Origin of the sequence: Nonomuraea sp. NPDC050383 (genome assembly GCF_044459125.1) — a bacterium.
Taxonomy (GTDB): domain Bacteria; phylum Actinomycetota; class Actinomycetes; order Streptosporangiales; family Streptosporangiaceae; genus Nonomuraea.
The window spans coordinates 1-51579 of the sequence record NZ_JBITIP010000030.1; the positions used below are offsets into that span (position 1 = coordinate 1).

Annotated in this window: 77 protein-coding genes (1 of these 77 only partly in view); 73 read left to right on the forward strand and 4 right to left on the reverse strand. The window is 70.7% G+C overall.

The features are described from left to right. Positions 1-232 precede the first annotated feature (232 nt). A complete protein-coding gene (locus ACIBG4_RS40425) occupies positions 233-745 on the reverse strand; it encodes a hypothetical protein (RefSeq protein WP_397207697.1) in 513 nt (170 codons plus the stop codon). Positions 746-913: 168 nt separating this feature from the next. Here ACIBG4_RS40425 and ACIBG4_RS40430 point away from each other — a divergent pair, with 168 nt between their 5' ends. The 41 genes from ACIBG4_RS40430 to ACIBG4_RS40630 all read left to right on the forward strand — a co-directional run bounded on the left by ACIBG4_RS40430 (position 914) and on the right by ACIBG4_RS40630 (position 24630). Further along, positions 914-1171, forward strand: a complete 258-nt coding sequence (locus ACIBG4_RS40430; protein ID WP_397207699.1) for a hypothetical protein — start codon at positions 914-916, stop codon at positions 1169-1171. Then, a complete protein-coding gene (locus ACIBG4_RS40435; RefSeq protein ID WP_397207701.1) occupies positions 1168-1401 on the forward strand; it encodes a helix-turn-helix domain-containing protein in 234 nt (77 codons plus the stop codon). Before ACIBG4_RS40430 ends, ACIBG4_RS40435 begins: the two co-directional genes overlap by 4 nt. Positions 1402-1475: 74 nt before the next feature. Further along, positions 1476-2252 carry a hypothetical protein gene (locus ACIBG4_RS40440; RefSeq protein WP_397207703.1) on the forward strand — a complete coding sequence of 259 codons (777 nt, stop codon included), beginning with the start codon at positions 1476-1478 and terminating at the stop codon, positions 2250-2252. Further along, positions 2249-2446, forward strand: a complete 198-nt coding sequence (locus ACIBG4_RS40445; protein ID WP_397207705.1) for a hypothetical protein — start codon at positions 2249-2251, stop codon at positions 2444-2446. The genes ACIBG4_RS40440 and ACIBG4_RS40445 overlap by 4 nt, the downstream gene beginning before the upstream one ends. After that, positions 2446-2610: a hypothetical protein gene (locus ACIBG4_RS40450; protein ID WP_397207707.1), complete on the forward strand. Its 165-nt coding sequence runs from the start codon at positions 2446-2448 to the stop codon at positions 2608-2610. The genes ACIBG4_RS40445 and ACIBG4_RS40450 overlap by 1 nt, the downstream gene beginning before the upstream one ends. A gap of 115 nt (positions 2611-2725) precedes the next feature. Further along, positions 2726-2926 (forward strand): hypothetical protein, encoded by a 201-nt coding sequence (locus ACIBG4_RS40455; RefSeq protein WP_397207709.1) that lies wholly within the window; start codon positions 2726-2728, stop codon positions 2924-2926. After that, positions 2923-3891, forward strand: coding sequence for a hypothetical protein (locus ACIBG4_RS40460; RefSeq protein ID WP_397207711.1), 969 nt, complete (start codon positions 2923-2925; stop codon positions 3889-3891). The genes ACIBG4_RS40455 and ACIBG4_RS40460 overlap by 4 nt, the downstream gene beginning before the upstream one ends. Positions 3892-3894: 3 nt before the next feature. Then, positions 3895-5019, forward strand: coding sequence for a hypothetical protein (locus tag ACIBG4_RS40465; protein WP_397207712.1), 1125 nt, complete (start codon positions 3895-3897; stop codon positions 5017-5019). Between the two features lie 20 nt (positions 5020-5039). Continuing rightward, complete coding sequence (locus ACIBG4_RS40470; RefSeq protein ID WP_397207714.1) at positions 5040-5867, forward strand: exonuclease domain-containing protein; 828 nt, start codon at positions 5040-5042, stop codon at positions 5865-5867. Then, a complete protein-coding gene (locus ACIBG4_RS40475) occupies positions 5864-6142 on the forward strand; it encodes a hypothetical protein (protein ID WP_397207716.1) in 279 nt (92 codons plus the stop codon). The genes ACIBG4_RS40470 and ACIBG4_RS40475 overlap by 4 nt, the downstream gene beginning before the upstream one ends. A gap of 205 nt (positions 6143-6347) precedes the next feature. Beyond that, positions 6348-6776 carry a hypothetical protein gene (locus ACIBG4_RS40480; RefSeq protein ID WP_397207718.1) on the forward strand — a complete coding sequence of 143 codons (429 nt, stop codon included), beginning with the start codon at positions 6348-6350 and terminating at the stop codon, positions 6774-6776. Next, positions 6773-7012 carry a hypothetical protein gene (locus ACIBG4_RS40485; RefSeq protein WP_397207720.1) on the forward strand — a complete coding sequence of 80 codons (240 nt, stop codon included), beginning with the start codon at positions 6773-6775 and terminating at the stop codon, positions 7010-7012. The genes ACIBG4_RS40480 and ACIBG4_RS40485 overlap by 4 nt, the downstream gene beginning before the upstream one ends. Further along, the gene (locus ACIBG4_RS40490; RefSeq protein WP_397207722.1) at positions 7012-7251 is read left to right on the forward strand and encodes a hypothetical protein; all 240 of its coding nucleotides are present in this window, start codon (positions 7012-7014) and stop codon (positions 7249-7251) included. The genes ACIBG4_RS40485 and ACIBG4_RS40490 overlap by 1 nt, the downstream gene beginning before the upstream one ends. Beyond that, positions 7252-7659, forward strand: a complete 408-nt coding sequence (locus ACIBG4_RS40495; RefSeq protein ID WP_397207724.1) for a hypothetical protein — start codon at positions 7252-7254, stop codon at positions 7657-7659. Beyond that, positions 7656-7961 carry a hypothetical protein gene (locus tag ACIBG4_RS40500; RefSeq protein ID WP_397207726.1) on the forward strand — a complete coding sequence of 102 codons (306 nt, stop codon included), beginning with the start codon at positions 7656-7658 and terminating at the stop codon, positions 7959-7961. Before ACIBG4_RS40495 ends, ACIBG4_RS40500 begins: the two co-directional genes overlap by 4 nt. Further along, complete coding sequence (locus tag ACIBG4_RS40505) at positions 7958-8431, forward strand: hypothetical protein (RefSeq protein WP_397207728.1); 474 nt, start codon at positions 7958-7960, stop codon at positions 8429-8431. The genes ACIBG4_RS40500 and ACIBG4_RS40505 overlap by 4 nt, the downstream gene beginning before the upstream one ends. Continuing rightward, positions 8428-8871 carry a helix-turn-helix domain-containing protein gene (locus ACIBG4_RS40510; RefSeq protein WP_397207730.1) on the forward strand — a complete coding sequence of 148 codons (444 nt, stop codon included), beginning with the start codon at positions 8428-8430 and terminating at the stop codon, positions 8869-8871. Before ACIBG4_RS40505 ends, ACIBG4_RS40510 begins: the two co-directional genes overlap by 4 nt. Beyond that, entirely contained in the window at positions 8865-10532 is a 1668-nt protein-coding gene (locus ACIBG4_RS40515) for a DNA cytosine methyltransferase (protein ID WP_397207732.1), read from the forward strand. The genes ACIBG4_RS40510 and ACIBG4_RS40515 overlap by 7 nt, the downstream gene beginning before the upstream one ends. After that, complete coding sequence (locus ACIBG4_RS40520) at positions 10529-10981, forward strand: WhiB family transcriptional regulator (RefSeq protein ID WP_397207734.1); 453 nt, start codon at positions 10529-10531, stop codon at positions 10979-10981. Before ACIBG4_RS40515 ends, ACIBG4_RS40520 begins: the two co-directional genes overlap by 4 nt. Beyond that, positions 10978-11274, forward strand: coding sequence for a hypothetical protein (locus tag ACIBG4_RS40525; RefSeq protein ID WP_397207736.1), 297 nt, complete (start codon positions 10978-10980; stop codon positions 11272-11274). Before ACIBG4_RS40520 ends, ACIBG4_RS40525 begins: the two co-directional genes overlap by 4 nt. After that, entirely contained in the window at positions 11271-12353 is a 1083-nt protein-coding gene (gene dnaN, locus ACIBG4_RS40530) for a DNA polymerase III subunit beta (protein WP_397207738.1), read from the forward strand. The genes ACIBG4_RS40525 and dnaN overlap by 4 nt, the downstream gene beginning before the upstream one ends. Further along, entirely contained in the window at positions 12353-13363 is a 1011-nt protein-coding gene (locus ACIBG4_RS40535) for a DNA-methyltransferase (protein WP_397207740.1), read from the forward strand. Before dnaN ends, ACIBG4_RS40535 begins: the two co-directional genes overlap by 1 nt. A 217-nt stretch (positions 13364-13580) precedes the next feature. Continuing rightward, the gene (locus ACIBG4_RS40540) at positions 13581-13886 is read left to right on the forward strand and encodes a hypothetical protein (protein ID WP_397207741.1); all 306 of its coding nucleotides are present in this window, start codon (positions 13581-13583) and stop codon (positions 13884-13886) included. Positions 13887-13898: 12 nt separating this feature from the next. After that, positions 13899-14090: a hypothetical protein gene (locus ACIBG4_RS40545; RefSeq protein WP_397207743.1), complete on the forward strand. Its 192-nt coding sequence runs from the start codon at positions 13899-13901 to the stop codon at positions 14088-14090. 57 nt (positions 14091-14147) lie between these two features. After that, on the forward strand, positions 14148-17081 hold the full coding sequence (locus ACIBG4_RS40550) for a YfjI family protein (RefSeq protein WP_397207745.1): 2934 nt from the start codon (positions 14148-14150) through the stop codon (positions 17079-17081). Between the two features lie 466 nt (positions 17082-17547). Beyond that, positions 17548-17982 (forward strand): hypothetical protein, encoded by a 435-nt coding sequence (locus tag ACIBG4_RS40555; RefSeq protein ID WP_397207747.1) that lies wholly within the window; start codon positions 17548-17550, stop codon positions 17980-17982. Next, entirely contained in the window at positions 17979-18632 is a 654-nt protein-coding gene (locus ACIBG4_RS40560; RefSeq protein WP_397207749.1) for a hypothetical protein, read from the forward strand. The genes ACIBG4_RS40555 and ACIBG4_RS40560 overlap by 4 nt, the downstream gene beginning before the upstream one ends. Beyond that, entirely contained in the window at positions 18629-19000 is a 372-nt protein-coding gene (locus ACIBG4_RS40565; protein WP_397207751.1) for a hypothetical protein, read from the forward strand. The genes ACIBG4_RS40560 and ACIBG4_RS40565 overlap by 4 nt, the downstream gene beginning before the upstream one ends. Before the next feature lie 118 nt (positions 19001-19118). After that, the gene (locus ACIBG4_RS40570) at positions 19119-19388 is read left to right on the forward strand and encodes a hypothetical protein (protein WP_397207753.1); all 270 of its coding nucleotides are present in this window, start codon (positions 19119-19121) and stop codon (positions 19386-19388) included. Beyond that, complete coding sequence (locus ACIBG4_RS40575) at positions 19381-19905, forward strand: SLOG family protein (protein WP_397207755.1); 525 nt, start codon at positions 19381-19383, stop codon at positions 19903-19905. Before ACIBG4_RS40570 ends, ACIBG4_RS40575 begins: the two co-directional genes overlap by 8 nt. Continuing rightward, positions 19898-20056 (forward strand): hypothetical protein, encoded by a 159-nt coding sequence (locus ACIBG4_RS40580; protein ID WP_397207757.1) that lies wholly within the window; start codon positions 19898-19900, stop codon positions 20054-20056. The genes ACIBG4_RS40575 and ACIBG4_RS40580 overlap by 8 nt, the downstream gene beginning before the upstream one ends. Continuing rightward, positions 20053-20313: a hypothetical protein gene (locus tag ACIBG4_RS40585; protein ID WP_397207759.1), complete on the forward strand. Its 261-nt coding sequence runs from the start codon at positions 20053-20055 to the stop codon at positions 20311-20313. Before ACIBG4_RS40580 ends, ACIBG4_RS40585 begins: the two co-directional genes overlap by 4 nt. Beyond that, positions 20310-20546 carry a hypothetical protein gene (locus tag ACIBG4_RS40590; RefSeq protein WP_397207761.1) on the forward strand — a complete coding sequence of 79 codons (237 nt, stop codon included), beginning with the start codon at positions 20310-20312 and terminating at the stop codon, positions 20544-20546. Before ACIBG4_RS40585 ends, ACIBG4_RS40590 begins: the two co-directional genes overlap by 4 nt. A 2-nt stretch (positions 20547-20548) precedes the next feature. Beyond that, the gene (locus ACIBG4_RS40595; RefSeq protein ID WP_397207762.1) at positions 20549-21301 is read left to right on the forward strand and encodes a hypothetical protein; all 753 of its coding nucleotides are present in this window, start codon (positions 20549-20551) and stop codon (positions 21299-21301) included. Continuing rightward, complete coding sequence (locus ACIBG4_RS40600; RefSeq protein WP_397207764.1) at positions 21298-21561, forward strand: hypothetical protein; 264 nt, start codon at positions 21298-21300, stop codon at positions 21559-21561. Before ACIBG4_RS40595 ends, ACIBG4_RS40600 begins: the two co-directional genes overlap by 4 nt. Next, positions 21558-22127, forward strand: a complete 570-nt coding sequence (locus ACIBG4_RS40605; RefSeq protein ID WP_397207766.1) for a hypothetical protein — start codon at positions 21558-21560, stop codon at positions 22125-22127. The genes ACIBG4_RS40600 and ACIBG4_RS40605 overlap by 4 nt, the downstream gene beginning before the upstream one ends. Before the next feature lie 94 nt (positions 22128-22221). Further along, positions 22222-23253 carry a tyrosine-type recombinase/integrase gene (locus tag ACIBG4_RS40610; protein WP_397207768.1) on the forward strand — a complete coding sequence of 344 codons (1032 nt, stop codon included), beginning with the start codon at positions 22222-22224 and terminating at the stop codon, positions 23251-23253. Beyond that, complete coding sequence (locus tag ACIBG4_RS40615) at positions 23250-23786, forward strand: recombinase family protein (protein WP_397207770.1); 537 nt, start codon at positions 23250-23252, stop codon at positions 23784-23786. The genes ACIBG4_RS40610 and ACIBG4_RS40615 overlap by 4 nt, the downstream gene beginning before the upstream one ends. Further along, positions 23779-24129 (forward strand): hypothetical protein, encoded by a 351-nt coding sequence (locus ACIBG4_RS40620; protein ID WP_397207772.1) that lies wholly within the window; start codon positions 23779-23781, stop codon positions 24127-24129. Before ACIBG4_RS40615 ends, ACIBG4_RS40620 begins: the two co-directional genes overlap by 8 nt. Positions 24130-24161: 32 nt before the next feature. Further along, a complete protein-coding gene (locus ACIBG4_RS40625; RefSeq protein ID WP_397207774.1) occupies positions 24162-24302 on the forward strand; it encodes a hypothetical protein in 141 nt (46 codons plus the stop codon). A gap of 88 nt (positions 24303-24390) precedes the next feature. Then, on the forward strand, positions 24391-24630 hold the full coding sequence (locus ACIBG4_RS40630; protein ID WP_397207776.1) for a hypothetical protein: 240 nt from the start codon (positions 24391-24393) through the stop codon (positions 24628-24630). Here ACIBG4_RS40630 and ACIBG4_RS40635 read toward each other — a convergent pair. After that, a complete protein-coding gene (locus tag ACIBG4_RS40635) occupies positions 24627-24968 on the reverse strand; it encodes a hypothetical protein (protein WP_397207778.1) in 342 nt (113 codons plus the stop codon). The two genes, ACIBG4_RS40630 and ACIBG4_RS40635, sit on opposite strands and share 4 nt — an antisense overlap. 48 nt (positions 24969-25016) lie before the next feature. Between ACIBG4_RS40635 and ACIBG4_RS40640 the strand changes: the two genes are divergently transcribed. The 25 genes from ACIBG4_RS40640 (at position 25017) to ACIBG4_RS40760 (ending at position 41601) form a co-directional block, all read left to right on the forward strand. Then, positions 25017-25586: a hypothetical protein gene (locus tag ACIBG4_RS40640; protein WP_397207780.1), complete on the forward strand. Its 570-nt coding sequence runs from the start codon at positions 25017-25019 to the stop codon at positions 25584-25586. A 3-nt stretch (positions 25587-25589) separates the two neighbouring features. Then, positions 25590-26099, forward strand: coding sequence for a hypothetical protein (locus tag ACIBG4_RS40645; protein ID WP_397207782.1), 510 nt, complete (start codon positions 25590-25592; stop codon positions 26097-26099). A 9-nt stretch (positions 26100-26108) separates the two neighbouring features. Next, positions 26109-27992: a hypothetical protein gene (locus tag ACIBG4_RS40650; protein ID WP_397207784.1), complete on the forward strand. Its 1884-nt coding sequence runs from the start codon at positions 26109-26111 to the stop codon at positions 27990-27992. Positions 27993-28010: 18 nt separating this feature from the next. Beyond that, positions 28011-28304, forward strand: a complete 294-nt coding sequence (locus ACIBG4_RS40655; RefSeq protein WP_397207786.1) for a hypothetical protein — start codon at positions 28011-28013, stop codon at positions 28302-28304. Between the two features lie 10 nt (positions 28305-28314). Continuing rightward, the gene (locus tag ACIBG4_RS40660) at positions 28315-28746 is read left to right on the forward strand and encodes a hypothetical protein (RefSeq protein WP_397207788.1); all 432 of its coding nucleotides are present in this window, start codon (positions 28315-28317) and stop codon (positions 28744-28746) included. 13 nt (positions 28747-28759) lie between these two features. Next, positions 28760-29059, forward strand: coding sequence for a hypothetical protein (locus tag ACIBG4_RS40665; protein WP_397207790.1), 300 nt, complete (start codon positions 28760-28762; stop codon positions 29057-29059). A 3-nt stretch (positions 29060-29062) separates the two neighbouring features. Then, positions 29063-30025 (forward strand): hypothetical protein, encoded by a 963-nt coding sequence (locus ACIBG4_RS40670; protein WP_397207792.1) that lies wholly within the window; start codon positions 29063-29065, stop codon positions 30023-30025. Between the two features lie 4 nt (positions 30026-30029). After that, positions 30030-30314 (forward strand): hypothetical protein, encoded by a 285-nt coding sequence (locus ACIBG4_RS40675; RefSeq protein ID WP_397207794.1) that lies wholly within the window; start codon positions 30030-30032, stop codon positions 30312-30314. Next, positions 30311-30511, forward strand: a complete 201-nt coding sequence (locus ACIBG4_RS40680) for a hypothetical protein (protein ID WP_397207796.1) — start codon at positions 30311-30313, stop codon at positions 30509-30511. The genes ACIBG4_RS40675 and ACIBG4_RS40680 overlap by 4 nt, the downstream gene beginning before the upstream one ends. Continuing rightward, entirely contained in the window at positions 30508-32046 is a 1539-nt protein-coding gene (gene terL, locus ACIBG4_RS40685; protein WP_397207798.1) for a phage terminase large subunit, read from the forward strand. Before ACIBG4_RS40680 ends, terL begins: the two co-directional genes overlap by 4 nt. An 11-nt stretch (positions 32047-32057) precedes the next feature. After that, complete coding sequence (locus ACIBG4_RS40690; protein WP_397207800.1) at positions 32058-32399, forward strand: hypothetical protein; 342 nt, start codon at positions 32058-32060, stop codon at positions 32397-32399. A gap of 5 nt (positions 32400-32404) precedes the next feature. Next, a complete protein-coding gene (locus tag ACIBG4_RS40695; protein WP_397207802.1) occupies positions 32405-32626 on the forward strand; it encodes a hypothetical protein in 222 nt (73 codons plus the stop codon). Beyond that, the gene (locus tag ACIBG4_RS40700; protein WP_397207804.1) at positions 32619-34655 is read left to right on the forward strand and encodes a DUF935 family protein; all 2037 of its coding nucleotides are present in this window, start codon (positions 32619-32621) and stop codon (positions 34653-34655) included. Before ACIBG4_RS40695 ends, ACIBG4_RS40700 begins: the two co-directional genes overlap by 8 nt. Before the next feature lie 6 nt (positions 34656-34661). Next, on the forward strand, positions 34662-36122 hold the full coding sequence (locus tag ACIBG4_RS40705; protein ID WP_397207806.1) for a hypothetical protein: 1461 nt from the start codon (positions 34662-34664) through the stop codon (positions 36120-36122). A gap of 3 nt (positions 36123-36125) precedes the next feature. After that, the gene (locus tag ACIBG4_RS40710; RefSeq protein WP_397207808.1) at positions 36126-36503 is read left to right on the forward strand and encodes a capsid cement protein; all 378 of its coding nucleotides are present in this window, start codon (positions 36126-36128) and stop codon (positions 36501-36503) included. Between the two features lie 67 nt (positions 36504-36570). Further along, a complete protein-coding gene (locus tag ACIBG4_RS40715; protein WP_397207810.1) occupies positions 36571-37500 on the forward strand; it encodes a hypothetical protein in 930 nt (309 codons plus the stop codon). Between the two features lie 11 nt (positions 37501-37511). Next, positions 37512-37907, forward strand: a complete 396-nt coding sequence (locus ACIBG4_RS40720; RefSeq protein WP_397207812.1) for a hypothetical protein — start codon at positions 37512-37514, stop codon at positions 37905-37907. A 3-nt stretch (positions 37908-37910) separates the two neighbouring features. Continuing rightward, positions 37911-38561 carry a capsid cement protein gene (locus ACIBG4_RS40725; RefSeq protein ID WP_397207814.1) on the forward strand — a complete coding sequence of 217 codons (651 nt, stop codon included), beginning with the start codon at positions 37911-37913 and terminating at the stop codon, positions 38559-38561. Between the two features lie 73 nt (positions 38562-38634). Further along, complete coding sequence (locus tag ACIBG4_RS40730; protein ID WP_397207816.1) at positions 38635-39084, forward strand: hypothetical protein; 450 nt, start codon at positions 38635-38637, stop codon at positions 39082-39084. 9 nt (positions 39085-39093) lie between these two features. After that, on the forward strand, positions 39094-39537 hold the full coding sequence (locus ACIBG4_RS40735; RefSeq protein ID WP_397207818.1) for a hypothetical protein: 444 nt from the start codon (positions 39094-39096) through the stop codon (positions 39535-39537). After that, complete coding sequence (locus ACIBG4_RS40740) at positions 39534-39959, forward strand: hypothetical protein (RefSeq protein WP_397207820.1); 426 nt, start codon at positions 39534-39536, stop codon at positions 39957-39959. Before ACIBG4_RS40735 ends, ACIBG4_RS40740 begins: the two co-directional genes overlap by 4 nt. Positions 39960-39984: 25 nt before the next feature. Further along, complete coding sequence (locus ACIBG4_RS40745; protein ID WP_397207822.1) at positions 39985-40314, forward strand: hypothetical protein; 330 nt, start codon at positions 39985-39987, stop codon at positions 40312-40314. Next, positions 40311-40580 carry a hypothetical protein gene (locus ACIBG4_RS40750; RefSeq protein ID WP_397207824.1) on the forward strand — a complete coding sequence of 90 codons (270 nt, stop codon included), beginning with the start codon at positions 40311-40313 and terminating at the stop codon, positions 40578-40580. The genes ACIBG4_RS40745 and ACIBG4_RS40750 overlap by 4 nt, the downstream gene beginning before the upstream one ends. Next, a complete protein-coding gene (locus ACIBG4_RS40755) occupies positions 40580-41134 on the forward strand; it encodes a hypothetical protein (protein ID WP_397207826.1) in 555 nt (184 codons plus the stop codon). The genes ACIBG4_RS40750 and ACIBG4_RS40755 overlap by 1 nt, the downstream gene beginning before the upstream one ends. Then, positions 41134-41601: a hypothetical protein gene (locus tag ACIBG4_RS40760; RefSeq protein WP_397207828.1), complete on the forward strand. Its 468-nt coding sequence runs from the start codon at positions 41134-41136 to the stop codon at positions 41599-41601. Before ACIBG4_RS40755 ends, ACIBG4_RS40760 begins: the two co-directional genes overlap by 1 nt. On the opposite strand, the gene ACIBG4_RS40765 is transcribed toward ACIBG4_RS40760, so the two are convergent. Continuing rightward, positions 41598-41858: a hypothetical protein gene (locus ACIBG4_RS40765; RefSeq protein WP_397207830.1), complete on the reverse strand. Its 261-nt coding sequence runs from the start codon at positions 41856-41858 to the stop codon at positions 41598-41600. The two genes, ACIBG4_RS40760 and ACIBG4_RS40765, sit on opposite strands and share 4 nt — an antisense overlap. Before the next feature lie 24 nt (positions 41859-41882). Between ACIBG4_RS40765 and ACIBG4_RS40770 the strand changes: the two genes are divergently transcribed. Genes ACIBG4_RS40770 through ACIBG4_RS40790 form a run of 5 tightly spaced genes read left to right on the forward strand, consistent with a single transcriptional unit; the run spans position 41883 to position 50375 of the window. Beyond that, positions 41883-45491, forward strand: a complete 3609-nt coding sequence (locus ACIBG4_RS40770; RefSeq protein WP_397207832.1) for a hypothetical protein — start codon at positions 41883-41885, stop codon at positions 45489-45491. Then, entirely contained in the window at positions 45484-46668 is a 1185-nt protein-coding gene (locus tag ACIBG4_RS40775) for a hypothetical protein (RefSeq protein ID WP_397207834.1), read from the forward strand. The genes ACIBG4_RS40770 and ACIBG4_RS40775 overlap by 8 nt, the downstream gene beginning before the upstream one ends. A 3-nt stretch (positions 46669-46671) precedes the next feature. Beyond that, positions 46672-49659 carry a hypothetical protein gene (locus ACIBG4_RS40780; RefSeq protein ID WP_397207837.1) on the forward strand — a complete coding sequence of 996 codons (2988 nt, stop codon included), beginning with the start codon at positions 46672-46674 and terminating at the stop codon, positions 49657-49659. Further along, positions 49647-50207, forward strand: coding sequence for a hypothetical protein (locus tag ACIBG4_RS40785; protein ID WP_397207839.1), 561 nt, complete (start codon positions 49647-49649; stop codon positions 50205-50207). The genes ACIBG4_RS40780 and ACIBG4_RS40785 overlap by 13 nt, the downstream gene beginning before the upstream one ends. Next, positions 50208-50375: a hypothetical protein gene (locus tag ACIBG4_RS40790; protein ID WP_397207841.1), complete on the forward strand. Its 168-nt coding sequence runs from the start codon at positions 50208-50210 to the stop codon at positions 50373-50375. On the opposite strand, the gene ACIBG4_RS40795 is transcribed toward ACIBG4_RS40790, so the two are convergent. After that, entirely contained in the window at positions 50372-50722 is a 351-nt protein-coding gene (locus ACIBG4_RS40795) for a hypothetical protein (RefSeq protein WP_397207843.1), read from the reverse strand. The genes ACIBG4_RS40790 and ACIBG4_RS40795 overlap by 4 nt on opposite strands. Before the next feature lie 142 nt (positions 50723-50864). Between ACIBG4_RS40795 and ACIBG4_RS40800 the strand changes: the two genes are divergently transcribed. Continuing rightward, complete coding sequence (locus tag ACIBG4_RS40800; RefSeq protein ID WP_397207845.1) at positions 50865-51185, forward strand: hypothetical protein; 321 nt, start codon at positions 50865-50867, stop codon at positions 51183-51185. After that, positions 51185-51579, forward strand: the 5' portion of a protein-coding gene (locus ACIBG4_RS40805; RefSeq protein ID WP_397207847.1) for a hypothetical protein. 190 nt of this gene lie beyond the right edge of the window; the window shows 395 of its 585 coding nt (coding positions 1-395); its start codon is at positions 51185-51187; its stop codon lies off the right edge, out of view. Before ACIBG4_RS40800 ends, ACIBG4_RS40805 begins: the two co-directional genes overlap by 1 nt.

Sequence of the window (51579 nt, forward strand, 5' to 3'; positions counted from 1 at the left end):
GTCGGGGTGGCGGGATTTGAACCCACGACCTCTTCGTCCCGAACGAAGGCAAACGCCCAGTTCAGAACCACTGGGCGATGCTTTCACCTGGGAAAACGCTTCGACGGTCTTCGACGGTCTTCGTCGGCATTCACCGCTCATGACGCACGGCTGACGCATGGAAACGATCATGTTGAGCGTAGTTACAGACAGTCACGTAATGCGGCGGGGCGGCTAGGCCGTCCCGCCGTCGTCATGACGGCCGGCGGAACTGGCGCACCTCCGCGTCCGGACGCTCGTCCTTCTGCTGCTCGAAACGGACCGCGCTGTGCAGAGCAACGATCAGCGACTCGCGGACGAACGGCGACAGGCCGTCCATCTCCCAGATCTGGCGCTCGTACGGATCGCTGTACGGATTGGTGTCGGGTTCCGGCTCGGGCTGGGGTGCGTTCTCCAGCTCCTCGGAAGGGCGGATGGGGAGCTCGTCGCGCTCGGCCGAGCCGGCGAGCACCAGCATCTCGCCGACGTTGTAGCCGAGCGGCTTCCCGATCCGACGTAGGACGTCGATCTCGACACCTTGGCCCTTGTTGAGGACCCGGTTGATGATCGAGACGTGCACGTCCGCCTCGCGCGCAAATTGCGACTGCCCGCCCTTGGCGAGGTCGTAGCCGCGTCGCGTCAGCTCCCGGCGCAGCCATGCGCCTAGCTGACCTGCTGTTTTGCCCACGAGCAATGATGATATCGCGCTGATCACTTTGAGCAACATGGCCCCCGAGGGCACCGAACCCTGACTGCCCAGGTTTACCCACGTGAAAGCCCTGATTTGGAGCGCAAAGAATCTTGTCGCATCTATTGCTTTGCGCCTAAGAGAAAGCTAGATTCCAGGCACAGCTTCTCTCCAAAGCGAAAGTTCGCGCTTCAACTAGGAGGACCCATGGCGCAACCCGTCAAGATGCGCCTCGACGAGTTCGAAGACCGGGCCGCCAAGCTCGGACTGAAGACCCAGACCGCCCAGGCCCGCGCCATCGGCGTGCACGTCTCCATCCACAACCGCGTCCTCACCGGCGTCACCCGCGAGCTGAGCGGCCCCTACGTCATCGGCCTGCTCCGCGTGTTCGGCTCCGAGGAGCTCCGCAAGGAGATCGACGCCCTGTTCCACAACGACCTCGACGAGCAGCAGGTCGCCTCATGACCCGCACGCAGGCAGCGGCCGAGCAGTTCACCCTGCTGTTCACCATCCCCGAGGCCGCCAAGCAGCTCCGCCTTGGCCCCGTCACCGTCTACGCGCTCATCACCGACGGTGATCTTGAGGCGATCGACGTGGCCCGGCCCGGCAGCACGCGAACCCACCTGCGGGTGCCGCTGTCCGCCATCCAGAAGTACATCGCCACCCGGCCCCGCGTGCACAAACCCACCCCATGAAAGCCGCGAGGCCCGACCGCTGTCACCGGCCGAGCCCCGCCGATCGCATCCCTACTCGAGCGAAGGACGAGATCGTGACCATTCTCGCAGACCACACCGACACCAGCACCACCGTGTTGTCGAGCACCGACATCCTCGACGCCGCCGACGCCCTCCACCGGCTCAACGGCCACCGCGTCACCCACATCAACCCGCGCGACCGGCAGGCGCTCACGCTGCTGACATACCTGGACGAGCTGCCGCCGTACCTCCGCAACGCGCTCGCGAAGTTCGTCACCGGCGAGGCGACCTGGCTGCCGAGCCTCGCCGCCCGGCTGATCCAGCGGCACCTGCCGGCCGTCTCCGACCAGGACTGGTGGGAGTGGCGATCGCAGCGGCAGGCCGAGCCCGCCCCGGCCGACCAGATCATCGCGGCGCTCGCCGGCCACTCCGCCTCCCGCTCCGGCGAGTTCGGCAGCGGCATCCTCGACGGCGCCCTGCAGACCGCCATCCGCGTCGGCCGCCCGAGCCTGCCCCTCCACGAGGTGCCCGCGACCGCGGCCCGGCTCGTTGCCGGCGCGATGCTCGACCTCGACGCCGACGGCCTCACCCCGCCCGCCCAGGGCAACCCGGTGCAGCGGGCGCTGCGCATCATCGCCGCCGAGGCCGCCCGCCGCTCCGACAGCACCGCCGACGCCCTCCGCTGGGCGATGCGGACGCTCGCCGCCGAGATGGCGCACAGCTCGCCGACGCCCATCCCCGACGAGACGCAGCACGACGCCTACCGGCACGTGGAGGACCTCGTGGAGCAGGCGCGCTGCGAGCAGCAGATGGCCGACTACGACGAGGCCCCCGTGGCGGTGACCCGATGAAGGTTCGCGACCTGCACGACGACGACGTCGTCACCAAGGACGACTGGGCCGACGGCCGGCCGGTCCGGGTCACGAAGGTCGGCGACCGCGGTGTCCGCTTCCAGGACGTGACCGCGCACGGCCGGGCCCGCCAGGTGGATGTGGACCCGGACGCCGAGGTCACCGTCAAGGCCCGCAAGTGGGGTGGCCGCTGATGTGGATCGTCCGGCTCACTGAGCAGCGCGTCCCCTTCGGGCCGTTCACCGACGAGCAGGAGGCTCAGCGCTTCGCCGACTTCCTGACCGCCGAGGTGGAGCGGCTCTGGTCTCCGCTCGCCCAGCTCCTCTCGTGGCGCGACCACGCGAAGGGCGGCGAGTGATGGCGAAGCCGAAGCCCGCGCTGCCGTGGCTGCCGCCCGGCACCCCCTCCACCTCGATCTGCCCGAACGGCCACATCAACCCGGCCACCAACACCGCCTGCTGGAAGGGCTGCCCGTGAGCACCTTCACCCCCGAATTCGACGGGCTGCCGTCCGAGGACGAGATCTCCGGCTACCTCGCCAGCCTCGCCGACCCGCACGAGCACCCGTACGACGCCTTCCCCGCCCAGGCCCGGCCCCGGCCGACCTGGCGGGGCGGGCCCCCGCTCAGCCACGCCGACGAGCGCGCCTACCGCGACGAACAGGACGACCAGTGACCAACGACCGCATGCACTCGGTCTGCATGACCTGCGGCAGCGCCGAACCGGTCAACAAGGACGGCCGCATCCGCAAGCACAAGACCAACGGCCAGCCCTGCCCCGGCAGCGGCATCCCGATCGGCACCGCCCGCATCCCCAAGCCGGCCCGGGGCTGGTACACCGACCCGACCACCGGCGCCAAGCTCCGCCGCGTCACCACCATCCTGGCGAAGGGCGTCCCCAAGCCGGCGCTGCCGTTCTGGTCCGCGAACCTCGTCGCCGAGACGGCCATGGATAACCTGCCCATGCTGGTCCGCGCCTCCCGCCGCCCCGCCGACACCCAAGAGGCGTACGACTGGCTCCGCCGGGCGCACACCCGCAAGAAGGACGAGCGCGCCAACGTCGGCAGCGCCGTGCACCGCATCATCGAGGCGCACGTGCTCGACGAGCCCCTGCCGAGGGAACTCCTCGACGACCCGGAGATGCGCCCTTACCTGGACAACTTCCTCCGGTTCGTCGACGAGTACGAGGTCACCTTCGAGGCATCCGAGATGGTCGTCGGCAGCTACGAGCACGGCTACGCCGGCACCCTCGACTACATCCTCCGATCGCCGCACATCCACGGCGGCCGGGCCTGCCTCGGTGACACGAAGACCGGCGGCGAACTGGACGTCCACCTCTCAGATGGAACGGTCAAGGGCGTCTACCCCGAGGCCGGGATGCAGATGTCCGCGTACCGGCACGCCGAGGTGTGCTGGTTGCGCGACGGCACCCGCCTGCCCATGCCGGAGACCCACGACGAGGGTGTCGTCCTGCACCTGCGGCCCGAGGACTACCGCGTCTACCCGGTCAAGTGCGGGCCGGCGGTGTTCGCGAAGTTCCTGCACGCGATCCAGGTGGCCGAGTGGTCCACCGAGTTGGCCGCGACCGTCGTCGGCGCCGCTCTCCCTGTTCCCGCCCGTCAGGCCCTGGAGGTGGCCTAGCCCATGCCCATCATCGAACTTCAGCGCCGGATGCGGCAGCTCGGCGAGATCCGCATCGGCCGCGTCATCGACACCGGCAAGATCAGCCAGAAGACCGGCAAGCCGATCCTCCGGCCGGAGAAGCTCAACCGCTTCCGCCTCACCTCCGCGAGCAAGCCGCTGTTGGAAGAGGTCGCCGCACTGTACGGCGGAACCGTCCAGGCGTGGACCCCTGCGAACGGCGGGCCCGCCGAGTGGGAGGTGTTCACCGACGCCGACCGGCTGCCCGTCCTCGTCCCGCCGCGCGAACCGGTCACCCAGTGGTACGAGCAGTACAAGGGGTCCAAGTGTGTGCGCCGCTGCGACGGCGTCACCGAGCAGAAGTCCGACCAGGCGTGCCTGTGCGACCCCGACAAGCGGGTCTGCCAGATCACCACCCGGCTGAACGTGATGCTGCGCGACGTGCCGGGCCTGGGCGTGTGGCTGCTCACCAGCCACGGTTTTTACGCGGCCGTCGAGCTGCCGGAGGTGGCCCAGTTCCTCGCCTCGACGCGCGGCTACGTGGATGCGTGGCTGGCGATGGAGGAGAAGCAGGTCGTCCGCGAGACCGGCGAGGTGGCCCGCTTCATGGTGCCGAAGCTGGACGTGGCCGTTACGCCCGCGCAGCTCTTGGCCGGCGAGGGCACGAGCACCGGATCCGCGATCGCCGCCGCTGACCGGCGGGCGGTCGAGGGGAACGAGCAGGCGGCCATCGAAGCGCCGCGCCCGGCCGGCGGGGAGCCGACGGCGGAGGATTTCCTCGTCCGTGCCCGGGCGGCGACCACGTTCGCCCAGTTCAAGGTGATCTGGGATGAGGCTGGCGCGGCGGGCATCTCGCCGACCCCGGCGGAGTCGGAGGAGATGACGGCGATCGGCAAGCGGCTGAAGGCCGCCGAGCCCACGCCGCAGCCCTCCCCGGCGCCGTCCGCCGACGCCGACGCGGTGTGGCAGCAGATCGTCGCCGCCTGGCCCGGCACCACTTCGGAGCTCAATGTTGCCTTCGCGCAGACCATGGGCGGGCTGGCCCCGGAATCCGCCACTTCGGCGGACCTGTCCACGTTCCTGGCCAAGCTGCGCGCGGGCGAGCTGACCGAGTCGGTGAGCGCCTGATGGGCTGGCATTTGGGGCGCATGGCTCCGTTCGATCTGGAGACCACCTCCCCGAACCCGGAAGAGGCCCGGATCGTCGAGGCGTACCACGGCTACGTCGGCGGCGGCAGCGACCCGGTCGACCGGCCGCCGCTCCTGGTGGACCCGGGCGTCGAGGTGCCGGCCGAGGCGACCGCGATCCACGGCTACACCACCGAGCACCTGCGCGAGCACGGGATGCCGGCGGAGGAAGCCATCCCGCGCATCGCGGGCGCGGTCATCGCAGCGTGGAACGAGGGCATCCCGCTGGTCGCCCACAATGCCCGCTTTGACCTCACGGTCCTCGACCGCGAGCTGGTCCGGTACGGCCAGCCTCCGCTGATTAAGTGGGCGGCCGGCGAGTACGGCCCGGTCATCGACACCCTCGTCCTGTCCAAGCGGCTGGACCGGTGGCGCCGCCGGGTCAGCCCCGACCAGGGCGCCCACGCCCTCAAGACGTGCGCCCAGGTGTTCGGCATCCCGTGGCGGGACGAGGACGCGCACGGCGCCCGCTACGACGCGCTCATCGCCGCCCGCATCGCCTGGCGGATGGGCGCCATCGCCCACATGCCGGCCGAGCAGCGGCCGCGCATCCAGTCGGGCCGGCAGGACGAGCGGCACCTGTTCGACGAGCTCGCCACGGACCTGCCGACCCTGTTCGCGTCGCAGCGGCGGTGGGCGGCGGAGCAGGCGGCGAGCTACCAGGAGTGGCTGCGCTCCCCGAAGGCGGGCGAGAAGCGCAACGCGGACGCGGTGATCTCGGGGGCGTGGCCGGTCGAGCCCGCCTCTGCGCAGGAGACCCAGCAGACAGCACAGGGGGCGGTCGCATGACCAGCAGGCAGACGACCTCGACGGCGACGCTCGGTTGGCCGAAGGCCGGCGACATCGCCGGCAGCGGCAAGACCGTAGCCGTACCGATCGACTTCGGCGGCGGCGAAACCATCGTGGTCACGGACCCGGCGTGGGCCCGCCAGCTCGCCAACGCCGCCATCGCCGCGGCCAGCGTGCTGGAGTCCGTCCTCGGTATCGACCTGCTCGACCTGGCCTCGGCCGGCGACGCGGTCGAGCCCGGCGAGGCGAGCGAACGGGACATGGCTGCGTCGTGACCGTGCACGTCCTGCACGGGCTGTCTTTCCTGGCCGGGCTGGTCGGCGGCATCTGGTGCCGTCCGGCCGCCCGCGCCGCAGCTCACACTTTGGTCGCCTTCCTGAAGCGGCGCGCGCGTCTCGCCCGCCGCACCCTGGCCGCCCTCTCCCGGGCCGCCCACCTCCGGCCTCACCGGCCCCGCCACGCAATCCCAAGGACACACCCATGACCGACATCACGATCATCGGGCTCGATCTCAACACCAGCGCCGTCCTGCAGCGCGCCGCCCAGCACATCGACGAGTGGGGGCACATCAAGGGCGACTTCGTCAACCACGAGGACGGCGGGTACTGCGCCGCCGGCGCCATCGCCAACGCCTCCGGCATCGAAGCCGACGACTGGCACGAGCAGAACAGCGCCCCGTGCTTCGAAGGCGAGGACCTGGACGAGCACGCCCGTTGGCTCGCCGGACGCGCCGCATCCCTCGCCGCGCTGCGCGCCTTCTCCGCCCACCTCTTCCCGAACTCCAGGCCGGAGGACATGACCCGCGAGGCGCTGATCGTGAAGATCGGCGACTGGAACGACGCCGACGATCGCACCGCCGAGCAGGTCATCGAGGAGATGCGCGCCGCCGCCCAGGAGGCGACGCCGTGACCCCGCAGACGCTGTGCATCCTCGCCATCGCCGCCGCAGCCATCGTCATCGGCCGTCACACCCCGGCATCGCGGGCCCGCCGCGAGCGCAACCGCGCCGAGCGGGTTGCCGCCGCCCGCCGCCGAACCGAACGGCTCGGCATGGTCGGCCACCTCGCCGTCCACGACAACGAGGCACTGTTCCTGCGGTTCCTCGCCGACCACCCCGAGCTCCGCAGCATCCGGAAGGGGGCGTGATGCACGACCTCACCGCCCACGAGGCGCTCCTGCGCGACGCACTCCACGCCGAAGTCGACGACCTCGAACCTTGCGACTGCCTCCCCCAGATCCTGGCCGCCGCCCGACGGGGCGCCCCCTGGCTCCTCGCCCTCCTCGCCGGCATCGGCATCGCCCTCATCGCCGCCGGCATCCTCCTCGCCACCCAGCAGCACGGCGAGCCCACCCCGACCGCCACCACCCGCCTGCTGGAGGCGTAGATGACCACCAACACCCCCGCCACGCTTACCACCCGCCAGGAGCTGGCCCCCGCCGCCGCGCGTCTGCGCTGCGACCACCGCTTCCCCGTCCAGCCGCCCCACGGCAGCCTCTCCTACCCGGGCCCGTGCCAGCACTGCGGCGTGCCGCACGCGGCGTCCAGCCCCGTCGCGGACCAGCTGCGCGAGCCCTTGGCCGCCTGGCTGGAGAAGGCCGCCAAGAGCTTCGACGACGAGACGTACGAGGACGCCATCGAGTGCCCCTCCTGCGGTGACGGCTGTCACGAGGACCACGGCACGATGCGGGTCCACTCGTTCTGTGGGAGAACGATCGGCGCCGACGCCGAGCGCTGCGCCTGCTTCGATGAGGCGCTGGCCGTGGCCCGCGCCGTCAACGGCGGCGCGTCATGACCCACACCACGACGTCCGGGGCCCCCACCATCGGGGGTGGGGCCCCGGCCACCCAGCCCCCGGCCAGCACACCCCTCCCCGCGCTGGCCGGGCTCGACCCCTACACCCGCGCCTGGACCTACTGGGCCGCCGCCGTCATCGCCACCTTCACCGCGATCGAGACGGCCGCCCTCATGCGGGCACCCAGCCGCGGCACCCTCACCGCCCAACTCCGCCGCAAGCGGGCGCTCAGCGCCGCCGGCATCGCCCTCTTCGCGGCGTGGGCCGTCCACCACATCGGATGGCAGGGGCGCGAATCATGAGCCGCTCGAAAGCGATCGGGACATCCGCGGAGACCGCCGTCGTCCGCGCCCTCCGCACCCACGGCTACCCGCACGCCGAACGCCGCGCCCTCGCCGGCGTCCACGACCTCGGCGACATCACCGGCACCCCCGGCGTGTGCTGGGAGGTGAAAGGCGGCGACGCCGCCCGCACCGCCAGCGACAACCAGATCGCCGACTGGATGGCCGAGACCGAGAAGGAACGCGCCAACGCGAGCGCCGACATCGGCGTGCTCGTCATCCAGCGCAAGGGCGTCGGCGCCGCGAACGCACACCGCTGGTGGGCGTACACCACCAGCGCGGTCCTCGCTCAGCTCATGGAGCCGTCGGTCGCCCTGTACGACGAGGCGCCGATCGTGCCCGTGCGGATGCTCCTCGCCGACCTCACCCAGGTGCTCCGGTGGGCCGGCTACGGCGAACCGCTGCCCGAGCAGCTGGAGGTGCCGGCATGACCACCATCACGCTGCCCCTCCACCAGCGGCTCCGCCACCTCCGCCAAGACAACGACCTCGACCAGCAGCAGCTCGCCCCCGCCGCTGGCGTCTCCACCAGCGCCCTCCGACGCTGGGAACTCGGCCACGCCAGCCCGTACATCGGCCACGCCACTGCCGTCGCCCGGGCGCTCCACCACGAGATCGTCATCACCCGGCACGGCGTCGTCATCGCCACCCTCGCCGAGACGCTGTCCGACTCGGCAGGGTTCCGACACCGCCAGCACGCCACCCGCGCCGACCTAGCCGCCCTCCTTTACATCAGCCACCTCAGCGTCGGCATCACCGAACGCAAGGCCGCCGCTGGCCGGCAGCTCACGGTGGCGACGCTGGAGCGGTATTTCGAAGCGCTCGGCTATCAGATCGGCCTCGCCCCCGCCGAGGCGGTGGCACCGTGCTGACCCTCATGGACTGGTTCTGCGGAGCTGGCGGCAGCAGCCAGGGCGCCCACGCCGTACCCGGCGTCGAAGTCACCCGCGCCGCCAACCACTGGGCCCGGGCGATCGAGAGTCACAGCATCAACTTCCCCACCGTCGACCACTACCTCGGCGACATCCGCGAAGCGCCCGTCGACCGCTGGCCCGTCTGCGACATCTTCTGGGCCTCCCCCGAATGCCCGCAATGGTCCAACGCCCGCGGCAAGCGCCGCGACTTCGCCACCTCCATGCAGGACTCCCTGTTCGGCGACGAGCGCGACGAGGAAGTCGAGCGGTCCCGCGCGCTCATGGAAGAAGTCCCCATGTACCTGCGCGGAGTCCAGCAGCGCGGAGGGCTCGTCCTGGCCGGCGTCGTCGAGAACGTCGTCGACGTCCGCGCCTGGGATCAATGGGACCGCTGGATCGGCGAGATCCGCGCCCTCGGCTACCGCACCCGGGTCATCGCCATGAACAGCATGCACGCGCCCGCCGCACGCACCCCGCGCGCCCCGCAGTCCCGCGACCGGCTGTATGTCGCCTACTGGCACCGGACGCTCGGCCGCGACCCCGACTGGGACAAATGGCTGCGCCCCGCAGCCTGGTGCCCGGGCTGCGACGAGTGGGTGGCCGCCATGCAGGTGTTCAAGCAGCCAGGCGCCGACATGGGCCGCTACCGCCAGCAGTACGTCTACCGGTGTCCTCGCTCGGCCTGCCGCAACGCCGTGGTGGAGCCGTCCGTGCTGCCCGCGCTGCACGCCATCGACTGGACGATCCCCGGCCAGCGGATCGGCGACCGCTCCAAGCCGCTCGCTGACAAGACGCTGGCCCGGATCCGGGCCGGGCTGGAGAAGTACGCCCGGCCGATCGCCGCGACCAAGGTCCTGGCGTGCCCGCCGCTCATGGTGCCGGCGGGCGGCACCTGGCGGGACGACGCAGTCCCGGTGACCGAGCCGATGCCGACCAGGACGACCCGCGAGAACGACGGCGTCGCGATCGTGCCGCCGCTGCTCGTCCCCGTCGAGGGGCGGGACGGCAAGGAGGCCAGCCCGGCCGACGCGCCGCTGCGCACCCAGACTGCCCGCAACGAAACCGGGCTGGCGTGGCTGCCGTTCGTCGCCGAGCTCCGCGGCGGCGGCAGCGACGCCCGGTCGGTCAGCGAGGCGCTGGCCACCGTGACCGCGTCCGGCAACCATCACGGGCTGTGCGTGCCGCCCGGCTTCGTGATGCGCAACAACACGCCGCGCGGCGGTGCCGGACACCTATGCACGCCGTTCGACGAACCGCTGCGGGCCCTCACCACGGCCGGCCACCAGTCGGTCGTCACCTGGGAATCGCTGCTCGTGCCGTACTACGGCAAGGGCAACGCCCGCCCCGCGGGCGAACCGATCGGCACCCTGTCCACCCGCGACCGGTACGCCGTCGTCAACGGCCTCGCCGACCTCGACCTCGACGACGTGCTGTTCCGGATGCTGGAGCCTCACGAGATCGGCCGCGCCATGGCCTTCGGCCAGGACTACGTGGTGCTCGGCAACAAGCGGGAGAAGGTCCGCCAGTACGGCAACGCCGTCACCCCGCCCGTCGCCGAAATCATCGTGTCCGCGCTGGTCGAGGCCATCACCGGCGAGCAGCTGGAGCGCGCGTCATGAGCAGCCAGCCGATCCTGATCATCTGCCTCGACTGCGAGAAGCCCGGCCGCCACAACGGCCGCGGCCTGTGCATGACCTGCTACGCCCGCCACCACGACGCCGGCACCCTCCACCACTGGCCGTCCGTCAAAGGCGACCGCGCCTGGCAGCAGAACTACCGGCTCCCCGAGCCGACGCCCGAACCGCAGCCCGCCCGAACCAACAACGGCGCATGGACACAACGGGCCGCCTGCCGCAACGAGGACCCTGAACTCTGGTTTCCGGTCTCCACCAGCGACGACGACCCGCAGGTGCGGAAGGCGAAAGCCATCTGCCGCGGCTGCCCCGCCCTCGCCGCCTGCCACACCTGGGTGACCTTCCACCCCCAGAAGTACGGCATCTGGGCCGCCACCACCCCGCAGCAGCGCCGCCACATCGCGCTCCGCATCCCCGAAGGGACCTCAGCATGACCGCCACCACCGCAGCCAGCAGCATCACCGACTGGATCCGCCCCTGGTACGTCGGCGCCGTCCTCACCCACCCCCAACTCGGCGGCCACATCGAAGGCCACATCTACCCCGACTGCGAGCGCCTCCTCCGCATCGAGTCGCAGCCCCGCGAAGGGTCCGGCTGGCTCGACCCCCACACCGGCTACGTGTGCGCGTCCTGCACCGACCGCAGAACCTCATCGCTCCGGCCAGCCACCCCGCGCCTATCCGGAGCGACCGCCACGTCAAACGTCACCGTGGAGTCCGCAGCATGAAGCTCACCATCGACCCCAAGCTGCTCGCCGACACCGTCGCCTGGGCCGCCCGCGCCCTCCCCACCCGGCCCCCCATCCCCGTCCTCGCCGGCCTCATGCTCGCAGCCCACGACGACCAGCTCGACGTCTCCGCCTTCGACTACGACATGTCGATGCGGGCCACCATCCCCGCCGACGTCGCCGAACCCGGCCTCATCGTGCTGCCCGGGCGGGTTCTGACCGAGATCGCCAAAGCGCTGCCCACCACCTCGTACGTCGAGATCACCGCCGACAACCGGGAAGCGGGCATCAGGTGCGGGCGCTCCGACTACACCCTCCCCACCCTCCCCGCCGACGACTACCCCACCCTCCCCGAACCGCCCGACCCCGTCGGCAGCATCAACGCCGACCAGCTCGCCGCCGCCGTCGCACAAGTCGCCGCCGCCGCAGGCAAGGACGACACCCTGCCCATGCTCACCGGCGTCCGCATCGACGCCGACGGCGGCCAGCTCACCCTCGCCGCCACCGACCGGTACCGAATCGCCGTCCGCGACCTCACCTGGGCACCCAACGGCGCCCCGTTCGGCCACCTCATCCCCGCCCGGCACCTGCACGACATCACCAAGGGGCTCGGCCACGGCGACGTCCAGATCGGCGTCGGCGACGGGCTCGCCGCCTTCACCACCGGCAGCAGGCACACCACCGTCCGGCTGCTCGACGACCAGTTCATCGACTACCGCAAGCGGATCAGCTACGAGCCAGCCATCACCGCCACCGTGGACGCCGCCACCCTCGCCGCCGCCATCAAAAGGGTCGGCCTCGTCGCGGACCGCACCACCGCCATCCGCCTCGCATTCGACCGCGAGCAGGTGCTCGTCCGCGCCGGCGGCGCCGACATCGGCCGCGGCAGCGAAACCGTCGAATGCGCGCTGACCGGCGACCCCATCGAGATCGCCTTCCAGTCGCAGTACCTGCTCGACGCCCTCGGCGCCATCGACGGGACCGCCCACATCGGCATGGACGGGGCGAGGAAGCCCGCCCTGTTCCGGTCCGGCGACGACTCCTACCGGTGCCTCGTCATGAGCCTCCGGGTCAGCTAATGGCCGCGGTCATCATCCGCGGCGACGCCCGCGCACTCCCCCTCCCCGACGCCAGCGTCGACCTCATCATCACCTCGCCGCCCTACTGGGCGCTGCGCGACTACCGCGACGGCGAGACGAGCCTTGAGGGACAGATCGGCAACGAGCCCACCCCGTGGGGCTACCTCGGCGCGCTGTGGGAGGCCACCGCCGAGTGGGTGCGCGTTCTCAAGCCGTCCGGATCGCTGTTCGTCGTCCTGGGCGACAAGTGGGCCAACCGGACCCGCGGGGCGTGGAGAGGCTCCAGCGACGGCTACACGGGTCGCGGAGACAGTCCCCGCTACGTCCGGCCGAAGGACCTGCCGGAGAAGTCGCTGATCGGTTTGCCGTGGCGGTACGCGATCGGCTGCATCGACCAGCTCGGGCTGATCCTCCGCTCGGAGATCGTGTGGTCGAAGCCGTCGCCGATGCCGGAGTCAGTGACCGACCGGGCCCGGCGCAGCCACGAGCAGGTGTTCCACTTCACGCTGCGGCAGCGCTACTTCTCGGCGACCGACGCCATCCGGGAGCCGCACAAAGCGCCGCGGCGGACCGCCGGCGTGACCGCGTTCGGTGCCCGGGACCGGAACATCGCTCGGACCGCGACGGGCGACTACGTCGGGCCGAACCCGCTGGGCGCGATCCCGGGCAGCGTGTGGGAGATCGCGACCCAGCCGCTCCTAGCGCCCGAGGAGCTGACGATCGGCCACGACGCCGCCTACCCGCCGGCGCTGGTCCGGCGGATCGTCCTCGGCTGGTCGCCGGAGGGCGGAACGGTGCTCGACCCGTTCGGCGGCAGCGGCACCACAGCGCTCGTCGCCTCCACGCTCGGCCGCCGCGGCGTCACCGTCGACCGGTCGGCAGGCTACTGCCGGCTCGCCCAGTGGCGCACCACCGATCCGGGAGAGCGGGCTCGCGCACTCGGGCTCCCCAGGCCCAAGCCCGTCCCTGAGGCGCAACAGCCGCTCCTCGACGACGAGGTGCTCCCATGAAGCCGTGCACCCGCTGGGACGCCGCCGCAGGCCAGCACTGCGGCGGCACCCCCACACGCCTCTACATCACCGGGCCGCGCTGCGCCTCCTGCACGCCAGCCGCCCTCGCCGGACAGCCCGAGCCGGGCCAAGGCGCGCACTGCGCCCCAAACCGGCTGTACTGCCCGCCCACCAGCCGATGCACCACCTGCACCGCACAACTCGGCGAGGCGACCGCATGACGCTCACCCTCCAGGACGTGCTCGCCCGCGGGCTCACCACGCGAACCCTCACCCGCTGGATCGCCCAAGGCCACCTCCGGCCCCGGCTCGGCGGCCACGGCAAGGCGCGCCACTGGCCCCAGCACGAGCTGCAGATCGCCGACCTGATGCTGCGCCTCACCGACGGCGGACTTACCACCGGAGTCGCCGCCCTCATCGCCCGAACCCACATCGCCGGCGACAGGCTCCCGCTCATCAAACTCGCCCCCGGCCTGGTGCTCGCCATCGACACCGACCTGCTCACCGAAGCAGGCACACGGTGACAGCGGACCGCCATGCCATGGGTCAGCACGTGCGCCACCTGCCGGCGGCCGGCCACCCGCATCATCACCGGCCGCCGACCCGGCCGCACCCTCTACAGCGCCCTGTCCTGCGACACCTGCGCCCCCAAGCACCGCGCAAAAGCCGCAGACGCCGGGCCCGTCACCGAAGAACAGCTCGAGACCGAGCAGGACCCGCTGTTCTGAGCCCCACCCCATGGCCACCCGTCCGAGCACCACAAGCACCGCATCCAGGGGGACCGGTTGACCTCCCAGCAGGACCCGCCACAAGCCGACCTCGACGAGGCACGGCGCTGGCTCACAACGCTCCACGGCGGCGCCCCCGGCCTCATCAACATCGTGTCGACCGGCAACTGGACCGGCCAGAGCTACACCACCGACGACGCCGGCATCGACGCCGCCATCAACTACATCGCCCGCCTCGACAAGCAGAAGCGGCCCGGCATCTACGCCCGCGCCACCACACTCACCGCCGCCCCGAAGCCCGGCAGCCGCGGACTCGCCGCCGACTCGCTGTCCTTCCCCGGCTTCTGGGCCGACATCGACATCGCCGGCCCCGGCCACAAACACGAGGCCTGCGGCGACGACTGCCGAAAGCAGCACACCCATGCCAAGCTGCCGCTGCCCCCCACCCCCGACGACGGCCAGCGCATCCTCGACGCCGCCGGGCTACCCGAACCCACCATGTGGATCCAGTCCGGCGGCGGCTGGTACCCGTGGCACCTGCTCGACCAGCCGGTCACCCTCACCCCTGCCAACCGCGACGACATCGCCACCCTGTCTGCCCGCTGGCAGATCGTCATCGAAGCCGGCGCCCACCGGCTCGGCTGGCACTACGGCCGCGGCGTCGGCGACCTCGCCCGCGTCCTCCGCATCCCCGGCACCATCAACCGCAAAGCCAACCAGGAGCGGCGCTGCCGGGTCGTCGAAGCGTCCGGCGCCACCTACAGCCTCGACGAGCTGGCCACCCTGCTCTACTCGATCGACCTGCCCGACCCCGAACCCGCCAAGCACCAGACGCCGCCCGCGCGCCCCCGCCCCACCCACATCGCGCCCGGCACCATCGGCCCCTACGACGCGCTCGGCGAAGTCTGCGAATGGCGGGACCTGCTCGAACCGTACGGCTTCCGCTACATCCGCTCCGAACGCGACGGCGCCGAACTGTGGAAGTACTCCGGGTCGTCCACCGAATCCGAGTACTCGCTGCGCGCCTGGCCGCACGTCCTCGTCAACTTCTCCGAGACCGCGCCGCTCCCCGTCGGCGCCGGCCACCGGCTCACCCACGGCAAAGTGTTCGCCCACTGGCACCACGGCGACGACCACAGCGCCGCAGGCAAAGACGTGGTGCTCGCCGCCGCCGGCCACCCCGACGCCAGCCCGGCCGCCCGCGCGCTACGCCCCGCCATCCTCGACCACATCCGGCAGCGGTGCGGCGTCCGGCCGTGGACCCCGAACACGCCGCCGCCCGCCAACGACACGCCCTGGCCCGACCAGCCCTCCGACGAGCAGGAAACCCCCGCCGCGGAGCGCCCGGCCGCTGACGCCGACCGGGTCAGCGGCGACGTGCGCCGGGCCATGGCCGCGGCCGACGAACAGCATCTGTGGGAAGGCGTCTTCCCTCAACTCGACCACGTCCACGACAGCCAGTGGTCCCTCCCCGGCAGCGACACCGCCCCCGCCGTCCTGCCCACCTTCCCGCTGCACACCTTGCCTGGCGACACCGGCAAATTCGTCGACGCCGTCGCCACCTACACCCAGACCCCGCCCGAGATCGCCGCATTCGCCACCATCGGCGCGCTCTCCGCAGTCGTCGGAAGCCACGCCACCGTCACAGGGCAGTGGACCGAAGAAACCCTGGCCCTGTACCTGTCCACCATCGCCGACTCCGGAGACGGCAAAACCCGCGCCTTCAAGGCGGTCAACGCCCCCATCTACCGCCTCGAAACCACGCTGCGCTCCGCGTGGGACCGGGCGTACAAGGACCAAGCCGACGCCCTCGCCATAGCCGAGACAGCCCGCGAAGACCTCATCAAGAAGGTCGCCACCGCCAACGGACCGAACCGCAACAAGCTGCTCGCCGACCTGGACAGCGTCAAAGAGACGATCAAAGAACTCACCGGCCCGCCCCGGCCGCAGCTCCTCGCCGGCGACATCCTGCCCGAGGCGCTCGCCAAGCTGATGCACAAGGTCGGCGGGCACATCGCGATCGTGTCCGCCGAAGGCACCTTCCTCGGCAACATCTGCGGGCGCTACAACAACGGCCGACCGAACCTCGAGTTCGTGCTCGTCTCCTGGGACGCCAGCGAGCCGTGGCGGCCCGAACGGATCTCCCGCGACGCCTTCGAGCTGGACCGGCCATCCCTGACACTGTCGCTGTCTGTCCAGCCCGTCGTCATCGAAGAAGCGGTTGCGTCCAAGGCGGTCACCGACAAGGGGCTGCTCAACCGGTTCCTCCTCGCCCGGCCCGAATCGCTGGTCGGAGACCGCGACATGAAGCCGCCGGCCGTGCCCGCCCACCTGGCGCAGGCATGGGACGAATGCGTCCGCCGCGCCTTCTACGCCGTGTGCCCGGAAGGGCGCATGTTCGACGACGACGGCAACCCGCTCCCGCCCGTCCCCATGCAGGTGGGCGAAGAGGGGGAGGCGCTGATGCTCGACTGGCGCACCCGGCACGAGAAGAGGCTCGACCCGAACTCCGGTGACCTGAACCGCATCAAGGGGTGGATGTCGCGGGCGCCCGGCAACGCCTACCGGCTCGCCGCGCTGCTCCACCTCGCCGCCGGCCACAGCCCGCGCACCGTGATCGGGCCTGAGCCGATGGCTGACGCGCTCACCATCATCGACTACTGCGTCCCCCACGCCATCGGCATCCTCGCCTCCGACGATGGCTCCACGCCGGCCGCCGGGAAGCCCGCCTGGGTGCAGGCCGCGTGTGGCCACATCTTGGCGTGGATCCGGAAGAAGGGCATGAGCGAGTTCACCGCGAGCCACGTCACGCAGGGACTCAAGGGGCGTTCGTGGGTGAAGGAGCACGGCGCGCCCGGAGTGCGAGGCGTCCTGTTGGCGCTGGCCGCTGACGGCTGGCTGGCGACGGTGGCCCGGTGCGACGCGGCGGGGCGGCGGCTGTCTGACCCGCTGTTCGTGTCCCATCCGGAGTTGGTCGGGGGGCGGCGGTGAAGGTTCACGCTCCGCGGCGGAGTTCTGACGGCGTACCGGTGTCTGCGGGAGACGTTCAGGACGTTTGGGATGTGCTTAGGATGCGCATCCTAGACGTCTCTGAGCCGGTTGAGCTGCGGAAACGCCGACGGTTAGGACGTCTAGGACATCTAGGACGCGGTGCGCCTCTGAATCTGAGGGTCCGCGCCGCCATGCATCCGCTGACGATTACGCAGAGCGATGTTCTAAGCGTGGTGCTGAACGTCCTAGATGACCGGCCGAACATCCTAAACGTCGAGGCTGCGAACGGTGCTAAGCACGTCGCCCCCAAAATACACCTTCAAGATCATTATTACTGTCTGTATATATTCCTGGGCTATTGCCACACACAGAGACACCACCCCGCCCCCTCCACACCTCACGGCATCCCAGACGTCCTAAACGTCCTAAGCGCCTACCCGCAGTCACCAAAACACGGCGGCACACCATGACCACACTCCTCCAAGACCCCCTCTTCGACGACGAACCCGCCACGCCCAAGCCGACCCCCAAGCCCGCACACACCTACGCCCACCCCCGAGCACCCCGACGCAACCCCGACTTCCGCGCCGAATTCTGCACCCCCATCTGCATCACCTGCGGCAACCCCGAACACCCCGACGGGCGCCAACACTGCTGGCCCACCTGCTCCACCCTCTGCCAGCACGTCGCCCAACCCCACCGCACCGACGTGTGCCTCACCACCACCCGGGCCGCCGCGCAGATCGTCACCAGCCCGTACAGCGGACACACCATCGCCATCGTCCGCGAATGCCCCCACTGCGGACGAGCCCACGCCCACGCACCCACCCCCGGCACACACCACCGCATCAGCGGCTGCCGCCGGCCCTACATCCTCCACATCCCCGAGGTGACCTCTTGAGCAACGACGACCTGATGAGGCAGGCCGGCGCCGTCCACTGTGAGACGCACAGCCGCTGGGAGTGCTCGAAGAAGTCGAAGCGCCGGCCCGGCGACCGCTGCCACGCGTCGGCGATCCGCGGCACGAACGCATGCCGAACGCACGCCGGCGTGTCCACCGCGGTGGCGAAGGCGCGCGGCGAGGCCCTGTCGGCGTGGCGTGCGGTGCCGGGCCGCCAGGACGTCAGCCCGGCCGAAGCTGTGATGGCGATGCTGCAGATGTCGTGGGCGCGGGTGCACATCTACGCCGGGCTGCTCGAGCAGCAGTTGGCGGAGGCGGATCCGACGCGGGGCACCGGGTACGGCGAGGGGCTCGTCGGCCACACGTTCAGCGCGTCGCCGTCGGTCGGCGTGTACGAGTCGGGCGAGGCTGTCCGCGGGCTCGCTCAGCTTGAGGCGGCCGAGCGGGACCGGTGCGTCCGGTACGCGAAGACGGCGCACGACATGGGGATCGCCGACCGGGAGATCCGCTTGGCCGAGGCTCAGGGCGCGCTGCTGGCTGGGGCCATCTCGCGCATCTTGGACGGGCTGGAGTTGTCCGCGGCGCAGCGGGCGCTGGTGCCGACCATCGTGCCCGGCGTGCTGCTCGAAGTCGCCGGAGGTGCGTCATGAGCGTCGGAGGGTTCGAGCCCATCGCCGTTTACGACGTTCGCGACCGCTGGTGGATGGACGAGCCCACTGCTCACGATCGGCTGCTCACCTGGCTGCGCTCGTACGAGGTGGACCCCACCTACACGCGGCGCTTCGAGGTCTACCTCATCGACTGCCCGTCGCTGCGCGTCTACGACCTCGCCCTGGACGAGCACGGCCAGCCGTACCGGGACGGGCCGGGGATGGCGCTGCGTGAGCCGTACGACGTGCTGCTGCGGGACTTGCCGCCGGAATGTCCGGGCCGGCCGAGCCCCCGCCCGCCTGGCGCCCTCCGACTCCTGCACCGGCGCGCGGCTGAGAGCGATTCTCCCGACCCCCACGCTCCGTAGCCCGCGCCCGCCCCGAAAACCCGCCCACGACCACTACAGCGCCGCACAGATGCATCCTGAGCGATGCTGTGGAGCACAGCACAGCCCGATCGTCCGCGCATCATCGAGAAGAGGACCAGTGACCGACCACGACACCGTCGAGACCTTCGACGGCAGCCACATCACCCGCATCCCCCACGGGTGGCCGACCGCCGACCACACCCTCATCGCCACCGCCGAGCTCGACGACCTCCGCCAGCGCATCACCCTGGCCCGCGACCGCCACCCCTCGCCGGACGAGCTCGCCAAGCAGAACGCCCAGTCCGGCCGGTACTGCCCGACCTGCATCACCCTCGCCCCCTGCGACACCCGGCAGATCCTCGACGGCAAGGAGCCCGACCATGCCTGACACCCCCCAGACCCGCGCGCCGTACCGGATCCTGGTCACCGGCTCCCGCTCGTGGACTGACTGGAGCACCGTCTGGACCGCCCTCGAAGACGCCATCGAGCAGGCACACCAGCAGGGCCACCGCGAATACGTGATCGTCCACGGCGGAGCGCAGGGCGCCGACCGCATCGCCGCCGACTTCTGCGAAGACCAGGCCGGCTGGTACGACAACGCCGACCAGACGCTCGCCGTCGAGCACCACCCCGCCGACTGGGCCACCTGCGCCCCCACCTGCCGCCCCGGCCACCGCCGCGCCCGCCGCGACGGCACCACCTACTGCCCGACAGCCGGGCTGCGCCGGGACGCCGCGATGGTGGCCCTGGGCGCGAACGTGTGCATCGCGTTCATCGACCCATGCACGAAACCGGGCTGCCGGAAGATCAAGCCGCACGGCTCCCATGGCGCATCCCACACCGCCGATCTCGCGGAGAACGCCGGCATCCTTGTCCGCCGTCTTGAGGAGAAGGTTCATGCCTGAGCCAGCCGCGACGCTCTGTACCGGCACGGTCACCGTCTCCTGGGCCGACCTCGACCTCGTCATGAACCACGCCGGCAACCCGCAGCGCATCGCCGAGTACCCGGCCGCCTGCCAGCGCATCCGCGACGCCCTCGCCCGGGAGCAGCCGTGAACCACGCCTATGTCGCCACCGTCGGCACGGGCCCGGACGGGCCTGGCTGGCAGCTCATGGGCCACGTCGCCGACGATGGGCTCGTCATCATCGACGACCTCCCCCATGCCGACCTCATCCGATGGCCGGTCCGCATATCGCTGACCCTCACCTCATCCGCATCCCGGCTCACCTGGTGGCGGTGGCAGCTCACCACCGGCAGGCCCGGCCCCGGAGCGTCGCGGGTGAAGCGCGAGTACCGGAGGCGGCGCCGATGAACCGCACCGCCCGGATCGCGGTGCACCTGACCATCCTCGGCCTCATCGCCGACCTGGCCTACGTCCTGGCCCACGCCGCCGTGTTCTTCCTCCTCGACGGCATGTGGCTGGAGAGCGTCGCCTACCTTGCGGTCGGCAGCACCACGATTGCCTGGATCTCCACCACCGGAGCGAGCCGCACCCGCGCTCTGCTCTCCGAGGACAGCCACACCAGCACCGATCAGGGGGAGTAAGCATGCCGATCAACCCGAACGCCTGCCCCGGCGTGTGCAACCGCGCCGCGCGCGCCGCCTGGACTTCCTACGACCAGGCGCTCGCCGACCACGCCGAGGCCATGACCGCGTGGCTCGCCACCCCCGGCGACGACCGCGGCCAGCGCCCCGAGCCGCCCGAGCAGCCCACCATCCCCGTGCCGCTCGGCGACCCTGTCTGGGACCACCGCTGCGCCCGCCTCATCCGCGCCGCCCTCGCCGAAATCGACGACACCGCGGCACTCCTCGCCGCCAGCATCGACGGCCACCGCGGCAGCGCGCCCGCCGGCCCCAACGGTGTCGCCGCCCCGTCGCACCTCTCCATCGTGAACACCCTCGACGAGCTGTACGGGGCGCTCAGCATGGTGGAGGGCCAGTGGCGGGAGTACCGCCGCTACCCCGACCGGCCGCGCCGGGCCCGCGGCACCCACGCCCGCACCCTCACGGTGGGCTGGCTGCTGGGCGAGCTCGACGACATCCTGCTCCACCCCGGGAGCGTCGATTTCGGGCTCGGCGTGTTGGGCTGGCAGGCCAGGCTTCGGAAGATGACCAAGTCGGATCCGGTCTCGACGATGTCGCCGATCCGGTGCCCCCGCTGTAGCGAACGGCAGGTGCGGCGCAAGGACGATGGCTACTACGAGTGCGCCTGTGGCAGGCTGCTGAACCAGTCGGAGCACGATGCCGAGTACGCGCGGCAGGCGGACGAGCACGAGCAGCAGGAGGTCGGAGCGTCATGAGCACACCACAGTTCGGCAGCCTGGAGTGGCAGCAGCAAGTCCGCAACGGGCTCGAGCGCGCCTCACGCCAGCTCAACGAAGCGCTCGAGCAGACGGGCCGCATCCTCGCCGCCCAGGGCGCGATGGGGTGGGCGTTGCGCGGCGACCTCGAAGCCACCCGCACAGCGCTCTACGGCATGAGCCCGGATCGGCTGCGTGAGATGTCCGCCGCCGCGGCCATGCTGGCGGCCCTGGCCGACGAGGAACTGAGCGCCAGGTGAGCGACATCGAGAATCTCCTGACCGCCGTCGAGCGCATCGACTGGGCGAGGGTCGAGCACACGAGCGACGAGGAGCATTACGGCGACTGGCTCTGGATCGACGGCAAAGTGCAGTTGGCGAGCGGCCTCGACGAGCAGGCCGTCGTCGAGTTCATGCAGCACGCCCCCGCCGAATTGCGGCGGCTCATCGCCAGGGACACGACCGTAACGAGTGGACTCGACTGGATCCAGCAGCGCCTCGGCAACCTACAAAGGCTCGCCGATTCTGTGGAAGCCATGATTCGGGCGCCGCACGATACCCGCGGGCCGGCGGGTTCTGCGATGTGGAGGCTGACGCTCGAATGCGGTCACTTCCGCCTCGACGGCCCGTGGGACGTCGACGAGCCGCAGCGCCACATGATCGGCGACATGACGTTCTACGAGGTGTGCCCCAGGCGGGCCAGCGCCGAGGGCGAGGTGATGCTCGTCCGGCAGATCGTCAACGTGGAGCGTGTGCCCATCGACCAGTACCGCGGGCCGGACGCGCGCGCGGACGCCGAGCGCAGGGAAGGACTGGGGCTCCAATAGAGATCGTTTTCGCTACATGAGAATGTCTGTTATCAGGTAGCGAACCGGCGTAGCCTTGTGTCACGCGGATCCCCCCTTCGAAAGAAGACCACCAGTGATCCATGACGCACTCGCCCCCCTCGCCGACACGCCCACCCCGTTACGCGGCCGCCCACCCGCCCGAGACGACCAGACCCTCGTCGACCTCATGCACGCCGCCGGGCTGTCCCCGCTCGCCGTCGCCTCCACCGCGGCATGGCTCGACGGCGAGAAACGGGCCAGCCCCCGCACCCGCCAGTACTACGTGACCGACCTCGGCTGGTGGCTCACCTACCTCCACGCCCGCAGGCTCGACCCCGCCGACGTCCACCCGCTCGAAGCCGACCGGTACGCGGCAGCCATACGCGCGGCTGGGCTCGCCGACTCCACCCGCGCGCGCCGCCTCGCCGCCGTCTCCTCCTGGTACCGCTACCTCGTCCGCGCCGGAGCCGCCCAACGCAACCCGCTGCTCGACATGGAGCGGCCCGCCGTCGAGGACGTGTCCAAGACCCGCAGCCTGTCCAAGGACGAGCTCGACCGGATGCTCGCCCACGCCCGCCAGTACGAGACCGCCCGCACCTACGCGCTGCTGTGCCTGCTCGTCGTCACCGCCTGCAGGGTCGGGGGGGTCGTCGCCGTCGAGACGGGGGCGCTCGGCTACGACAAGGGGAACCGGGTCATCGACCTGCCGGTCAAGGGCCGCGGCGGGACGAAGACGAAGCGGTTCATCGTCCCGCCGTACGCGTCCGTCGCCCTCGACGCCTACCTGGCGGAGCGCGGCCCGGCGCCGGGCCCGCTGTTCAGCACCGCGACTGGCCGGCCGATCGACCAGCCGTACGTGTACCGGCTCGTCCGCCGCATCGCCAAGGCCGCGGGCGTCCCCCAGTGGGACGGCCTGTCACCCCACTCGGTGCGGCACTCGATCGCCACCTACCTGCTGGAGAAGTACCCGCTGCACGTCGTGCAGGATCTGCTCGGCCACGCTGACCCGCGCACCACGCGCCGCTACGACCGGGCCCGCGGCCTGCTCGACCGGTCGCCGGCGTACGCGCTCGGCGCCGAGTTCGCCCAGGGCGAGGCCCGCCATCTTGGTAAGGAGACTTCATGAACGAAGTTCCGGTGAACGCCGCTCGTGTCGGCTACCTGTGCGCCTCGCCGGCCTCGCCGATCCGCGACATCTATCGGGCCGACCTCGTTGCGGCAGGGTGCATACGCGTATACGAAGACACCCCTGGCCCAGAGCGCCCCGAGTTCGACCGGGCGCTGAATTGGCTACGTAGTGGTGATGAACTGCTGGTCTGGCGGGTCAACCAATTGCCCAGCGCATGGGACCAGCGCTACAGCGGGCTTCTCAACGATCTCAAAGCCAGGAGTGTGGTACTGGTGAGCCTTCTGGACGGGTTGAGCACTGTCAGGCCCAACGGTGACCTGTGCGTCAACCTCGCCTGGGCTCAGGCAGACCAGGAGCGAGCGGTGTTCGAGCGGCTGATACAGGCTGGCCACTCAGCCGAGCATGCTGTGCAGCTCCTGATGGGTCATCTGTACGCCTCAGAGTCCGACTCTGAGCCATCGACGCCGGATTCCATCGAGCGGATCGCTGCGGTCAGGGCCGGCACGATGAAGGTGGGCGTCGATGGCTGACCGCGACCCCATGGCCGAAGCCGCCGCGCTCGCCGAAACGCTGCGCTCCACCATCGCTGACCTCGACGCCCACATCGAACGGCGCGCCCGAGAGATCGCCGAGCGCCGCCCCCCAACCGTGTCCGACGCCATGCTGGAAGCAATGGGGAAGATTGAGGCCGCCGGCGAAACGATGCGGCAGCACATGCTGGAGAAGGTTCCCGAGGGAGAGGGGCAGGACTTTCTCGCGGCGATGCCGCCGATCAAGTGGAAGTGGACCGCAGCCCAACTGTTGATGGACATCTGCGACGAGGAGCGCAGGCAGCACGAGAAGCGAGAGGGTGGCAGCGGTGCAACCGGGTGACGTGATCCGAATGACCTGGGATAATGGATCTCATGACGGATATCGACACGCTCGCCTGCGACGTGCACCCTGTCGCTGACGGCGTGCTCGTCATCCCGCTGCTGCTGCCCATCGCCATCCCCGAGTCCGCCTTGGGATTGAGCGTCCGGGAATGGCTCGGCTTGCCCGCCTGACCAGCGGCATGTAACACTACGCGCAGACGGAACACGAATGCCCTCACGCACCTCGCGGAGGGCATTCCGCATTCTCAGGGGGTGCGCCTTGAACCCCGAACCCGTCACCGCCGTCACCGCCGCCCGCCGCCTGAAGCGGCAGCCGGTCACCATTCGACAGTGGGCGCGCCGCTACCAGGCCGCCCAACTCGGCAAGGACGGCCGGCAGGTGTTCTACGACTTCCGGGACCTGGCCACGATCGACGCCTGCATCTACCGCGGCGAGCCAGTCCCCGAGACGCCGCAGGCCCGTGCCGAGCTGCGCGACCGGTACCGGGCCGCCGCCTAGACCTTGAACCGTTCGATCCTCGCAAGGTGCTCGTCGTCGGCGGGTTTGATGAGCCACCAGCCGACCGGCGGCACCTGGTGCAGCAGCACCTGCTCGTGGTCGGGCAGCCCGAACTGGGAGCCGTCGAGGTCGACGAGGTAGGCGTGCAACTCGATGCGCGGTCGCATCGGCCGGCCGTGCTCGTCGCGGTCGCCGGGCAGCACCTTGGGGGCGATGTAGCGGGCGTGGACGTGGGCGACGCTCCAGCGGTGGATCGGGTCACCGTGCGGTGCCACCCAGCCGCCCGGCTCGGCGGGGTTGTGCGGCCAGTTGTGCAGGTCAACCCGACTCGACTCCATTCAGCCATTCTCGTACATCCGTTCGACCGATCGCCACGGAGGTCACCCATGCCGCTCCCCGACCTCGGGCAGGCCACCACCCACTGGCTGATCGACCGGTGGGACGCCGACCAGACAGCGTGGGTGCAGCGCGCGAGCGGCATCCACACGCCCGACGCCGCCGTGTTCCGGCAGTTCGGCGTCCAGCCGTACAACTCCAGCGACCACCTCGGCAACGCCGTTCTCAGCGCCGGCTGGCTGCGCATCCTCACCCTGGCCATCGGCGGCGGCGGGCAGGCATGGGACGCCACCCACTCGCGGATCGGCGTCGGCGACGGCGCCACCGCGGTCACCACCGCCGACACCACGCTCACCGGCTCCACCAACAAGTACTTCAAGCTGGTGTCCGGTGCGCCGACGGTGGGTGTCGGAGCTGGGCCGCCCACCAGGACCCTCACGTTCGCGGCCACGTTCGGCGGCGCGGTCGCCAACTTCGTGTGGGCCAAGTTCGGCATCGACCAGGGGACAGCGGACGGAACCACCGAAACGGCGACCCTGCTCAACGCCGCCGTGTCCGCTCAGGGAACCAAAGCCGCAGGTCAGACCTGGTCGGCAACGGCCGTCGTCAGTTTCACGTAGATCATGGCGACCGTACGGCTCTACCTCGCCCCCGAAGAAGCCGCGTTCGCCAGCACCGCGTTCCCCCAGTACCAGCGGAACGCGGGCACCAACTTCCCCGTCACCGGCCTCGCCTTCGACGGCGCCGGAACCACCGCCGAGCGCGCCTACTGGAAGTTCGAGCCCGCCGCCTACGGCTCCGGCAGCATCACCTGCGACATCATCTTCTACAACGACGCCTCCACCGCAGGAGCCTGCGTGTGGGAGGCCGCGCTCGCCGCGATCACCCCCGAGACCGACACCCAGGACGTCGAAAACAAGAGCTTCGCGACCGCGCAGCAGGTGACGAAGGCTCACCCCGGCACCACCGCGCAGCGCCTCCAGCGGGCCACGATCACGATCTCCAACCTCGACAGCATCGCGGCCGGGGACGAAGCGTGGCTGCGCATCTCCCGACTGCCCAACGACGGCGCCGACACCTCGACGGCGGACGTGATCCTCACCAGCGTGCGGCTCAGCTACTCCGACACGTAGGAGGACGCCGTGGCGGTCCGCTTCGACAACTCCGGCGAGGAGTATGCCCGCTCACTCAGCCTCGGCTCCGTAACGAACTGGACGGTCACCTGCTGGGCCAAGCTGATGGTGGACCGGGCGGCCACCTCCGTCATCTGGATGATCGATGACGGCAGCGGCGGCAACTATCTGCGCCTGACCGGGTGGAACGGCTCAGCGCTCGCATACCAGACGACCGCCAGTAGCTGGTTCGGCCTGGCCGGACAGACCCTGGTGGTCGGCGAGTGGACCTTCATCGGCCTGTCGTCCACCGCCAACCCCGGCGTGGCCCGGGTCCGGGTCCGCACCGCAGGGTCCACCACGTGGATCGGCGGCACGCCGCCACAGAACAACGTGACGATCACCGCGGGCACGCTGCGGATCGCCGCTGGGCAGGCGGCCGGCGAGTGGCTCAACGGCTCCGTAGCCGGGCTCAAGGTGTGGGATCAAGCCCTCTCGATGGACGAGCTGGAGCTGGAGTCCTGGACCTACCAGCCCCAACGCACAGCCGGGCTGCGCGCCTGGTATCCGCTGCTCCGTCCTGACGGCACCGACTACAGCGGCGCCGGACAGACCTTGTCGGGCGGCGCAGGAGCAGCACTGGACGACGGGCCTCCGCTCTCGTGGAGCTCCGTGCGGCGCCGCATCGTCCTCCCGGCAGCGGCCCCGCCTCCGTCCGGGCCGACCTTCCGGTCCGCGTCCCAGGTGGCCTCCGGCACCAACAGCTCGTTCAACTGCCCGAAACCCGCAGGCGTCGCGCAAGGCGACATCCTGGTGGCCTTCCACGCCGCCGACACGGGAAGCCTCGCCGAGATGGCCACCCCGACCGGCGGCAGCGCCTGGCAACTGCTGACGTCGCGGGCCCGGGACGACGGCACAGGATCGGGCAGCAAGGTCTGGTGGAAGGTAGCTGGCGCCGCCGAGCCGGCCACCTACGGGTTCACGCAGACCGGCAACGCCGACGGGTCAGTTTCGATCATCGCGGTGCAGGACGGTTCGACCGACACGCCCGTGGTGGCGCAGACGGGCGGCACCAGCTCAGGCACGACGAAGACGACACCTTCGACCACAGCCGGCGCCGGCGACTTCGAGATCCGCTGCGTCGCTCTCCACTCACCCGGCGGCACGGTGACTTTCACCTCGCCGGCCGGGTTCACCGAACGCACCGACATCCAGTCGGCCGCGTACGGGCTCACCACCACTGCGACGCGGACGCTCGCCAGCGGCGGCGCGACTGGCACCGCCGACTTCACCGCCAGCACGTCGGTCGGCGAGTGGCACGGCTTCACGGTCAACATCGGCTCGATGGTGACACTGAAGTCGCTGGCCGACAGCGCGACCGGCAGCGAGGCCGTGGACGTCTCCGTAGACGCCCCCATCGCAGACAGCGCCACGGCAGCCGAGACGCTGACGGTCGCCGCCAGCGTCGACTTCGCCGATACCGCGGCCGCCGCCGATGACCTCTCCGTCACCGTCACCGTCGGCTTCTCTGACACGGCCACGGCCGACGACGCGGCTCTTGTCGGCTTCCCAGTCGACCTCGCCGACGCGGCGAGCGCCGACGACACGTGGACGATCTTGCCGACGCCGGTCTTCGATGAGCAGGCCGCCGCCGGCGAGTCGCTCACCGTCGCCGCGACTGCCGCCTTCACCGACAGCGCCACCGCGACCGACGACCTGGCCGTCATCCAAACCCACAACAAGGACCTCGCCGACAGCGCCACCGCCACCGAGTCGCTGACTGTGGTCACCTACCAGGACATCGACGTCGTCGCAGGCGCGCCTCGCCGCGGCTGGACGTCGCAGCCATTCGACCGCGGCTGGTCGGCCGGCGACGCCAGCCGCGGCTGGTCAGCCGGCCCACCCACCACCTGAGCTGCTGGGAGGTGGCCGGTGACAGCGATGCAGATCCCGAGCTTGTCCACCGAGTACGTCAAGGTGCCCATCGCCGGCCCGGCCACGCTCACCTCCCTCCCCGTGGAGATGGCGGTCGTCCCGCAAGACCAGGACCCTGCGGGTGGCGACTGGGAGACGGCCGACTGGATCGGCACCAGCGCCGCGCTCCTCATCGGCCCGGCAAGCCCGTTCGGCGCCCTGGCGAAGGGCCTCACGTACGGCATCTGGGTCAAGATCACGTCCACGCCCGAGGTGCCTGTCCTCGGCCCTTACCCGCTGCACATCACCTGAAGGGACCGCGATGGCAGTCCGCATCAACACCGCCGCCCGCAACGCGTCCGCGAACGCCATCGCCGCGCTCGTCGACGGCGGCAGCGGGGCCGGCAAGCTGCGCATCTACTCCGGCAGCCAGCCCGCCACCCCGGCCACCGCCCCGACCGGCACGCTGCTCGCCGAATTCACGTTGAGCGACCCGGCGTTCGCCGCGGCCGTCGCCGGCGCCGTCGGGCTCGACACCACCCCCGCCCTGACCGTCACCGGTCTGGCCAACGGTGCCGCCGGATGGTTCCGCCTCGTCGACTCCGCCGAAGCCGCAGGCACAGGGCTCGGCGTCCTGGACGGCAGCGTCTCGGCGACCGGAGGAGGAGGCGACCTGACCATGAACACGACCACGATCTCGACCGGCGTCAACGTGACGATCAACGCCGGCACTGTGACGATGCCGTCAGGCTGATAGGAGTCCTGCCATGTCGCTGTACCTGACGGTGGAGGTCCGGCACGATCCGGTCCACATGACCAGCCCGCCGTACAAGATGCTGATGAACTGGTGCTCTACCAACAGCATCCCGCTCGTCACCGGCTGGATGATGTACGTCCACAACGAGCCGCAGGTCCGCGCCGTGCTGACGGTTATCGACCTCGACGAGCAGGGCGAGTGGGTCCGCGACGGCGACGGCGTGCCCGTCACGCACGAGGTCACCTACATGTGCGCCAGCCTGCCGCCGCTGCAGGGCTTCGTGTCGCGCGGCAGCTCCACGCTCGTGTAGCTGATGGCGACCAGGCACAACAGCTGCATCAACCCGTGCCTGAGCAACGACGCGGCCGGGTGGGGCGGCGAAGCGACACCGACACGCCAGCCGGTGACCGGCTTCGACCGCCCCTTCGCAGCCGAATACACCAGCGGCACGTTCCTCCGCACCTCCGCAGGGGCGGCGGCGCCGGGCTTGGACTACACGCTCAGCGTGTACGTCCGCCCGGCCAACGGCTTCTCGGCCGGCGGCAGCATCTACATCGAGTGGCGTGACGCCGCCGACGCCGTCATCTCCTACAGCAACGGCTCATACACGCTGACCAGCGGCACCGTGTCCCGGGCCAGCCTCACCGGCGCCGCCCCCGCCGGCACCGCCACCGCCCAGCTCGTGCTGGACGGCGTGAACTACTCCGTCACGACGCTGCACGCCACCATGGTCTTGGTCGAGCAGAGGGCGACGCTCGGCGACTACTTCGACGGCGACACCAGCCCTGGCGGCTCCTGGGACGGCATCCCCGGCAGCAGCGCGTCCACGCTCTCCGACACCATCACCGCCGTTCTCGACGCCCAACTCCCGCCGCTCGCTGCCTCGTTCACCAGCGAGGTGACCGTCGAAGGCAACCTCGACGGTGTCTTGCCTCCGCTCGCCGCGGCGGCCACAGCCACGGTCGACGTGGCTGGCCAGGTCGACGCCAGCCTGCCGCCGCTGACCGCCGCCCTGTCGGGCGTCATCGAGGTCGAGGGCAGCATCGCCGCCGCGCTGCCCGCCGTGACCGCGTCGCTGACCTGCCAGGTGTCCGACCCGCCGCAGGCCGTGCTCGCCGCGGTCCTGCCTGCGGTCACTGTCAGCATCACCGGCACTTCGGAAGCGGTCGATCCCGTCCTGCCGCCCATCCGTGTCGGCCTGCCTCGCCTGACCTGGCCGTCCGGGCGTGCGCGGCTCGGCTGGCCCGTCGGCACGCCCCGCCTGGGAGGTGACTAGCCGGATGGCGTACATGCCCGCGACCTCCCGCGAGGAACTCCGCGTCGACTGGAATGCGGACTTCTCCGCGTGGCCGGTCCAGCTGGCCGTGGTGCTGGAGTCGGCGGGCGAGCCGGCCGACTCCGACTATCGTCCGGCGGCGTGGGACGGCACGGACGCCGTGCTCGTCATCGGCGAGGGCAGCGACCTGGAGTTGGAGCCGGGCGCCTACGTGGTGTGGACGCGCATCACCACGAGCACGCAGCGGCCGGTCCGCCGGTCCGGCCTCCTCACGGTCGGCACGCCATGACCTCCAGCGGCTGGGCGCGCGTCCAGCTCGGTCTCGCCGTCACGTGGATGCTGCTGATCGCACCGACGCTGATCTGGTGGCGCGACAGCGTCCTGTGGGTGGCGCTCATGTCGCTGTGGGCCAACATCGCCGCGCACCTGGCAGCCTGGCAGGCGGCCCGCACCGAGCGGAAGCTCGACGCGGGCGGTGCTAAGTGACTGTGCTGTCGCCGTGGGAGGTGGCGGCCCGCCACTTCCAGCCGCGCCCCCGACGCTGGGCCACACCCGGCCGGCTGGCCGCCGCCCTCGACCCCACCACCGTCCAGACGCCGGCGCTCGACGTCATCGACGAGCACCTGGTCGCGCTCGCCGACCGCGACATCGACCGGCTCATGGTGTTCATGCCGCCGCAGGAGGGAAAGAGCGTCCGGGTCTCGCACCGGTTCGTGGAGTGGCTGCTCACCAACGATCCTGACCTGCGCGTCGCCATCGTCTCCTACGCCGACGAGATGGCCCGCCGCTGGGGCTCCGACATCAAACTCGACGCCCACTCCTTCGACGGCACCGACGGCACCATCGACCTTGGGCTGCGGCTCCGCGCCGACTCCCGGGCGGCCGGCCGCTGGCAGATCGATGGACGCAAGGGCGGCGTCTACTGCGTCGGCGTCGCCGGAGCACTCACCGGCAAGCCGGTCGACGTGATGGTCATCGACGACCCGATCAAAGACCTGGAGCAGGCGCAGAGTGCCGTCTACCGGGAGCGGGCGTGGCGGTTCTGGCAGGCCGTCGCCGTCCCCCGGCTCGGGCCCGGCTCCCGGGTCGTGCTGGTGCAAACCCGCTGGCACGAGAACGACCTGGCCGGCCGGCTGCTGGAGCAGGACCCTGACCGGTGGACGGTCGTGTCCATCCCCGCGGTTGCCGAGTCCGACGACGACCCGCTCGGCCGGGCGCCCGGGCAGGCGATGCGGTCGGCGCGCGGCAACCGCGACTGGGCGCGCATCCGGTCCGATGTCGGCGAGTATGTGTGGGCCGCGCTCTACCAGCAGCGGCCCGCCCCTGCCGACGGCGGACTCTTCAAGAGGTCCGGGCTGCGGCACTGGACGAAGGGCGCCGACCAGCGGATCCTGCTGGGCGAACGCGTCATCGACCTGCGGGACTGCTGGCGGTTCCTGACCGTCGACCTCGCCGCGAGCACCAAGACGTCGGCGGACTACACGGCCGCCGCTGTGTGGGCGATCGGCGTCGACGGCGACCTGGTCATGCTCGACGGCATCCGGGAGCGCATGGACCCGGCCGGGCACTGGCCGGCCGTCCGCGCGCTGCGGGAGCGCTGGTCGGCGGATGTCGTGTTCGTCGAGTCCCGCATGTTCGGCACCACCCTCGTCTACGAGGCGGGCCGGGCCGGCGTGCCGGTGCAGGAGCTGCACGCCGACACCGACAAGATCACGAGGGCGTTGCCGGCGACCGCCAGGGCCGACTCCGGACGGCTGTGGTTCCCACCCGAGGACCGGTTCCCCACCTGGGGCGACTGGCGTGACGAGCTGATGGCCTTCCCGAACGCCGCTCACGACGACTGCGTGGACGTGGTCGCCTACGCCGCCAGAGTCGCAGGGGCGCACTGGCTGCCGATGGAGACGGCCGCCGTGGTGGACGCCCGCCGCGGCGGCTCGCTGGTGGACGACGTGATCGGGCAGGCGTACTCGGCGGCGACCGGCGGCGGATCAGACCTGGATTTGATGTCGATCAACTACTGAACGGGGATGACGTGGCGATTCTGCCGGTCACGCTGACCGTGGGCGATGCAGCCTACGACGTCGGCACCATCGAGGCGCTCGCCCCGGACGACACGCAGCGGGGCAAGCTAGCGCCCTTCTTGCAGGCACTGGCCGACACCCTCAACGACGGGTACACCCTCCGCCGAAAGATGCGGCCATCCGGTGAACCCGCCGAGATCGCTGACCTCCCCGTTGAGGTGCGCCAGCTCGTACACGCCGTGGACTCGTTGCGGGACCAATGGGCCGAGGCCAGCGACGCCCGACGCCAGGAGCTCTGGCAGACCGTGCATAGGGCCAACGACGCCGTGTGGAGCCGAACAGACCAGGGGTGATCAGCATGGCCAGCCCCACCCTGCCCGTCGTACTCCAGGTTGGCACCACCCCGGCCGCCCAGATCGGCACCGTGGAAATCCCCATCGTCACGGGCCCCGCCAGCAAGGACCCCTCAGGCCACTGGCAGGTCGAAGTCCAGGTCGACCAGGACGAGCTCTGGCGGCGCATCGCCAGCCTGCTGCGCGACGCCGCCGACCTGATCGAGAAGGGGGCAACTGATGGCTAGCGCCCCGACCCGAGACATCGGCCACCTCGACTCCAACTACGGCGTGTGGTACGGCGACCTGCTCGAACAGATCCCCGACCTGACGTGGCCGCTGTCCGCCCGCACCTACTCCCTGATGCGCACCGACCCGCAGCTCACCGCTGTCCTGTCGGCGTACACGCTGCCGATCCGCCGCGCCACCTGGGCCGTCGACCCGGCCGGCTGCCGACCCGAGGTGGTCCAGCTCGTCGCCGACGACTTGGGCCTGCCGATCCTCGGGGTGGATCCCGAGCCTGGTCCGGCGCGCAGGCGCGGTGTGCGCTGGACCGACCACCTCCGCCTCGCCCTCCTGTCGCTGACCTTCGGGTTCATGCCGTTCGAGAGGCGATACGCGATCGTCGGCGGGCAGGCGCGGCTGGTGAACCTCGGCGAGCGGATGCCGCACACCATCGGCCAACTCCAGCTCGCCGCCGACGAAACCGTGCAGTCGATCACGCAGAACCTCGCCGCGGTGCGCCCGATCCCGGCGAACCGCCTGGTCTGGTACGTGCATGACCGCGAGGCGGCCAACTGGACCGGCCGCAGCCTGCTCAGGCCCGCGTACGGCGCTTGGCTGCTCAAGCACGAGGTGTGGCGCGTCCACGCCACCAGCGTCCGCCGGTTCGGCATGGGCGTGCCTTCCGTGTCCGCCCCTCCCGGGGCCATCCCCGCCCAGATCGCCGAGGCCCAGCGGCTCGCAGCCGCGATGCGGGTCGGCGACCGGGCCGGGGTCGGCCTGCCGGACGGTTTCCGGCTCGCGATCACCGGCATGACCGGCAGCGTGCCGGACGCGCTCGGCTTCATCCGCTACCTCGACCAGCAGATGTCGAGGTCGGCGCTGGCCGGGCTGATGGATCTCGGCGACACCAGCAACGGATCGCGCGCCCTGGGCGACAGCTTCCTCGACCTGTTCCTGCTCAGCCTCCAGAGCATCGCCGACGACATCGCCGACACCGCCACGGTCGGCCAGACGGGGATGCCCGGCATCGTCACCGACCTCGTCGACCTGAACTGGGGGCCCGACGAGCCCGCCCCGCGGATCGTCGTCTCCGACGTCGGCTCCCGGCAGGAGGTCACCGCGCAAGCGCTCGACCTGCTGCTCAAGTCCGGCGCCCTCTCACCCGACCCGGCGCTGGAAGCGTACGTGCGGGAAGCGTGGAGGCTCCCCGAACGCGCCCAAGCTGCGCCCCCGCCCACGCCAGCCATCGCCCCGCCCGCCCCGCCCGCCCCGCCGCAGACGCCACCCGAGCCGCTACAGGCCCGCGCCGGCCGCCCCGAGCGGATGCGGGCCGCCGCCGGCCCGGACGATCTCGCCGACGTGCAGGAGGCGTGGCAGAACGCCCTCGACACCGTGCTCGAAGCGTGGCCGTCGATCGCCGAGGACTGGCGCAACCAGCTCGCCGAGCAGATCACCGCAGCGGTCGACGCCGGCGACGTGCAAGCGCTCACCCAGCTCACCATCGACAGCACAGGAGCGGCCGAACTGCTGGCCGTCGCCATGCTGGAGCTCGCCGAGACGAGCGCCGAGCAGATGGCGGCCGAAGCCGCCGCCCAAGGCGTCAGCGTCGAGCAACCCCCCATCGACGACGGCCACCTGGAGGCGGTCGCAGTCGCGGTAGCCGCGCTGCTGGCCGCCGGTCTGGCCGGGGCCGCCGCCGCGGCGGCGCTTCGGCTGGCCGTCCCCGGCGCTGCCGGCGCGGCGGTCGCCGTCGAGGTGGCGGCGATTCTCGCCGCGCTCTCTCTGCGCACCGTGCGCGACCAGGTGGGTGGCGCGCTGAGCGGCGCCCAGTCGGCCGGACGGTTCGTCGTCCTGCGGGAAGCGCCCACCGCCCGGTACATGGCCAGCGAGGTGCTGGACCGGTCGACGTGCGCGAACTGCCGGGCGATCGACGGCACCACCTTCGACGACCTCGACGCCGCCGAGGCCGCCTACGGCAACGGCGCCTACGTGAAGTGCCTGGGCGGGATCCGCTGCCGCGGCCAGGTCATCGCCATCTGGGACAGGAGGTAGGCCGCCGTGGACATCGACGTGCCCCGCGCGTCCGCCCTCGTCAGCATCCCCGGTGTGGAGCTGGCCCAGGCCGGCACGTGGCGGCTCTCCTCGGGCGAGGCGACCATCACCCGCGACGACCTCACCGCCGCCATCGCCGCGCTCGACTGCCCCGCCGTCCGCAACCCGGTGCTCAAGCTGGGCCACGTGGACCCGCGGTTCGACGGCGAGCCGGCGGTCGGCTGGGTGTCCGGGCTGCGCGCCGCCGACGACGGCAACACCGTGGTGGGCGACTACCGCGGCCTGCCCGCCTGGCTCGCCGACGTGCTGGCCAGCGCCTACCCCGACCGGAGCATCGAGGCGACCAGGGGATTCCGATGCCAGATCGGCCACACCCACCAGATGGTCATCACCGCCGTCGCGCTGCTCGGCGTGGCCGCGCCCGGCATCGGAACGCTCGACAGCCTGCAAGACGTCGCCGCCCTCTACGACGTCGCCGCCTCCCACGGCAGCGAGGCGACGCCGGTCACCTACACGATCAAAGGAGGAGGGCCTATGCCCCCGCCCACGCCAGAGCTGGCGGCCGGCGTGTCCAGCGAGGACGTCCGGCGCCGCTACTACGAACGCGCCGGCTACTCCGACTGGATCTGCGAAATCCAGCTCGACCCGCTGCAGCTCATCGTCATGGACGACAGCAGCGGCAGTTACTACCGGGTTCCGATCGCCATGGCCGGCGACGACGTCGAGTTCGGCGAGCGGGTCGCCGTGAAGGTCGAGTACGTCGACAGGCCAGACAAGATGGCCGCCGGCACGCTGGTGTTCGCGTCCCGCGAGGAGTCGATCCCGCAGGACCTGCGCCCCCCCGACACCGGCGACGACCCGCCCGACAGCCGAGTGCAGACGGCCGGCATGGACGCCGCACCCACCCCGGAGCCGCCCGAGCAGGACGGCCCGCAACCAGAGACTCCCGTCACCGACTCCCCGGTCGGCGGGCCAACCAAGGAGGACACTGTGCAGTTCAGTGACGAGCAGCTCGCGGACCTGCGAGCCAAGCTCGGCCTCCCCGCCGACGCTGACCTCGACCCGGCCGCTCTGCTGGCCGGCGTCGAGAAGCTCGCCGCCACTGGCGGTGACGGCTCGCCGGGGAAGACGCCGAAGAACGCGCCGGGCACCGTGACGGTGGACCGGCAGGTGTGGGACGACCTGCAGACCCGACTCAACAGGCTGGAGCAGGTGCGCGCCTCCCAGCAGCGCAACGAGCGGGAGCGGATGGTCGACGACGCGATCCGCGCCGGCAAGTTCGCGCCGAGCAGGCGCGACCACTGGCTGCGCGTCGCCGAGGCCGACCCGGAGGGCACCGCCCAGCTGCTGGCCGGCCTCACCGCGGGCACCGTCCCGGTCTCCGACCTGGGCCTGCCCGGCGGCGACGGCTTCGACGTGGACGCCGAGTTCGCCGACCTGTTCCCGCCCGCGCCGAAGGGGGCCTAGGTCATGACCGACTACACGCCGATCTTCTCTCGCGGGCTGCTGCCGTTCACCGCCACCACGTCGGCGACCGTGACGGGCGGCCAGTTCGTCAGCGTCTCGGGCAACGGCACCGTCGCCCCGGCCGCCGCCGACGCCGTCAACGTGGTCGGTGTCGCCGCCCACGACGCCGCCTCGGGCACCCCGCTCACCGTGCACCCGCTCGTCGGTGTCGTGCACGAGATGGTCGCCGGGACCGGCGGCATCACCGCCGGGCAGACCGTCAAGGTGGGCGCCGCCGCGAACGCGGTGCTGCCGATCGGCGCCGGCACCTACGACCTGCGGGTCGGTATCGCTCTCACCACGGCCGCGCAGACGGCGAAGGTCCAGGTCCTGGGCCGATAGGGCCTCCAGGCGAAGCAGAAAAGCCCCTGCCGTCGGCGGGGGTTTTCGCATGTAAGGAGACAGGTAAATGCCTGGAAGCTACCCGGCCGCGCCTCCCACCCTGAGCGGGGATCTGGAGACGATCAGCCGGTTTCTCAACAGCCCCACCTCTCTGCAGCGGCGCCTGCGCACGTTCCGCGACCTGCGGTTCGTCAGCGACCGGCTGCTCACCCAGCGGTTCCGCACCTCGGGCGGTGCGGTGCTGTACGAGATGGCGGAGCCTTTCGTGACCGACCGGGCTGTGACCGCGGTCGGCCCCGGCAGCGAGTACCCGGGCGCGAACGTGCCGACCGGCACGGCCGCCATCGCCTCGGTCAGCAAGTGGGGCCAGAAGGTTCCGATCACCGACGAGGAGATCACCCGCAACGTGTACGGCGGCGCCGCCGTCGACCGGGTGCTGCGCAAGGTGGTCAACTCGATCATCAAGCAGGTCGACAGCGTGACGATGTCGGCCATCGCCAGCGCGGTGACGGACACGTTCGACGTCACCTCGGGCGGCGGCGCCGCCTGGACCGCCGCCACCCCGACGATCCTGCGCGACATCCTCGAAGCCAAGGCCGTCGTCGTCAGCAAGAACCTCGGCTACATGCCCGACACTCTCGCCCTCAACGACACCGCCTACGCGATCGTCATGTCCGACGAGAAGATCACTAACGCGCTGCGTCGGGAGACGCTCGACAGCCCCGTCTACACGGGCGAGGTCGAGGTCATCGCCGGGCTGCGCATCGTCGTCTCCCCGGCCATCACCACCCCGCTCGTGCTCGACAGCACGCAGCTGGGCGGCATGGCCGACGAGATGGCGTCAGCGCCCGGCTACGCCACCAGCGACCTGGCCGTCCAGGTCAAGAGCATCCGGGTGGACACCGCCGACAAGTGGGACCTGCAGGGCCGCCGCCTGACGGTGCCGATCGTCCAGGAGCCCGGCGCGGCCGTCGAGCTCACCAACACCGGCGTCTAAGGAGGCTGGTGGTGGATCGCTATCAGGTGGTGGCGCCGTACGTGACGGTGCCCACCATGACGCAGCGCGGCCAGCAGGTCGTCGGCCTGCTCAAGGATGCGTTCGTGCCCGACGACGCTTCGCAGGAGTGGCTGGATCGGCACCTACGCAAGCGGATGATCGCGAAGGTGGCCGGCTTCGACACTCCCGCACCGGCGCCTGCCCCGGAACCTGCTCCTGCTCCTGTGGTCAAGGAGTCGGAGAAGCGGGAGGAGTCCAAGGACGACAGTCCGACGGCGCCGCCCGAGTCCGGGCCCGGCTCCGGCAAGCAGGCGTGGGTCGACTACGCCGTCGCCCGCGGCATGGACCGCGACGAGGCCAACGGCATGAGCCGTGACGACCTCATCGCCGCCCTGCGCGAGGACTGACCGGTGGCCGACTACACCCCGCTGCAGACGGCCAACATCCTGCCCATCACCTCCACCGCGAGCACGTCCATCACGGGCGGCCAGCTGGTGGAGGTGTCCGGGTCAGGATCGGTCGCCCCCGCTACGGCGGACAGCCAGCGCGTGGTCGGTGTCGCAGCCCACGACGCGGCCAACGGGGCGCGCGTCACCGTCCACCCGCTGGCGGGGGGTGTGCACGAGCTGGTGGCCGGGTCGGGCGGGGTCACGGCCGGGCAGCCGGTCAAGGCCGGCGCGTCCGCCGTCGAGGTGCTGCCGCTGTCCGGGGGTGCGCTTGGCGCGCAGGCCGGGATCGCACTCACCACGGCGGCGGCCGGCGGCAAGGTGCAGGTGCTCGGCACGGCGGCAGGGTCTTCGGGCCCGCTGTTCGCGTCCGCAAGCCTCAACTTCCCGGCCGTCGCCGCCGCGGGCCAGCAGGAACTGACCATCACCGTCACCGGTGCCGCGGTCGGCGACGCCGTCGTGCTCGCCCCGCCTGCCGCCCCGGATGCCGGTCTGGTGTGGGCGGGCCGGGTTTCGGCGGCGAACACGGTCACCGTCCGGGTGGCCAACATCACGGCGGCACCGATCGACCCGGCCGCGGCAACCTGGGGCGCCCAGGTCATCAAGCGGACCTGACGAGACGTGGCCCGGCCGGCGGTCTTCCCCGTGGCCGCCCGCCGGGCCACCCCCACACTGAAGGGAGGTCGCCGTGGCCGAGACGTGGCAGCCGAGCCTGGAGCAGGTGGCCGACCACATCCCCACCCGCACACGATCCGCCGCCGCGGCGCCCGGCGACGACAGCATGCTCGGCACGTTCAACGGCTCGACGACGCCGACTGACGAGCAGGCCACACGGCAGATCGTCGCCGCGGTGGCCGAGGTGCTTGCCGCGGTCGGCGGCACCATTCCCGCCCTCCCGGCCCACCTAGCGGCGCTCGCCTCCGAGGCAGCAGCGCTACGGGCAGCGGCCGACATCGAGCTCGCGTATCCGGACCGGCAGGCTGACGTCAGCGTGTACGAGCAGCTCGACAGGCGCGCCATCGCCGCCCTGCAACGCCTGATTGACGGCGTGAACGACGCCGGCTCCGGCCCCGAAGGCGCCCTGATGCCCGTCTGGGCGATGCCCGACCCGGCCTGGTACGGCGACTACCCCCTGTAGGAGGCGACCGTGGCCGACATGACCTGGGTGTGGAACGAGCCCGAACTGTACCGGCTGCTCAAGTCCTACGAGGGGCCCGTCGGCCGGCACATGGACATCCTCGGAGAGAGGGTGAAGCGCGGAGCGCAACGCCGCGCTCCTGTCTCCGCGAACGGATCCGACGGGCGTCCACCCGGCTACCTCAAGTCCAAGATTCGGTGGGACCGTGGACGCGACCCTATCGGCCAGTACCGCGACATCTCCAGCCCCGCCCGCTCGATCCACGGTGAGCCCGTCGGGTTGTTCATGGAGGTTGGAACCCGTCCTCACGTGATCCGGCCGCGCAACCCGAACGGCTGGCTGCGGTGGATCGGCGGCGACGGCAAAGTCCGATTCGCGAAGAAGGTCAACCACCCCGGCACCCGGCCCTACCCTCACCTGCGGCCCGCCCTCGAAGACCTGCGAGGCGCATGATGGCCGGCTACGTCGCCGCGGTCACCATCGTCCGTACCTGGCTCAACAGCCTGACCAGCACGCTCGTCGGCCCGGGCCGGCCGATCCCGCTCGGCGCGCTCCGCGCCCACCCGCGCTCGCCCGGCCACGGCGCCTACCTACTACTGACCCGCATCGGCCGCGCCGGCGACCTGGTCGCCGAGGACCTCATCGACAGCCCCCGCATCTCCGCGTCGATCTACGCAGGCACCGACGAGGCCGCCGAGCTGGCGGCGGTCGCCTACGCCAACACCCTCGCCGCCCTCTCTGGAACGCCCGCGGTGATGGGCGACCGGCGGTGCCTGGCCGCCGACGACGTCGTGGGGCCGCTGCTCGTCGACAACCACGACAGCGAGCGCGAGCAGTGGCAGTACCTGGTCGACGCGTCCTTCTTCATCTACTGATCCCGCCCTGACCTGGAGGTTCTCGATGGCGGCTCTACCCCTGCAGGTGATGCAACCGGGAGGCGCGGCGATCACGCTCGCTGCGGCGTCCGGCGGCGGCGACACATGCCCGGCCGGCGACGAGATCTTCCTGGAGGTCCTCAACGGCAACGCTGCGGCGCGCACGGTCGTCATGGCGACGCCGGGCACCGTGAGCGGGCTGGCCATCGCCGACCGGTCGGTGACCATCCCCGCCGGTGAGCGGTGGCACATCCCGGTCCCGCGGATGTTCGCGAGGGCGGACGGCCGGTGCGATCTGACGTACACACCGGACGCCGCGTCGGTGACCATCGGCTGCTTCAAGTACGCGTCATGATGGCCAGCCGCCGCGACGGGAAGTCGCCCACCACCGACCCGGCTCCTGCCGCGCCGCCGTACTACATCGCCATCGCGCCGCTGTTCATCGGAGGCCAGTTCGGCAGGGCGTTCAACCTCGGCGACCAGGTGCCGCCCGAGCACGTCGAGCGGTACGGCTGGCAGGCCAAGGTCCGCCTCCCCGACGGCTACGAGGCCGCCGACCAGCCCCCAAGCGAGCCTGAGACCGAGACCGGCCAGGCCACCAGCAAGGAAGGTGAAGCCTGATGGCTCGTGGAAACCCGAACGCGATCGCGCTCGGCCCCGGCAAGCTGTACATCGCCGTGCTCGGCACCCCTGAGCCTGCCGACCTGACCACCTCGTGGGAGAGCGTGTCGCCGAACTGGGTGCCGCTCGGCTACACCGACGAAGGCTCGTCGTTCGCCTACTCGGTGGACTCCGAGAACGTCGAGGTCGCCGAGGAGCTCGACCCCGTCGCTGTCGCGCTCACCAGCCGCGAGGGCACCGTCTCCTTCGCCTTGGCCGAGATGACGGCGAAGAACCTGCAGCGCGCCCTCAACGGCGGCAGCATCGTCGCCGGAACTGGGATCGTCACCTTCGAGCCGCCGGATCTTGGTGAGGAGGTCAGGGTGATGCTCGGCTTCGAGAGCGAGGATGGCGAGGAGCGGTGGGTGTACCGCAAGGCGCTGCAGACGGGCGGCCTGGAGATCAACCGGCGCAAGGGTGCGGAGAAGGCCGTCATTCCGTGCGAGTTCAAGCTGGAGAAGCCTGCGGCGGCCAAGCTGTTCAAGGTCCTCATGGATGAGGCGAGGGCGGCCTGATGCGCTCCTACAACAGCAAGGGCCGCAAGACTGATCGCGTCCGCCCCAAATTCGAGCTCGACGGCGAGGTCTTCGAGGGCGAGGGCACCGTCTCGCTCATGGACCTCAGCGAGTTCGCCAGGCTGGCCGCCGAGGGGTTCGACGACGGCAGCCCGGAGGGCGTAGGCATCCTGGCCGACATCTACCGCAGCCTGCTCGGCCCGGCCGAGTACGCCCGTTTCCGCCGTCACTGCCGCGAGCACGACGTGGACGGCGGCCTCCTGGTGGAGATCATCGCGGGCACCATGGCGGAGGCGAGCGAGGACGCCGGCCGCCCTACGGGGCGGCCCTCGGACTCGCCCGATGGGCCGCCGGAAGGTGGGGGTACTGCTCGGGTCGTTTCCTTGCAGCGGGGCACCGTCGAGGAGAAGCCAGCGGAGGAGGCGACCGCGGAGCCGGAGACCCGGCGAGTGGTCTCCTACGGCTAGAAGATCTCCCGCTCCGCGACCAACTCGATTTCGTCCACGCGCTGTGGATCGAGTGGCGTGAGCAGACCATCCAGAGCACCGCGCTGCTCGCCCTCGCGGGCATCGCCGACAAGGTCGAACGCGACGCCCATCAGGCGTTCGACGAGACGTTCTCGCCGCCGCCCCCACCGGCGCCGCGCCGCCCGCGCACGCCGGAGGAGCGCGAGGCGCGCAGGCTCCTGATCGCCCGCTTCGCCGCCGCCGGATAGCCACAGCACAAGACAACCGGCGGGGGGTGCATGATGCCCGGTACCCCGCTGGCGGAGGCATTCGTACGCGTACGAGCCCTCACCGACAAGTTCAAGGACGACGTCCAGAAGGGCTTCGAGGGCGTCGGCGACGACTTCGGCAAGCAGTTCACCCGCGATGCGTCCGCACGCCTGAAGGCCGAGCGGGGCGTCTTCGAGGCCGAAGGCGAGCAGATCGGCGGCGCCTCCGGGTCGGCGGCTGGCCGGGAGTTCGCCGACCGGATGAGGGAAAACGGCGTCAAGTTCGGCGACGACGCCAGCCCCTTCGTGGCCATCGGCAAGAAGCTGGGCGCCGAGGTCGGCGACGCCGCCGGCCGCGAGTTCGCCAAGGCCATGGGCAAGGAGGCGTCTGCAGGCTTCTCGCAGGCGCTCGACCCGATCAAGCGATTCCAGCTCCAGCTCGCGCAAGCGGAGCTGGCGGCGCGACGCATGGGCCTGGCGGCGAAGGAAGCTGCCGAGCGGGCCGAGGCCGCGAGCAAGAAGGCGGCTGAGGCGGCCGAGCAGGTCACCAAGGGGGAACTCGGCAAGGAGGAAGCGACCCGTCTGGCTGCTCTGGCTGCGCGCGAGCAGGAGAAGGCGGAGATCGCGGCGACGACCGCGGCGCTGGCGAAGGCGAAGGTGTCTGAGCGGGCGGCGCAGGTGTCGCAGGCGTACGCGAAGGCGCAGGCTGACGCGAGCCGGGAGACGGACAAGCTCAGCGCCGCTGTCCGGTCCCGGCTCAACCCGGATCTTGACCGGTCCGGCTCGGTGATGAGCGGCCTGCTCGGCATCTCGAAGAGTCTGGGCGGGGCGTTCGCCAGCGCCGCGTCTTCGTTGTCTCTGGTGGGGGCTGGGGCCGCTGGTGTGGCCGGGCTGGGGGCTGCGGCGGCGTCAGCGACCGGGTTCGTGGTGACGCTCGCGGCCGAGCTGGCGCCGCTGGGCGGGCTGCTCGCGGCGCTGCCCGGCGTCGCCTTGTCCGGGGCGGCGGCGTTCACGACGTGGAAGCTGGCCACCGGCGGGCTCGGCGAGGCCATGGGCGCCGCCCTGTCGGGCGATGTCAAGAAGCTGGATGCGGCGCTCGGGCAGCTCAGCGACAGCGGCCGGGCGTTCATCGGCGAGTTCCAGCAGACCATCCCGCTACTGAAGGGCTTCAAGGCCGCCGCGCAGGACGCCTTCCTGTCCCCGATCAGCGGCCGCCTCGCCGAGTGGGCGACGGCCGTAGCGGCGCTCAAGCCTGCCGTCGCCGGGCTGGCCGGCGAGTTCGGCGGCATGGTCCGCACGGTCCTCGACTTCGCGACCGCATCGCAGTCGATCGCCCAGCTCGGCACGGTGCTGGGCGACACCCGCACCCTGCTCGGCGGCATCCGCGAGGCGTTGCAGCCGCTCCTGACAGGCTTCCTCGACCTGGGCGCGGTCGGCACGTCGTGGCTGGCCGGCATGTCGGGCGGACTCACGGACGTGCTGACGAAGTTCGGCCAGTGGATGTCCCGCATCGCGGAGTCGGGTCAGGCGTGGGCGTGGATGGACGCGGGCCTGGTCGTGCTCAAGCAGCTCGGCACCCTGTCCAAGGACCTCGTCGGCATCCTCTCCGGGATCTTCCAGGCGGCGCGGGAGGGCGGCACGAGCGCGCTGGGCGTGCTGGGCCAGCTCGTCTCGACGTTCAATCAGTGGGTCAATTCGGCTGGCGGCCAGCAGGTTCTCGTCACCGTCTTTCAGGCGCTCGACAAGGTCGGCCGTGCCCTGACCCCGGTGATCAACTCGCTGGGCGGGGCGATCGCGGCTATCGCCCCGGAGGCGGCCAAGGTGGCGACCGCTCTCGGCCCGGTGCTGGCCAAGGCGGTCGAAGTGCTCGGCAAGGGCATCGCTGCCATGGGCCCTGGGCTGGTCGCGATGGTGGAGGGGTTCGGCCGCATGGTCTCCGCGATCGGCCCGCTGGAGCCGCTCGGCCGGGCGCTCGGCGACGTGTTCGCCGCCCTCGGTGGCGCGCTGGCGCTGGTGGTGCCCGAAATCGGGAAGATCGCGTTGGCGCTGGCCCCCGCGCTGACAGCTGCTTTGAAGGCACTGGGGCCCGCGCTGGCAGCTCTCGGCCCTGGGCTGGTGGCGGTGGCGCAGTACTTGGCCAAGGCGTTCGCCGACCCCGCCATCGCGGCCGGGCTGCTCGCGCTGGGCAAGGGCATCGCCGACGTGCTGATCGCCGCCGCCCCCCTGCTGCCGGTGATCGCTCAACTGGCGGGCATCCTGGGCCAGGTCCTCGGCGGCGCCCTGACGAATCTCGGCGTGCTGCTGGGGCCGATCATCGCGGCGCTCGGCTCCGCGTTGGAGCCAGCTCTGCGGGCCGTCTCAGGCGCGCTGGGCATGCTGATTCCGCTGATGGAGCCGATCTACAAGGCGTTCGGCGACATCGGCGCCGCGTTGATCACGCAGCTGCTGCCGCCGTTGCTGAACCTCATTCCGGTGATCATCAATTCGGTGATTCCAGCGTTCGCGCAGGTCGCCATGCAGATGCAGCCGTTGATTCCGCTGCTGGCCGACATCGCGGTCAAGTTGATCGAGATGCTGCCGGCCGTGCTGCCGGTGATACCGCAGCTGACGGAGCTGGCTCTAGCGATCACGAGGGTGGGCCTGGTGGTGGCCGAACTGGTGGTCGCCGTCGCGCCGGCCGTCGAGCGGATCATCGGCGTTTTCCAGCACCTGTATGACACGCTGGTCGGCCACTCCATCATCCCCGATCTGATCAACGGGATGACGAAGTGGTTCCGCGACGGAGTCCAGTGGATCAAGGACGCCGTGTCGTGGTTCGGCCAACTGCCCGGCCTGATCGGAGGCTGGATGGGGTCCGTCCTCACCCAGGTCACCTCGGCCTGGAACAACATCCGGTCGACGATCTCGGAGCGGATCGACAACATCCGGCAGACGATCTCCAACACGCTGAACAGCATCAGCGGCAACTGGCAGCAGGCGTGGGACGGCGCCCGCAACTACGTCTCCGGCGCCTGGAACAACATCCGCAACGCCGTCGGCAGCGGCATCAGCTCCGTGCTCGGCACGGTCTCCGCGCTGCCGGGCCAGATCCAGGGGGCGCTCGGCGATCTCGGCGGACTGCTGTACAACTCCGGCCGGTCGATCATGCAGGGGCTGATCAACGGCCTGTACAGCATGTGGCAGGCCGCCTACAACTCCGCCAGCGAGATTCTCAACCACATCCGCAACCTCTTCCCGAGCAGCCCTGCCAAGGAAGGCCCCTTCAGCGGGAAGGGCTGGACGCTTCACTCCGGCCGGTCGATGATGACCGGCCTGGCCGACGGCATCGCGGGCCAGCAGGCAGCGGTCACGGGCGCGCTCGACGGCGTGCTCTCGGCCGGGGCCGCGACGCTGGGTGCAGGGTTGCAGGTGCCGTTGGCGGCGATGGCAGGACCGACGAGTGCGCCGGACTTCGCGGGCCCGTTCGGTGGTCCGGTTGGCGCGTCGCCGGTGGCTGCGGCTGGGGCCCGGGTGGTCAACGTGGAGAACCTGATCGTGCAGGGCGTGCTTGATCCCAGCAGCCCGGTGAGCTACAGGCGGATGGTGGAGCGGCTGCGCGAGGCGATCCGTGAGCTGGAGCAGGAGGAGTACGCCAATGGCTGATCTCCAGCTCGGCCGCCTAGTGCTGCGGGAGACGATGACGCTCACCGAGAGCGCCTACCAGGGGTGGAGCCTGCACATCAACGGCGTCGAGGTCTGCCCGATGATCACACGCGATGAGGTGTGGGACCGCTTCGATGGTGTCCTCGGCGGCCAGGGCGGGCTGGTGCAGGCGATCTGGGAGGAGAAGTCCGAGCGCAACGGCTACTACACCATCTCCAGCGCGTCGGGCGAGGTGAAGGACCGCAAGCGGCAGGGCATCACCGAGATCGCCTGGAAGATTTCGCTGCAGCGGCACGGCCCCGACACCGACGTCGACCTGGAGAGCCGGCTCAGCGGCGCGGTGCGGGCGAACGACTTCTCGCTGACCGGCGAAAGGTGGAGCGCGCCGAGCGTCGGCCACTACGCCTACTACACCGGGCCGACGGCCCCGTCGGTGATGACGCGGGCCAGCACGGACGGGCTGATCACCGTGTATCGCGGCGTGCCGGCCGGGGTGAGCCCGCGGTGGGGCTGCCGGGTGGAGGACTACCTTCGCGGCCGGGTGAGGGTTCTCAACGCGGGGACGGAGCGGGTGGGGACGGCGCACCCGCTGGACGAGGACGGCTGGGAGCTGGCCAACGGGCTCGTCCGCGTCCGGCCCTTGGCTGGCGGCGGGAGCCTGGAGGTCGCCTCCTTCACCGGCGGCGCGTGGCGGCCCAAGAGCTGGTGGATCGACATCGGCGGCACGCAGATCACGAGCTGGGACTCGGCATCGGTGCTGCGCAACGACCTGGAGAGCTGCATCGTACGGCTCGCCGTACGCCGCTCGCCGGTCGGCCGCGCCTACCTCGACCTCACCCTGCGGCGCGGCTCCCGGATCGTGGAGGGGTATCTGCAGCGCGGCGACTCGGGCACCATGTCGGTCTACCTCGCCAGCGCGGAGACCTGCACGGACGCCACCTCGTACGTGGTGCGCTCCACCGACGACGGCAACGGGAACCGGGTCATCGCCGGCAGCGCTCGCAACTTCGACCCGCACGCGAGCGGGGGGCTGACGAAGACCAGTTCGACGGCGATGGACTTCTTCCTCGGCGCGGTGGTCGGCGGCAGCAGCGCGGTGTCCGGAGACCAGGCCACCCACCTCAGAGATCAATACATCGGCGCGCTCCCCGAAGTCGTCGCGGCCGTAAGGAGGTGACGAGTGCCGGTCAACGAGAAGCTCATGGAGCTCGGGTCCTGGCAGCTCACCCTCGTCGAGGAAACCCCCAAGACGATCCTCGACCAGCTCGCCTACTTCGGGCACGTCGCGTTCATAGCCGGCCGCGTGGAGCCCGCACAGTACGGCGACCGGCTCCTCACCATGGCCCGGTATGTGGGCGTCTTCACCGGCAAGGACGTCGACCACATCCGCAAGACCATCGACGGCCAAGGGATGGCCCTGTGGTTGAGCGACAACGACGACAAGGGCGACCTGCTCGAAACCCCCGTCCAGATCAGCGGGGCCACGTTCGCCAACGCCATCCGGGCGATCCTCGGCACGGGCACCGCAGTCGTCGAAGGCACCCTGTACAGCGGGGTCCCGGGCATCTACACCGGCCGGCACGTCTACCAGTCGCGGCGCAAGGCGATCAACTTCATCTGCACCACGATGGGCGCCGAGTGGAAGGTCACCGGGGACGGCAAGCTCGACGCCGGCCCCGCGACGAGCCTGTACAGCGCGACACCGGACACGGTGATCGTCCGACGGCGCCCTAATCGCCACACGGACGGCGACGACCTGACCATGCACGGGCTGCGCGGCGACATGGGCGTCGCCAGCGACGTGGACGACTGGACGTCCCGGCTCGTGCTCCTGGCCGAGGGCCAAGGTGACGCGATCGCGACGGCCGCGGCCAACAACCCGGCCAACCCGTACAAGGACCTGCGCGGCCAGGCGGTCAACCGCGTGCGGGTGATCTCGGAGTCGACCACTGCGCCGGGGAACGCGGCGGCTCGGGCCAGCTACCAGTTGTCTCAGTTCCTCACTCCTCGCAGCGCGATGCGGCTGACGACGGACGACTATGACGTCGAGGGTGCATTCGCGGTCGGCGACTGGGCTTACGTGTACGCCCCGGACGAGGGGCTGGTGGACCCGGCCAACGAGGTCACGTTCAGGGGGGAGCGGATCAACCCGGTCAAACTGCGGATGGTGGGTGCGAGCTGGCCGATCCGCGAGGGGATGACGGTCGCGTACCGGGACTTGAATGGCGGCTGGCTGGATCTGACCCCGTACGTGGATTGGGAGGGCGGGGAGACGACGGTGACCGTCGGCGACCTGCTCCGGGCGTTGTCGTCGGGTGGGCTGGAGCCGGTCGGGGATCGGCCGGTCCCCGACTCGACGATCCCTGGCGCGGTGTCGTGGGATCTGCCGTTCCTGTCCGGCGTCTACCTGGACGCTCTCGGCAACACCCGCGCGAAGATGCTGGTGAAGTGGGATTTGCCGCTCAACGTGGACGGCAGCACCGTCCTCGACGGCGACCACTACGAGATCCAGTCGGGCGTCTCCCCGGCCAGCGACTGGCACACGTCGTACGCGGCGTGGGGCGACCTGCAGGCCATGGTCCTCGACCTGTCGCCCGGCGTCGTGTACGACTTCAGGATCCGCGCGGTCGATTCCTCCGGCAATCAGGGCGCCTGGTCGGCGATCGAGACGGCCGTCGCGAACCCGGACACCATCCCACCGTCGACGCCGGCCGCGCCGACGGTGGCGGCGTCGCTGATCGCCATCCAGATCACGCACCAGCTCGGCAAAGCCTCGGGCGGGACCTTCAACCTCGAACTCGACGTCGACCACCTCGAAGTGCACGTCGGCGCCACGTCGGGCTTCACGCCGGACAGCACGACGCTGCGCGGCAAGGTCGCCGCGAACGCGGGCATGATGCAGGCTCAGATCGCCGCCGTCGGCACGGTGCCGGAGTCGAACACGACGCTGCGGCAGGTCAAGGTCATCGCCGTCGATCAGGCCGGCAACCGCTCGGCTCCCTCGGCCGCCGCGTCCGTGACCGCCCAGCTGATCGACAACGCACACATCACCTCGCTGGCCGTGGACAAGGTGACCGCGGGGACCATCGGCGCGAACTGGATCCTCGGCGCCAACATCGGCACCGCCGCATCCGGGCAGCGCGTCGAGCTGAACGCGAGCGGCCTGCACGGCTTCAACAGCGGCGGCGCCGAGCTGGTGACGCTGTCCAACACGGGCTCGTTCACGCTACGGTCAGCCGCGTCTGGATCGCGCGTGCAACTTGACACCACCGGGCTGAAGGTGTTCAGCGGGTCCGTCGAGGTCGTGTCGCTGCTGGCGACCGGCTCGTTCACCCTGCGGTCGGCCGCAAGCGGTGCGCGGGCCGAGCTGGACACGTCCGGCTTGCGGATCATCAACGGCGGCGGCACGACGACTGTCGATCTCAACGCCACAACCGGCTCGTTCCTTCTACGCTCATCGACGACCGGCAGCCGGATCGTGATCGACCAGACCGGGTTGGAGCTCTACAACTCCGGCGGCGAGAAGGTCGTGGACCTCAACTCGGCGGACGGGTCGGCGCTTTTCGTCGGCACGCTCAGCTCCAGCGTGTCGTCTCAGAAGCGGATGGTCATCAACCCCGGCGGGCAGGAGAGCGAAATCCGCTTCTACGAAGAGTACGACCTGGGCGAGTACCACTACATCACTCAGAATATTGGCGGCACACACATTTTCGAGATCGGCTCGGCGTACCAGTCGGCGAACAAGATTCGTTTCCGCATGGAGTCTCAAGCCGGGTTCGACATTTTGAAGCAAAACTCGCTCGGCGATCGAACTGGCGGCTTCATCTCCAGTTACGGCGAGATGGACATCGGATACCAGGACGGCGCAGAGATCCGGATGAAGGCCGACGACTGGATCGACTTCTTCGGAAAGATGGGTAGCCCGTCGTTCGGCGACCAGATGTTCATGCGGGGAGAGGCGGAGTTCCCTGCGGGCACGACGGGCAGCATCGGGTACGGCTTCACGTTCACTGGCGGACTGCCTGTGCTGACGACCACCATGTTCAACTCGGCCGGCCCGCATGGTGTCTGTGTGAGCTCACGAAGCGATGGCGGGTTCGGTTTCTCCACTACTGGCGGCGCGCCGGGCGTTACGTACCGGGTTATGTTCTGGGTTTGGAAGCAATGATCACACGCGAGATTGTTGATGCGTACATGCATATTGGTGACGACGACACCGAATGGTGGATGATCGCCACAGCTAATCCTGACGGCAGCCACCACGTCTACGCGTTGCCCGCATGCACTTTCGAGAACCTCGCCGCCGAGTACGGATTCGACGCCGACGACATCGACCATTTGCTTAAGGTGGCGATGCTGCAGCTCCACATCCCGCACCTGCTGCCCAAGGAGAATGCCGCCAAGGACCCGGCCGCCGCCAAGGGGCTGGTGCATCAGGGCAAGCCGGTGACCCTGGGGAACGCGGCCACCACCGCGCAGGCGCGTGAGGCGCACCTGGAGCGGATCGCGTGGGTGGAACAGAACGCCGTCAGGGTGGTTGACCCAGTGCCAGGGCGGAAGCGGACGTCACCGGCGGGAAACGCGCTCGCTGCCGACACCGTCGAGGTGGAGCCGCACGAGCGGCTGCGCGCCCTCAAGCAGACCTACAAGCCGGACCCGCGCCGCATCGAACGCACTCGCCGGCATCTTGCCGCCAAGCTCAGGAGGGACATGTAGATGGGCATCAGCGTGGATCTCAACGCCATCGCCGCACGCCAGCGTCAGCGTCTCGCCGACGCGCTGTACGAGCTGGACGCCGTCAGCGTCGCCTTGGAGGACGTCACGGCCGAACGTGACGAGGCGCGCGCCGAGGTGGAACGGCTGCGCGCCGCGCCCGACGCCTAGTACCGGGGCGGGTACGGCGGCTGATGCTGCTGCTGGACAGGGACCGTCCGCTTCACCTTCCAGCCGATGAACGTGACCGGGATCGCGACGAGCAGCCAGAGCCCGATCGTCAATATGGCCAGCCACCAATGCAGGAACACCCACAGGCAGCCGTGCACGATCGCCGTGATGGGGTTGAAGCCCCGCTCCCGCACGGTCACCATCTGCACCGGCCCGTACTGCGGGCCCGGCACCGGCAGGTGCGGCTGGCTGTACGGCTGCGGCTGGTACGGCTGCCCCCCGTACTGAGGCCCTGACTGGCCGTACGGGTCGTTCGGCTGCTGCGGATAGCCCACGTTGATCTCCAATGGCCGGGCATGTGAGACGCCTCCAGCATCCCCCGGGTTTACCCGCACCGCATGTCCGGATCCGGACACCTGATCGTGCCGCCCGTCTGCTGAGGGTGCGGGGCGGGCGGCACCCACCTTCCCTGGCCCGGCGAGGAGTGACGTGACTGATGCGCCATCCCCTGGCGAACTCTCCCGCCGAATCGACGGGGTGACCGCCATGTACGCCCAGCTCGTCACCCGAACCGAGTACACCGCCGAGCAGCGTCTGGTCGAACGCCGGTTCGCCGAGGTCGAGAAGGACGTCGCCGACTTGCAGCGGGTGCTCGCCGAGGACATGCGGGCGATGAAAACCAGCATCGAGGCGGCGGCGGAGAAGCGGGGCAGCAACATGCGGCAGGCCGTCTACGCGGGCGTTCTGCCGGCGGTGCTCGTCCTACTGGGCATCGTGGTGCAGATCTGGATCGCCTTGCGGGGGGCGTGATGGGGCAGCATGTGCGCCGGCTCGGGCGTAACTGGGTGCTGTTCGCCGCCGGGGCGACCCTGTCGGTGCTGGCTGTGGTCGTGTCGTTCCAGATCCACTCGTTCGGGGAGCGGCTCCGCCAGGCGGAAGACGACCGGGCCGTGCTGTCCGATCAGGTGGAGCGTCTCGGCGGGGTGCCGCTCGTGTCCCCTTCCGCGTCCCCGGGGCCGCGTGGCCAGCGCGGGCAGACCGGGGCGACAGGGACACCCGGCGTGTCCGGGCGCCCAGGCAAGGACGGGACCGATGGCACGGCGGGCCCTACGGGGCCGCCTGGCCCGACCGGTCCGCAGGGTAGTCCTGGGCCTCGCGGCGAGCCTGGCGAGACCGTGACGGGCCCTCCAGGCGCGCAGGGCGA

Coding starts and splice junctions, on each gene's coding strand:
- ACIBG4_RS40425 (WP_397207697.1), bottom strand. CDS start 745: ATGTTGCTCAAAGTGATCAGCGCGATATCATCATTGCTCGTGGGCAAA.
- ACIBG4_RS40430 (WP_397207699.1), top strand. CDS start 914: ATGGCGCAACCCGTCAAGATGCGCCTCGACGAGTTCGAAGACCGGGCC.
- ACIBG4_RS40435 (WP_397207701.1), top strand. CDS start 1,168: ATGACCCGCACGCAGGCAGCGGCCGAGCAGTTCACCCTGCTGTTCACC.
- ACIBG4_RS40445 (WP_397207705.1), top strand. CDS start 2,249: ATGAAGGTTCGCGACCTGCACGACGACGACGTCGTCACCAAGGACGAC.
- ACIBG4_RS40450 (WP_397207707.1), top strand. CDS start 2,446: ATGTGGATCGTCCGGCTCACTGAGCAGCGCGTCCCCTTCGGGCCGTTC.
- ACIBG4_RS40465 (WP_397207712.1), top strand. CDS start 3,895: ATGCCCATCATCGAACTTCAGCGCCGGATGCGGCAGCTCGGCGAGATC.
- ACIBG4_RS40470 (WP_397207714.1), top strand. CDS start 5,040: ATGGCTCCGTTCGATCTGGAGACCACCTCCCCGAACCCGGAAGAGGCC.
- ACIBG4_RS40475 (WP_397207716.1), top strand. CDS start 5,864: ATGACCAGCAGGCAGACGACCTCGACGGCGACGCTCGGTTGGCCGAAG.
- ACIBG4_RS40480 (WP_397207718.1), top strand. CDS start 6,348: ATGACCGACATCACGATCATCGGGCTCGATCTCAACACCAGCGCCGTC.
- ACIBG4_RS40490 (WP_397207722.1), top strand. CDS start 7,012: ATGCACGACCTCACCGCCCACGAGGCGCTCCTGCGCGACGCACTCCAC.
- ACIBG4_RS40495 (WP_397207724.1), top strand. CDS start 7,252: ATGACCACCAACACCCCCGCCACGCTTACCACCCGCCAGGAGCTGGCC.
- ACIBG4_RS40500 (WP_397207726.1), top strand. CDS start 7,656: ATGACCCACACCACGACGTCCGGGGCCCCCACCATCGGGGGTGGGGCC.
- ACIBG4_RS40505 (WP_397207728.1), top strand. CDS start 7,958: ATGAGCCGCTCGAAAGCGATCGGGACATCCGCGGAGACCGCCGTCGTC.
- ACIBG4_RS40510 (WP_397207730.1), top strand. CDS start 8,428: ATGACCACCATCACGCTGCCCCTCCACCAGCGGCTCCGCCACCTCCGC.
- ACIBG4_RS40520 (WP_397207734.1), top strand. CDS start 10,529: ATGAGCAGCCAGCCGATCCTGATCATCTGCCTCGACTGCGAGAAGCCC.
- ACIBG4_RS40525 (WP_397207736.1), top strand. CDS start 10,978: ATGACCGCCACCACCGCAGCCAGCAGCATCACCGACTGGATCCGCCCC.
- dnaN (WP_397207738.1), top strand. CDS start 11,271: ATGAAGCTCACCATCGACCCCAAGCTGCTCGCCGACACCGTCGCCTGG.
- ACIBG4_RS40535 (WP_397207740.1), top strand. CDS start 12,353: ATGGCCGCGGTCATCATCCGCGGCGACGCCCGCGCACTCCCCCTCCCC.
- ACIBG4_RS40540 (WP_397207741.1), top strand. CDS start 13,581: ATGACGCTCACCCTCCAGGACGTGCTCGCCCGCGGGCTCACCACGCGA.
- ACIBG4_RS40545 (WP_397207743.1), top strand. CDS start 13,899: ATGCCATGGGTCAGCACGTGCGCCACCTGCCGGCGGCCGGCCACCCGC.
- ACIBG4_RS40555 (WP_397207747.1), top strand. CDS start 17,548: ATGACCACACTCCTCCAAGACCCCCTCTTCGACGACGAACCCGCCACG.
- ACIBG4_RS40565 (WP_397207751.1), top strand. CDS start 18,629: ATGAGCGTCGGAGGGTTCGAGCCCATCGCCGTTTACGACGTTCGCGAC.
- ACIBG4_RS40575 (WP_397207755.1), top strand. CDS start 19,381: ATGCCTGACACCCCCCAGACCCGCGCGCCGTACCGGATCCTGGTCACC.
- ACIBG4_RS40580 (WP_397207757.1), top strand. CDS start 19,898: ATGCCTGAGCCAGCCGCGACGCTCTGTACCGGCACGGTCACCGTCTCC.
- ACIBG4_RS40590 (WP_397207761.1), top strand. CDS start 20,310: ATGAACCGCACCGCCCGGATCGCGGTGCACCTGACCATCCTCGGCCTC.
- ACIBG4_RS40595 (WP_397207762.1), top strand. CDS start 20,549: ATGCCGATCAACCCGAACGCCTGCCCCGGCGTGTGCAACCGCGCCGCG.
- ACIBG4_RS40600 (WP_397207764.1), top strand. CDS start 21,298: ATGAGCACACCACAGTTCGGCAGCCTGGAGTGGCAGCAGCAAGTCCGC.
- ACIBG4_RS40615 (WP_397207770.1), top strand. CDS start 23,250: ATGAACGAAGTTCCGGTGAACGCCGCTCGTGTCGGCTACCTGTGCGCC.
- ACIBG4_RS40620 (WP_397207772.1), top strand. CDS start 23,779: ATGGCTGACCGCGACCCCATGGCCGAAGCCGCCGCGCTCGCCGAAACG.
- ACIBG4_RS40625 (WP_397207774.1), top strand. CDS start 24,162: ATGACGGATATCGACACGCTCGCCTGCGACGTGCACCCTGTCGCTGAC.
- ACIBG4_RS40635 (WP_397207778.1), bottom strand. CDS start 24,968: ATGGAGTCGAGTCGGGTTGACCTGCACAACTGGCCGCACAACCCCGCC.
- ACIBG4_RS40640 (WP_397207780.1), top strand. CDS start 25,017: ATGCCGCTCCCCGACCTCGGGCAGGCCACCACCCACTGGCTGATCGAC.
- ACIBG4_RS40645 (WP_397207782.1), top strand. CDS start 25,590: ATGGCGACCGTACGGCTCTACCTCGCCCCCGAAGAAGCCGCGTTCGCC.
- ACIBG4_RS40660 (WP_397207788.1), top strand. CDS start 28,315: ATGGCAGTCCGCATCAACACCGCCGCCCGCAACGCGTCCGCGAACGCC.
- ACIBG4_RS40665 (WP_397207790.1), top strand. CDS start 28,760: ATGTCGCTGTACCTGACGGTGGAGGTCCGGCACGATCCGGTCCACATG.
- ACIBG4_RS40670 (WP_397207792.1), top strand. CDS start 29,063: ATGGCGACCAGGCACAACAGCTGCATCAACCCGTGCCTGAGCAACGAC.
- ACIBG4_RS40675 (WP_397207794.1), top strand. CDS start 30,030: ATGGCGTACATGCCCGCGACCTCCCGCGAGGAACTCCGCGTCGACTGG.
- ACIBG4_RS40680 (WP_397207796.1), top strand. CDS start 30,311: ATGACCTCCAGCGGCTGGGCGCGCGTCCAGCTCGGTCTCGCCGTCACG.
- ACIBG4_RS40695 (WP_397207802.1), top strand. CDS start 32,405: ATGGCCAGCCCCACCCTGCCCGTCGTACTCCAGGTTGGCACCACCCCG.
- ACIBG4_RS40700 (WP_397207804.1), top strand. CDS start 32,619: ATGGCTAGCGCCCCGACCCGAGACATCGGCCACCTCGACTCCAACTAC.
- ACIBG4_RS40710 (WP_397207808.1), top strand. CDS start 36,126: ATGACCGACTACACGCCGATCTTCTCTCGCGGGCTGCTGCCGTTCACC.
- ACIBG4_RS40715 (WP_397207810.1), top strand. CDS start 36,571: ATGCCTGGAAGCTACCCGGCCGCGCCTCCCACCCTGAGCGGGGATCTG.
- ACIBG4_RS40740 (WP_397207820.1), top strand. CDS start 39,534: ATGATGGCCGGCTACGTCGCCGCGGTCACCATCGTCCGTACCTGGCTC.
- ACIBG4_RS40745 (WP_397207822.1), top strand. CDS start 39,985: ATGGCGGCTCTACCCCTGCAGGTGATGCAACCGGGAGGCGCGGCGATC.
- ACIBG4_RS40750 (WP_397207824.1), top strand. CDS start 40,311: ATGATGGCCAGCCGCCGCGACGGGAAGTCGCCCACCACCGACCCGGCT.
- ACIBG4_RS40755 (WP_397207826.1), top strand. CDS start 40,580: ATGGCTCGTGGAAACCCGAACGCGATCGCGCTCGGCCCCGGCAAGCTG.
- ACIBG4_RS40760 (WP_397207828.1), top strand. CDS start 41,134: ATGCGCTCCTACAACAGCAAGGGCCGCAAGACTGATCGCGTCCGCCCC.
- ACIBG4_RS40770 (WP_397207832.1), top strand. CDS start 41,883: ATGCCCGGTACCCCGCTGGCGGAGGCATTCGTACGCGTACGAGCCCTC.
- ACIBG4_RS40775 (WP_397207834.1), top strand. CDS start 45,484: ATGGCTGATCTCCAGCTCGGCCGCCTAGTGCTGCGGGAGACGATGACG.
- ACIBG4_RS40790 (WP_397207841.1), top strand. CDS start 50,208: ATGGGCATCAGCGTGGATCTCAACGCCATCGCCGCACGCCAGCGTCAG.